We start from the raw sequence: 57,671 nt of genomic DNA, 5'->3' as shown, positions 1-57,671 counted from the left end.
AATATTTATAATGAGCAAACATGCACAAAAATAAGGAATTAAGAGATTCATACATGTCAGGCTACTTTATTACATTTGAAGGAGGAGAAGGTGTAGGAAAAACAACTCAAATTTCTTTGCTTGCTCAATATTTAGGTAGAAAAGGTTATGATGTTATTATAACACGTGAACCTGGAGGAACAGCAGGTGCAGAAGCAATACGCTATATTTTATTATCAGGTAGTGTAGCACAATATGGGCCATTTATTGAAACGTTTTTATTTACAGCAGCACGTGCCGATCATGTTTCTGAAATCATTATGCCTTCTTTGCAAGCTGGAAAAATTGTTTTATGTGATCGATTTATTGATTCTACACGTGTTTATCAAGGGATAAATAAAGGGATAAATAATAAAGTGGATGCACATATTTTTTCTATTTTAGAACATATTGGTATGAAGGGAATAAAACCTGATTTAACGTTTTTATTAGATATACCCGCAAAACTTGGTATAGAGCGTGTAAACTTACGAAGAAAAAAAATAGAAAAAATTGATTATTTTGAAAAAGATGATCTCGCTATTCAAGAGCAAAGACGCCAAGCTTTTCTTGAATTAGCGAAACATGAACCCTATAGATTTCAAGTTATTGATGGTACATGCGCAGTTGAAGTAATTGCGGATCAGATAAAAGATATTTGTCATCAGTTACTACCGGCTTTTCCATGAATGATATAAATTTTTTATGTCAATATGATGATATTGACGGCATTTTATCACCTTCACAGAATAATATTCTCATTGGCCATGAAGAGGCTCGTCATTTTTTAGAACAAATGCTTAGAGAAGGGCGGCTGCATCATGCGCTATTATTTGAAGGAGAACGTGGGATAGGAAAAGCAACGTTAGCATTTCACTTTGCTTGGAATATTTTAAATTCTCAAAAAGATAAATTTTTACAACCAGAACAAGATTCAATTATATGGCGCCAAATTAAGCAGGGTAGTCATCCCAGTATTATACATGTCTCACGTCGTTTTAATACAAAAACAAAAAAGTTCAAAACAGGTATCACAGTTGATGATATCCGCGATATCAAGCATTTTTTAAATCAAACGTCTCAAGATAGCTTATGGCGCATTATCATTATTGATTCTGCAGATGATATGAATAAAAATGCTACAAACGCTATTCTTAAAATGCTTGAAGAGCCTCCAACAAAAACTTTATTTATTATTATTTCGCATTCTTTAGGCAAATTGCTTCCAACAATTCGTTCACGTTGTCAAAAAATCTCCCTAAGACCTTTACATAAGGATGAAATGCAAAAAGCTATTTCACATTTTTTTTCCAATCAGGTATTAACTAATCCGCAAAATATTGAAACAATTATTCACAAATCTCGGGGAAGTCTTCGAAAAGCAGCATTACTTCTTTGTTATGATGGGCTTGAAGTTATTCAAACTATTAATCAGCTCTTAGAGCAATCTATTTGTAATCCTGTTATTGTGCATAATTTTGCTCAAGCGCTTTCATCATCTGATGCGGAGATACAATTTCAACAGTTTTGTAATGAAATTCTTGATATAATTCACAAAAAAGCTCTTAAGTTAGTAGAAGAGGGAGCTATTCATTTATCAAAAAAGTATGCGCAAATGTGGCAAAATATTTTTCAAGCAATGATAGAAATGCAATCATTTAATCTTGATAAAAAGCAATTTGTGATTAATCTTCTTTTTAAAATTCATGGGATTGTTTATGAAAATAAGTTTTTTCCGTGACAATGTTATGAACAAACATTATGTCACTATATTCTTTGGTTATATTTTACAATGAGTATAATTATGCGTGACATATACTATATAACGACTCCAATTTTTTATCCCAATAGTGCTCCGCATATTGGACATGCCTATAACGCAATTGTAAGTGATACTTTGGCTCGTTTTCAAAAAGCTGATGGAAAAAATGTATTTTTTCTATCTGGTACGGATGAACATGGTCTAAAGATGCAACAAACAGCAGAAATGTTAAATATAACACCTCAACAACTTGCAGATCGCAACAGTGCTGTTTTTCAAAAAATGCTTGCAGTGCTTAATTGCTCTAATAATGATTTTATTCGCACAACGGAAGAACGGCATCATAAAGCTTGTCAAGAACTTTGGAAAAAAATGGAAGCTAAAGGTGATATTTATCTTGGTTGTTATGCTGGTTGGTATTCAGTTCGTCAAGAATCTTACTATGAAGAGAAAGATACCGAAGTTGATCAAGAAGGAGTTCGTCGTGAGAAAGAGTTAGGATCTCCAGTTGAATGGAATGAAGAAGAAAGTTATTTTTTCAGACTTTCACGTTATGAAAAAGCACTTCTTCAACATTATGAAAAATATCCTGATTTTATTGGGCCTAATGAGCGACGCAATGAAATTATAAGTTTTGTTAAATCAGGCCTGAAAGACATTTCCATTTCACGAACAACTTTTGATTGGGGCATTCGTGTTCCGGGAAATCCAAAACATGTAATGTACGTTTGGGTTGATGCACTAACAAATTATCTTACTGGAATTGATTTTTTCAATGAGACTTCGAAAAAACGTAATTTTTGGCCTGCAGATGTCCATATTATTGGTAAAGACATTACTCGTTTTCATGCAATTTATTGGCCAGCATTTTTAATGTCTGCTGAAATTGAATTACCTAAACGAATTTTCGCACACGGATTTTTACTTAATCGCGGTGCTAAAATGTCAAAGTCTATTGGAAATGTAGTTGATCCTTTTGAAATGGTTGATTGTTATGGACTTGATCAAGTACGTTATTTTTTTCTTCGTGAAGTACCATTTGGACAAGATGGTAGTTACAATCATGATAATTTTGTAAATCGCATTAATGCTGATCTTGCTAATGATCTTGGTAATTTAGCGCAACGTTCTTTATCTATGGTTGAAAAAAATTGTAATATGAAAGTTCCTACGCCAGCTGCATTTCTAATTCAAGATGAACAACTGTTGAAACAATCTCTTCAAGTGCTTGAAGTTGTCCGCCAAACTATGTCAAATCAGGCCCCACATTTAGCACTTTCGGCTATTTTTTCAGTTGTAGCAGATGCCAATCGTTATTTTGCTAATGAAGAGCCTTGGAGTTTGCGTAAAAATAATCCAGAAAGGTTTTTTACAGTTCTCTATATAACTTTAGAGGTTTTGCGGCGAATAGGGATCATGCTTTTACCTTTCATTCCACAATCAGCAACTAAACTTCTTGATAGTCTTGCAATTGCTGAAGAGGATCGATTATTGCATCATATTAGTGATTTAAAAATTAAAGAGGAGACAGTACTTCCACCACCAGTACCAATTTTCCCTCGTTATATTTCTAAAGAAAGCTGATATTAACAATGTTAATTGATACGCACTGCCATCTTGATTTTGAGGATTTTTCACAAGACTTGAGTGGAATTATTCAGCGAGCTCTAGCTGCTAATGTTGGACGCATGATAACAATTTCGACACATTCTCATAAGCTCGATAAGCTTTTAGAAATTACACAAACTTATGATCAAGTCTTTTGTTCTGTTGGAACTCATCCTAACTATGTACATGAAGAACAAAATATTCAAGTTGAAAATCTTATTCATTTATCAAGGCATCCTAAAATCGTTGCATTTGGTGAATCTGGACTTGATTATCATTACAATTATTCTTCGCCTCAAGAGCAAAAGAAAAATTTTATAAAGCATATTATTGCTTCTCAAGAAACACAATTACCTCTTGTGATTCATTCGCGTAATGCTGATTTAGATATGGAACAAATATTACGTGAGAAAATAAAAGAAAAATGTTTTCCATTTATTCTTCATTGTTATTCTTCTGGAATGCAGCTTGCTCATGCCGGTATTGAACTTGGTGGCTATATATCTTTTTCAGGTATTCTTACTTTCAAGAATGCTTCTGAAATTCGTGAAATAGCAAAGATTATTCCTCATAAGCGCTTATTGATTGAAACAGATGCTCCGTTTTTAGCACCTGTTCCTTATCGTGGTAAAACAAATGAGCCATCTTTTTTGTATCATACAGCTACTGTTCTTGCTAAAACTATTAATTTAAGCATTGAAGAAGCAATACAAATAACAACGCAGAATGCTTTTCGTTTGTTTAGTAAAATGAAATAGAGCAAAAAATGTGTCATCGATATCGTTTTACAATATTGGGTTGCGGTTCATCACCAGGAGTACCACGTCCTAATGGTTATTGGGGAGCTTGTGATTCAAATAATTCTAAAAATAAACGCTATAGAACTTCTTTATTAGTTGAACGAATTCATAAATTAGGAATGAAAACAACAGCCATTATTGATACTGGTCCAGATTTTCGTTCACAAATGATTAATGCGCGTGTTAGCCATCTTAATGCTGCTGTTTATACGCATTTCCATGCAGATCATACTCACGGTATTGATGATTTACGCAGCTATGCTCTTGCACAAAAATGTTTAATAGATATTTATGCAGATGCTTTTACGTTAAAACACCTTAATAAAGCTTTTGGTTATTGTTTTCAAACGCCAAAAGGATCACATTATTTACCTATTTTAAAAGAAAATCTTATATGTGAAAAAAGTGAGTTTAGAATCCAAGGGGAGGGTGGAGACATTATTTTAAAGGCACATTTACAAATTCATGGCGCCACTCATTCTTTGGGTTTTCGTATTGGTAATGTTGCTTATTGCACAGATGTTAGCGAATTTCCTGAAGAAACACTATCAGGCCTTATGAATTTAGATGTTTTAATTATTGATGCTCTTCAATTTAAGCCTCATCCAAGCCATTTTTCAGTTGATCAAGCATTATATTGGATAAAATATTTAAAACCAAAACGGGCTATATTAACACATATGGATAACTCGCTTGATTATAATGATGTTGTAAATTATGTCCCAGCACATGTTGAGCCAGCGTATCAAGGACTTACTTTTGAAACAAATGTACTATAAGATAGATATTTTATAAATTATCGCATAATATATATTATGGAACTTTAATTCATTAAAATTAATATAAGAATAATTGCTTTCTTATTTTTTCTTATTTTTTACACCTAATTTTGGAAAAAATTGCATAACAGCACCAATACAATAAATGTAAAAACCAGAGATTGAAATTCCAATTTTAATCCAATTTGGAGCATTTAGCTGGTGAAAAAGTGCAGCTATACCAAAACAGCACCATATAAGAAAAATTAGAAAATTAAGCACACGTAATCGGATAACTCTCACTGGATGGATAAAATAAATAGGTAAAAAAGATATAATTGCCGATAAAGAAATAATAATGAAAGTAACATATTCCCCCGGTCTTAGTACAAAAAGCATAAACACTATCATATTCCAAACTACAGGAAATCCTTTAAAAAAATTTTCTTCAGTTTTCATTCCAGTATCTGCGTAATAAATAGCTGATGAAATGATGATAATGGCGCTTAATATAAATGATAGTCTAGGATTCATAAAACCACTTTGATAAAGCGCAAATGCTGGAATTAAAACATAAGTTATATAATCAATAATATTGTCTAGTATTTCACCAGACCAGGTTGGAAGTACACATTTTATGTCTAATTTACGTGCAATTGGCCCATCAATACCATCAACAAAAAGAGCGAGTCCAAGCCAGAAAAACATAGAGACCCATTCTTTTTCGGATGCAGATATTAGAGAGAGAAACGCCAAAAATGAGCCTGAGGCTGTTAATAAATGAACAGAAAATGCTTTTACTTGCAATATTGTTATTATTTTTGGATATAAGCTATCCCTATTGATTTTAGTCTTAGGTTTCAAGGTTTTCTATCCTAATTAGAGCCTTTATTTATTTTTTAAAATGCTATCTCTGTTTATTTTATGACTGATATCTAAAAAGAGTACAAGATAACTACTTTATATTTATTTAGGTAATATAATAAGATATAATTTATGTGAAGATGTTATAACAATTAATATTAAAAAGGCTTAAACAATCTTGATATCTAAAAAAAATATGCATCAAAATATTGCTGTCATTGGTGCTGGCCAAATCGGTATGTTGGCAGCACTTAATCTTGCTCGTAAAGGGCATTCTGTATCTTTGATTGGTCCACCTGCTAAAAGAGATGAATTACGAACAACTGCTCTTATGATGCCTACAATTCATATGCTGCAAACCCTCAATATTTGGGATACTCTTAAATGTCATGCAGCAGCTTTATCTTCAATTAGAATTATTGATATAACATCTCAGATTATACGAGCCCCTACTGTAAACTTTCACTCCATTGAAATTGGTGAAAAAGCTTTCGGTTATAATATACCTAATTTAAAATTAAATGACGCTTTAACCAATACTATTAAACACACACCAAATATTACAAGGTTTTTTTCTTTAGTAAAAGATTTTAGTCATCAAAAAGATCATATTTGCATTATTCTTGAAGATGAAGAAGTTATTAAAGCACCACTTGTTGTTGCTGCTGATGGACGTTCTTCTCCGACAAGAGCAGCGGCTGGAATTAATATCAAACAATGGAATTACCCACAAATAGCACTTGTTTTTAATTTTTTACATAATTTACCTCATCAAAATATATCAACTGAATTTTATACAAAAGATGGTCTTTTTACGCAAGTTCCTTTACCAGGTAATAAATCTAGTCTTGTATGGATTGGTAGCCTTTCTCGTGCTAAAGAGCTTTTGAATATGGAATTAGAAGAGGTTGCAACAATGATTGAAAATCAAATGCAAGCAATTCTTGGTGAAATAAAAATAGAAACTAAGATTCAAACATGGCCTCTTTTAGGTCTTATTCCTGATCTTTTTGCTGCTAATAGAATAATTTTAGTTGGTGAAGCAGCTCATGTTTTTCCTCCCATTGGTGCACAGGGATTTAATTTAGGGATACGTGATATTCAAACTTTGGTTGATCTCATACCCGATGAAGTATCTACTGCTGCTTTAAAAGAAATTACTGCGAATTATAATCAACATCGTAAATCTGATATATTTATTCGAAGTGGTTTCGTTCATACACTTAGCTATGCCTTACTCTCCAATATGTTACCTGTTCATATTTTACGCAGTGCTGGGCTTGAATTATTACGTAATTGCTCACCATTACGTCATTTATTTATGAGAGAAGGAATGGATTATGGTTATGGCTCTAAAACAATTATGAATATGTTCACAACCAAGTCAATTAATAATTAGATTATTGAGTAATGAAGAAATATATTTTACTCTTCTAAATACAAGTCTAACCATATAAAAATGAAAATCTTTAATTTTTTCTCATTATTAATATAAGCTTTAAGAGCTAGAAAATATTTAAAAAGTTTTTTTCATAAATAAAAACTAATATATAAATGCGCGCGCATTAAAATAAACGCTCATACAATTTGTTAAAACGAAAAAAATCTTACTATTTTCTATAAAATAGTATTGAAAATAAAATATTAGGGAACTCATTAAGAATAAAAGGGTTAAGTTAGATAAATGTGAATATTTGAGGAAATTTTTCCCATCAATGGTACATAAACAATGAAATTAAATAAAAGTTTGAGATTAACTATTCTTTTTATGGTAATTGTTTGTATCTCACCCACTGTTATCGCTTTACCAATAAATATTTACTACGATCCCTGTTATCTAACATCCAAATATATTGTCTTTCAAAAAACAAGCAAAGTAGGAAAAAACTCTTTTACCGCTTCACAAATCAGAAATTATCTTACAAAAAATGGTTTTAGAAATATTAAACGGTTACGTTTAGATGATAAAGGTGTTTGGCGTGCTTTAGCAGAATTTAAAAACTGTTATTTTCTTATATCTATTGATTATTCTGGAACAATAAGCATTCAAAATGAAAGAAAAAAATATGATTAATTTAAAAGCTTGTAGTGATATTAATTCAGAAAATTATGGAAGAAGTTTTTTGAAAAGAATTTATTATTATATTAAAGATTTAGCATTGATTGGAGCCCTCAATGGTAGTTTATCAGGAGCAGTTGCAGCAATTCTTGCGAATTATGGCTATATTTCTCTTCCAGGATTTGGTCCAATTATCGCAATAGGTATACGCCTAACACTTCCCGCCGGAATAATAATTGGTGTTACAATAGGATCAGTAATAGGTATCATTATTAGTATTATTTTTAAGTTTTTAAATAATTGTAATACTTTTCAATAATTATTTTTTTTTAAGTTTTGTGATGATAAAAATTTAATTATTTATATTATATATGAATTAATTCTTTTCTTTATATTATCATTTTATTTCATCATTATAGATTTTTATTTTAATAAGTTATCTCATTATATATTACAAACATGTTAATTGATATTTATTAAGGCATTATGCGTTTTTTGTATTTTCTCGTAGCAAATGTTATAAAATATTAACAACTCTCCTCCCCTTTCCTGTTTTCTAATATCCAAATTTACAATTAAGATTCAAAAGTATTATTATATTGATGATGCTTATTCATTTTGATAAAAATATTTAAAACAATTTAATTAAAATGTTTAGAAATAAATTTAGGTCATTGACCTTTTAAAAGAACCTTGTAAAAAGTATATTGCTCTTTGAACAAGGTTGTATTTACTTTGGAGGGGTGGTCGAGTGGTTTAAGGCACCGGTCTTGAAAACCGGCGTGCAGGGAACTGTACCGTGGGTTCGAATCCCACCCCCTCCGCCATAGCACTTTTATCGTGCTATAACATACTGATTTTACATGTGTTTTTTTAAGGTGCAGGATTCTTAAATAAAGGTTAGGGAATAGGATCTCATATTTTCTTCTAAAATCTATTACGAATCAATCTCGTTTTTTGTTCTTTTTATTGACGCCATCTCACCATCACCCCAGATATTTACCAGTGGAACGCTATTTTGTGCTGCGACCAGAATGGCGTTTGCTTCTCGAATCGTTTCGTCTCTGATATAATTGCTGTCTGTCCAGGTCAGGCGGTCACGCTCTAGTGCCGCGACATCATTACGTAATAAATGGCTCCGGACCGGTGTTACAGGCTTCAGCCATCAGCATTGCACAGATGCTGATATTCAGTCCGAGACGCGGGAGCTTTGCTCTGATGAATAGGTAAAGGTACCGGCGAAATGGATTCGGGCATCGATTTCCAGTATAAGTTCAGGAAAATCAACGCGTGGCAACATATCGGCCATTCGCTGCCGCAATACGATCAGTGATGCTGTTTCTTCAATGGCATTCAGAAGACTCAAGATCAGCTCAGTTTTATTGCCATTCTCTGCAAATCTGACTGTCGAGTTTTCCGGTAGTCGGTCCTGCACATCACGATATGTTGAATCCAGTTCTGTTGCGATGAGCCGACAGAGTGACACTAGGTGCTGATGATAATCCCAGAGAGCGGCAGATTATTGGACGCAGAGCTTCCCATTTCTTACTCATTAAAAGTTAAACGTTATTAGCAGATTGAACAAGTGATGTCACATTATTTACAGCATGTTTCAGTACATATTCGGAAATGGTATTGAAGATATTATCACGAATATCAGTATCAGGTAACTTGTCGTCAAGGATCATCCGACATGCTTTTGCCAGTATTTCTGCTGCACGATCCAGATCTTTAAGTGTTCATTGATGGTTCCGTTTATTTACCTGGATAGCTTCATTGAACAGACCCCAGAGTGTGTTTCAAGTCATTTAAGTGCATCATCCTACACCGTCACCTCCATACAGCAGAAGAATGCAACAAGCGTAACCAGTTTTCTTTTTTCTGGTAAGCACTGAAGCGCTGTTGTTTTAGCCGTTGAGGCATAACGTACCAGGGCAGCAATACGGGTATCCAGACATAACATGCCTTCCCTCTATACCCAAATAGCGGATAGAAAACACCTAGCAATAGAATCAATAAAAAACTTCAAAAAAGTTCGGGATGAAATAGAAAAAACATAATAAAATCAATGGAACCAAAAATCCCTAACTTTTAGATAACCTGTTGATTTTATTTAAATATGGTGAGCGCGCAGGGATTCGAACCCTGGACCTACTGATTAAAAGTCAGTTGCTCTACCAGCTGAGCTACGCGCTCCCCAAACAAGTTAACCTTGCTTATGGAAATTGGACTGAACATACGATTGACTCTTCATTTGGTCAATACTTTATTAAAAAAATATTATTTTCTAATTTTATTTATTAAAATTCTATTTATTTCTTATAAACTTTTTTCATTCTCTTTTAATTTAGAAGATAAATTATAATATTATATTAATTGCTAGGAAAATAGCTTAAATATGTATTATTTATCATATCAAAATATTCTAAAGTAAATTTCATTGTAATTAATTAATAAGGAAAATATTTATCACTAACGGGAAAGAGATTATAAATTTATATTATAAAATTATCATAAAAAAGTTTTAAATAACTTTATAAAAAATTCTAAAGCCTTTAAATATTTAATTTCTTTTTTGGCTAAAATAGCAGAAATAATGAATCAAATGAGATCTTCATTAGAGAATTTGCAGGAATTATTATGGTAGCGCCTCGTATTAGTTTTGTTTCTCTCGGTTGTCCAAAAGCACTTGTAGATTCTGAGCGCATTATTACACGCCTTCGTTCTGAAGGTTACGAAATCTCAAATAAACATAAAGGAGCTGATTTAGTTATTGTTAATACCTGTGGTTTTATTGATTCTGCTCGAAAGGAATCATTAGCCAATATCGATGAAGCTATCAAAAATAATGGAAAAGTTATTGTAACGGGATGCCTTGGTGCTGAGCCTAATATTATTCTTCAAGCACATCCTAATGTATTAGCTATTACTGGACCACAAGATTATGAAAGTGTTATACGAGCAGTTCATACAGTAATACCTCCAGTTCATGATCCTTTTTTAGATTTAGTACCTCTGCAAGGTATTCGTTTAACACCTCGCCATTACGCTTATTTAAAAATTTCTGAAGGATGTTCTAATCGGTGTAGCTTTTGTATTATCCCTACTCTGCGTGGTAATCTCATCTCACGTCCTATAAGCGATGTTCTTCGCGAAGCAGAAAAACTTGTACTAGCAGGTGTAAAAGAGCTTTTGGTGATTTCTCAAGATACTGGCGCGTACGGGATTGATCTTAAATACGCTGAAAGTGTTTGGCAAAATCGCGTTATAAAAACAAAATTTTTAGATCTTTGTCGCGAATTAGGAGAAATGGGGATTTGGGTGAGAATGCACTATGTATATCCTTACCCTCATATTGATGAAGCTATCGAGCTCATGGCTGCAGGAAAAATTCTTCCTTATCTAGATATTCCTTTTCAGCATGCATCACCAAATGTTTTACGTAATATGAAACGTCCTGCTCATGTCGAAAAAATAAGCCGTAGAATTGAAAGATGGCGAGAAATTTGTCCAGATTTAACGTTACGTTCAACATTTATTGTTGGCTTTCCAGGAGAAACTAATGAAGATTTTAATATGCTTCTTGAATGGTTAGAAGAAGCAAAAATTGAACGTGCTGGCTGTTTCAAATATGAATCAGTAAAAGGTGCTGTAGCAAATAATCTTGGATTAGAAAATATTGCAGAAGAAGTGAAAGAAAAGCGTTGGCATCGTTTTATGACAAAACAACAAAAAATTTCCGCACATCTTTTAAAGAAAAAAATTGGAAAAAGACTTCAAGTTCTGATAGATGAAACACAAGGTAAAATCGCTAAAGGCCGTAGTAAATATGATTCTCCAGAAATAGATGGCGTTGTGCATATATCATCTCGAAAACCACTGCGTATAGGTGAGTTTGTTACTGTTAAAATCGAGCAATCAGATTCTTATGATCTTTATGGCAACGTAATTTAAAAATATTAACAATTTAAACTTATTTTATTAGTACTTATAATTATAATAAATTTTTAAAAGAAAAAAGTTTTTTATCAAGCAAATGACTAGGACGAACATTGGTCAAGGCGCGAATCATGGTGTCTTTACGCCCGGGCATTTTTCTTTCAATATCATTAAGCATTTTTTTCATTGCATTGCGCTGTAAACCATCTTGACTCCCACAAAAATTACAAGGAATGATAGGGAATTGCATCGCTTGGGAAAATTTCTCCATATCTTCTTCAGCAGCATAGATAAGAGGACGTAAAACAAAAAGATCTCTCTCGTCATTTATAAGTTTTCCAGGCATAGCTGCTAATCGTCCACCATGGAATAAATTCATGAGGAATGTTTCTAAAACATCATCACGGTGATGCCCAAGCACCAAAGCAGAACATCCCTCTTCACGTGCAATACGATACAAATGTCCACGTCGTAACCGAGAACAAAGTGAACAATATGTTTGTGTTTGTGCTAATTTATCTGTAACAATTGAGTAAGTATCTTGATACTCAATGCGGAATGGAATCTGATAATAATTTAAAAAATCAGGAAGAATATGCTTTGGAAAACCTGGCTGACCTTGATCAAGATTACAAGCTAAAATGTCAACAGGTAGAAGACCTCGCCATTTTAGATCAAGTAAAAGTGCTAGTAAACCATAAGAATCTTTTCCACCTGATAACGCAATAAGCCATTTTTTTCCTGAAGAAAGCATAGCAAAATCATCTAACGCCTGCCGTATATGGCGCAAAAGCCGTTTACGTAATTTATTAAATTGTACAGTTGAAGGTGCAACCCGGAACATCGGATGACAATCATCAGTTTTTTCTTCCGAAGGATCGCTTGTATCCATATTTTTTTTCATTACACAAAATTTGATTAAGGTTTAATTTATAATATCATAACTCTGTATAGTATAATGGCTTAATCTTCCAATGATAAATCATAATGCAGTAGTAGACATAACATAGTCTAAGTCTATGTTAATCAATTTGTACGTTTGAATTATACAAATAAAAAACACTAAAACGCATTGCTATAGAAAATAAGAATAAATCACACTTAGCTTATAGTATTGAAAACATTGCTGCTGCTAATAAATAAAAAATAGCATAACAATTTTTAATATATAGCGAAAATTAAAACAATGATCTCTATATTAAAGCCTAACGAGAGTAAAACTCAACAACCAAATTCGGTTCCATATGAACAGCATACGGAACATCTGCAAAAGCGGGTATACGGGTAAAGGTTGCTTTCATCTTGTTATGATCTACATCAATATATTCAGGTACATCACGCTCAGCTAATTGTATAGATTCCAAAACTAAGACAAGCTGTTTTGATTTTTCACGAACTTCAATCACATCACCTGGTTTACAACGGTATGACTGAATATTTGTACGACGACCATTTACATTAACATGACCATGATTAATAAATTGACGAGAAGCAAAAATGGTAGGCACAAACTTTGCACGATAAACAACAGCATCCAAACGTGACTCTAGAAGACCTATAAGATTTTCACCCGTGTCACCACGGCGACGAGCAGCCTCTTCATAAGTTTTACGAAATTGCTTTTCTGAAATATCACCGTAAAATCCTTTTAGTTTTTGCTTAGCGCGCAATTGAACCCCATAATCAGAAAGTTTTCCTTTACGACGTTGACCATGTTGCCCAGGACCATATTCACGACGATTCACTGGAGATTTTGGACGCCCCCAGATATTTTCTCCCATACGGCGGTCAATTTTATGTTTTGTTGTTTCGCGTTTACTCATCGCATTTCCTTTAAATAAAAAATTAAATCTTAAGGAAACGCACCCTCCTCTGTTTTCAAAAAAGAAAACTGACAGGATAACTCATGCATTAATTGCAAAATCACCCACGGGACACGTTAATTAGTGATTGTTCTCAGAAAAAACACTTTGATTTCTACTTATCTTACAATTTAAAGTCAACTCCCTTCATTACTTTTAAGTGAAATTTTTGCAATAAATTCTCAGTTGCAGGACTTATATTTTGTGATGTAAACAAAGCGAAATCTGTATGTTTCTTCATATTCTTGTTTTGGACATTGATTGGTAATAATGATCTTATATGTTTAGCTATAGCTTTAGCTGGATCGATCCAATCAACGGGCCATAAAGCTTGTTCACGAAATAAGTTAATCAGAAAAGGGTAATGCGTGCAGGCTAATACAATAGTATCAGTTAGTTTACTATTTTTTTCAATAAAACATGGCAAAATTTCATGGCGTAATTCTTCATGATTGACAGGATAATCATGTAAATAATTTTCGGCAAATCCTGCCAGCTTTTCACTTCCGACAAGCTGTACATGACATTGATCAGCAAAAGAATTGATTAATTCATGTGTATATGCACATCTAACTGTGCTAGGAGTTGCTAATACTGAAATAACACCAGATTTTGTTTGTTCAGCTGCTAATTTAATTGCAGGGACAGTTCCTACAAAACGAATATTTGGAAATGCTCGTCGTAAATCTTTTATCATTAATGTAGAAGCTGTATTACACGCAATCACACATAAAGCAGGATTATAAAGTTCTAAAAGATATGTAAAAATCTTTAAAATACGGCGTTTTAAAATCTCTTCTTCCCAAATTCCATAGGGAAATCCTGCATTATCAGCAATATAGATAAATTGGTATTCGGAGACAAAAAGGCGTACTTCTCTTAATATCGTTAATCCACCAATACCACTATCAAAAAAAAGAAGAGATTGTTTACTCATTAGGTATTCACATTTGTTTTAATTTTTTGCGGTCACGCCCTTCGGGGGCTCCACTCCCTCGTGGAAATTTAGGAGAAAAATGATCCAGTGAAGATATAACACCTCGTAGGAACTGAATTTCAGACTCACTAAAATTTGCGCGTGTAAAAACAGAGCGTATATTGGTAACCATTACTTCTTTACGTTCTTGAGGTCTAAAATATCCACGAACATCCAGAGCATCTTCCAACTGTGACAAAAAACCATGAAGTGTTGCTTTATCAGCTGGTTTGAGCTCTACTGCACGAAAAGCTGTATCATTCGAATCTTCCAAACCTGATTTCATCCATTCGTAAGCTATTAATAAAACAGCTTGAGCTATATTAAGTGATGCGAAAGCAGGATTAACTGGAAAAGTAATGATCTCGTCAGCAAGGCTAATTTCATTATTTTCCAATCCCCACCTTTCTCTTCCAAATAAAATACCTGTCTTATGGCCAACATTCTCATAATAACGCAAAATATTTGCAGCTTCCACGGCACTTTTAACAGTTTTAAAACCACATCTTTCACGTGCTGTTGTAGCGTAAACATAATTTAAATCTGCAATTGCATCGCATAATGTATCAAATATTAGTGTATCATTAATAATATGATCTGCTTTGCTGGCTGTCGCTCTAGCTTTTTCATTTGGAAATATTTCTCGTGGTTTAACAAGTCGAAGCTTCGATAAACCAAAATTAGCCATTGCTCTCGCTACCATCCCAATATTTTCTGATAATTGTGGCTCAACTAAAACAATAATTGGGCCATTCATTACATTTTGACCTTTTCTATTTGTTCCAGCCATTCACTTCACCAGTTTCCATAAATTATGCCTTCATTATTTTTAAATAAATATTTCATGAAATAACCTTATTGAAGGTAACCATAACTAATTTATTTTTGCAAATGATGCTATTCTATTGATTGAATAATCAATAGAAATAATGAATTTTTAAAGAAAAATAACTAAAATATTTATAACAATAATACCTTAATTACAAAGGCGTTATTTAAACACTAAGATAACATTAGTATAATTCTTCAATTATTATCTGAGTTGAATTAAAAGATCATACACTTTAATAAAGGCTGTATGCTCTTTGTTTCTAAACTTCATCCTGCAAAACTCATTTATCGTTATAAACGCTTCCTTGCTGATGTCAAAAAAAGTGATCAACACATCTTTACGGTTTCTGTTCCTAATACTGGTTCGATGCTTGGATTAACAACTTCTGATTCTAATGTTTGGCTTTCATATAGTGATACCCCAAAACGGAAATACCCATATCGATTAGAAATTGTTGAGGCAGATAATACCTTAGTTGGTATTAATGCAACTTTAGCAAATAAACTTGCTCTGGAAGCAATTCAAAATGGGTTATTGCCTGAATTTAGTGATTATAAAACAATTTTAAGCGAACAATGCTATGGGCAATCACGTATTGATTTTCTCTTACGTAATAATGATTTATCTGAATGTTATTTAGAAGTAAAAAATGTTCATTTCATACGACAAAAAGGTTTAGCAGAATTTCCCGATACCATAACGAAACGTGGTGCACGTCATCTTGAAGAACTCATAAAAATTGTGCAACAAGGAAAACGAGCTGCTATGCTCTATGTAATTCAACGAGAAGATTGTTCAGCTTTTACAGTTTGTCATGACCTTGATCCCATTTATGGATGTAAATTTGATTTAGCATTAAAATCAGGGGTAGAATTTTATGCTATAAAATGTCACGTAAGTGTTGAGGGTATTTTTCCGATTCATCAAGTAAAGATAGAAAATAGAAAAAAAAATGGTTAGTTATGTTGAATATAATAAAGCTCCCTTAAGATTTAATGGACAAATCCGTATTTTCGATGATTACGCTTTTTCTCAAATGCGTAAAATTGGTCGTATTGCTGCAGAATGTCTGGATGCTCTCACCGATATTATTAAGCCTGGTATTACAACACGAGAAATTGATAACTTTGTTTTTGTTTTTGGGGCTGAGCGAGGTGTTTTACCCGCTGATTTGAATTATCACGGATATGAGCATGCATGTTGTACATCCATTAATCATGTTGTTTGCCATGGCATACCAAATGAAAAACCCTTGCAAGAAGGTGATATTGTCAATGTTGACGTCACATTTATTCTTAATGGTTGGCACGGAGATTCGAGTCGTATGTATCCCGTTGGACAAATCAAGCGTGCTGCAGAACGCTTAATACAAGTAACGCATGAAAGCCTTATGAGAGGAATAGCTGTAGTAAAACCTGGAGCAACTACAGGTGATATTGGTGCTGCCATTCAACATTATGCAGAATCTGAACGCTGCTCCGTTGTAAGAGATTTTTGTGGACATGGAATTGGCCAACTTTTTCATGATGCGCCAAATATTTTACATTATGGAAAACCAGGTGAAGGCGTAGAGCTTAAACAAGGCATGATCTTTACTATTGAACCTATGATTAATCTTGGCAAACCAGAAATTAAGGTTTTATCCGATGGTTGGACTGCAGTTACCCGCGACCGTTCTCTGACAGCACAATACGAACATACAATTGGCGTAACAAGTGAGGGATGTGAAATATTCACTGAGTCTCCTAAAAATATTTTTTATACTTTAAATTCAAATAATTAAATAAATATAGAAATACCATGGCAAAAAAGACCTATAAAAATGTAAGCGCCAAAAACAGTCTCTTTGAACTAACATCAAGTGTTCCATCTCATCCAGTATCACAAATGAATAATAAAAAAATTAAGAAAAATTCAAAGATAAATAAACATTATCAAGGACATCGTGAGCGTCTTCGTAAACGCTATTTAAAGACGAAGGGTAATGCAATTGAAGATTATGAATATCTTGAACTATTGCTTTCTCGCACTATCCTTCGAGCCGATATAAAACCGATAGCTAAAAATTTATTAGCGAGTTTTGGTTCATTAGCTGATGTATTAAAAGCTGATATTCATCGTCTTCAAGAAATTGAAGGATGTGGTCCGGCTACTGCTGTTGATCTAAAAATTATTTCAGATGTAGCAGGACGCTTAGCGCGTGCACAATTATATAAACGTGATATTTTTTCTTCATGGGATAAAGTATTAGCTTATTGCAAAGCTGTGATGGCTCATGAAACGCGTGAACAATTCCGTGTGTTATTTCTTGATAAAAGGAACGGTTTGATTTCTGATGAAGTACAACAAACTGGAACTATTGATCATACTCCCGTTTATCCTCGTGAAGTAATTTCTCGAGCTTTGGAATTATCGGCATCAGGATTGATCTTAATTCATAACCATCCTTCAGGTAATGCTTCACCTTCTAAAGCAGATATATCAATGACATATAGATTAAAAGATGCTGCAAATGCATTAGAAATTACTATTCATGATCACATTATTATTGCCCGTAATAATTATACAAGTTTTAAAGAGCTGAAGCTTATATAAAATTCACTTAGAGAGAAATTTCATTTAATCACAATTATGTATTAATTATCTAAGTCGATACTTAATATAGCCATAGAAAAATTGTAAGATACTTCACCGTCATCTTCATCGCGATAAATGACACCTAGAAATTCATCTCCAATATAAACTTCGCAAGAATCATTTTTTTTAGGCCGAGCCTTTATTTGTAAGGACGAATTTTGAAATTTGGTTTTAAAATAACTATCAAGTTTTTTGATCTCATCAACATTCACTGCACTCTCCTCTATTTTGAGATGATCAACTTAATGCATTATTGTATCAATAAGCTGCTTTTATTACCATTTATAAAGATAAAAGATTTAGTCTAAATCCTCAATCAGTAATCCATATATAAGAAAGATTACTTTTTATAAACTTCATTAAATGACCTTTACACAAAATTTGTAATGCTAAAATTTATTCGATAAACACATAGCAGAAAGGCTCTTCCTCCTATGTATAAATAAAAGCCAAGTACTTATTATAATCTTTTAGAACTGGTTATGATAGATTACATATTTTATAAAAATATCACGTATTGTTATTTATTTTTTATAAAGTCTTACGAAAAATTTTTGTTGAGATTTTTACTCATTTCAATATAAAAACTAAAAAAATATAATTTATTCAATAAATTAGTATTATTGATATCCTAAAGTTAAGATTATAAATTCATTTTAAGTCCAGTATCATAAATTTTAATTATTATAACTATTTGTAAATCTCATAATTGTGATTATTGTAATTTTTTTATAAAAGCTCGTATATTGCCTTTTATTAAAAGCGAGCAATTACATTGTGCATTAAAATATAAGACTTTGATAAGGATTCAAAAGAATAAAAATATATATCATTTATATATTTTCTCCTTTTATCAGTCTGTCATTACACATTCGCTGAAATTTCCCGTTTCTTGTGGATTGTGTATTATTTGATAATAAAAATTGTATTAAGTGCATAATATATAAGTAATATATAGTTATAGGGAATGAGATCCATGTATGCTTTTAAATCTGAGTTTTTGCGTATTATAAGCGAACGGGGATTCATCCATCAAATTTCAGATGAAAAAGGCTTAGATGACCTTTTTTTAAAGGAAACTGTAACCGCTTATATTGGGTTTGATCCTACAGCTTCAAGCCTACATGCTGGAAGTCTTCTTCAAATCATGATGCTTCATTGGTTCCAAAAAACCGGTCATCGCCCTATTGTATTGATGGGTGGTGGAACAGGCTTAATTGGTGATCCTTCCTTTAAAGATGAAGCTCGGCGTCTTTTAACACACAATGATATTGCTCAAAATATCATGAGCATTAAAAAAATATTTACGAGCTACTTAACATTCGGTGATAACAAAACTGATGCATGTATTGTGAATAATGCTGAATGGCTATGCAATTTGAGCTATCTAGAGTTTTTGCGCAATGTGGGGAAATATTTTTCAGTTAATCGCATGTTATCATTTGATTCTGTACGACTGAGACTCGAACGGGAACACTCTTTATCATTTCTTGAGTTCAATTATATGATTTTGCAAGCTTATGATTTTGTAGAGCTTAATAAACGCTATGGCTTACGGGTACAAATGGGTGGTTCCGATCAATGGGGTAATATTGTAAATGGTATTGAATTAGGACATCGCTTAGGAACACCGCAATTATACGCATTAACTTCACCATTGCTTACAACTTCTTCTGGGGCGAAAATGGGTAAGTCACTCAATGGTGCTATATGGCTCAATGCAGATATGCTTTCTCCTTATCAATTTTGGCAATATTGGCGTAATACGGAAGATCTTGATGTTACACGATTTTTGAAGCTTTATACTACATTACCAATGACTGAAATTGCCAAACTTTCTGCATTAAAAGGTACTGAAATTAATGAAGCGAAAAAGATTCTTGCAACGGAAATTACAGCAATGCTACATGGCCGTACTCTCGCAAATGAAGCGTTAGAAACAGCACGTAAAACCTTTGAAGAAAAAACATTTGGAGAAAATCTTCCAAGTATTAAAATCAATGCTACAGAGTTAAAAGTAGGCATTGGATTGCTTACTCTCTTAGTACAAGCAGGGCTCGCTAAATCAAATAGTGAAGCACGTCGATATGTTCAAGGTGGTGGTATACGTGTAAATGACCAAATTATTGAAAATGAAACACACCTTATTGTTGAAAAAGATGTCAATGCAGATGAAGTAATTAAGCTGTCTTTTGGTAAGAAAAAACATGTTTTAGTTAAGCCAATATAATTATTTATAACTATTTTAGTTATATGAGATAATTTTCTAGATTGATAAATGAAAAAGTTTATATTTTAAGATGAATATCTCTAATTCATTTTTTGATTATATTAGTACACTATATTATGATAGAGAAATTTTTTTGAGCAATTCATCCTAATGTTCACATCTTATAAAATGGCTTTATGTAACAGATAGAGATAATGTAATGACAAAGTTAATGAAAGGCGATACCGCTCCTAATTTTAATTTGCCGCGTGATGGTGGAGGTCAATTATGCCTTTCCGATTTTAAAGGAAAATCAGTTGTTTTATATTTTTATCCAAAAGATGACACGAGTGGATGCACAAATGAAGCAATTGATTTTACCCGATTGAAAGAGAAGTTTGATGAAATCGGAGTCGCAATTATTGGTATATCTCCAGATAATATTGCTAAACATGATAAATTCAAAGCAAAGCATAAACTTGATATTATCCTTGTTTCAGATGAAGAAAAAACTACACTTGATGCTTATGGTGTTTGGGTTGAAAAAAGCATGTATGGACGTAAATATATGGGTGTTGAACGGAGTACTTTTCTAATTGATTCAGCTGGAAAAATCGCTGAAGAATGGCGTAAAGTTTGTGTATCTGGACATGCTGAAAATGTTTTAGCTGCTGCACGTGCTCTGCGTGTTGTACAATAATGCTACAATTAATTAATATCTTTCAGTTCTTGTTTTTTCCATGAACACGTTGAGCAAGCGCTGCTTCTATGAATGTATCTAGATCACCATTGAGTACAGTTTGTGGATCAGCATTTTCAACTCCTGTACGTAAATCTTTAACAAGCTGATAGGGTTGAAGAACATAAGATCTAATTTGATGTCCCCAGCCAATTTCTGTTTTAAACGCCTCAACCGCGTTAGTTGCTTCCTCTCGTTTTTTTAATTCTTCTTCATAAAGGCGTGCACGTAACATCGACCACGCTGTTGCCTTATTTTTATGTTGAGAACGCTCCGTTTGACATTGAACAACAATACCAGTTTTTATATGCGTAATACGTACTGCGGAATCTGTTGTATTAACATGTTGCCCTCCAGCCCCTGATGCACGATACGTGTCAATACGAACATCTGATTCTGATAGATCAACTTCAATATTTTCATCAACAACCGGGTAAACCCAAATACTTGCAAAGGAAGTATGTCGTCTTGCATTTGAATCATATGGCGAAATACGAACTAAACGATGAACACCTGATTCAGTTTTTAGCAAACCATAAGCATTATACCCTTTTACAAGAATAGTAGCTGATTTTATACCTGCTTCTTCACCATCATGAGTTTCTAATATTTCAACTTTCATTTTGTGTTGTTCAGCCCAACGAGTGTACATACGCAAAAGCATAGAAGCCCAATCTTGGCTTTCTGTTCCCCCTGCTCCAGCATGAACTTCTAAATAAGTATCGTTTGAATCTGCTTCTCCCGAAAGGAGCGTCTCAATTTGTTTCTTGTCTATTTCGCTTTTAAGTTGACGTATTGTATTTTCAGCTTCAGTAATAATTTCCACGTCATTTTCTTCTTCACCCATTGCTATTAGCTCAATACATTCTTCAAGCATTTGTGTGAATAACTGAGTGCTATTCATCGAATCTTCAAGATTTTGACGTTCACGCATCATATCTTGTGCTTTTTGTGCATCATTCCAAAGCGATGGATCTTCTGCTTTTTGATTGAGATACTCAAGACGTTTTAATGACTGATCCCAGTTAAAGATGCCTCCTTAGCAAACTAATCGCCTGCTGAATTTCATTAACTAATGTTTCTATTTCTACTCGCATAATTTAATACCTGAGCCATTATTTTAAATAATAATTTTTTTGAATTTTTATTCTAATAATTTTACAAAGTTATTTATTAAATCTCAATTATGAATAACCTGGAAAATATTATTTATATTTGTTTATCCTATCAGAAGAATTTCTTTTCAATTAATATAATCCACCGCCACCATCTTGAAGAGCTTTATTAACTTGTGGAGAAGTAGTGACTGTTGGAATTCCTTCTTGAAAAAAGTCTGTTCCACCAATCACTTGATATATATCAGCAGGGCCAGTTCCTGGTTTAAATGCTTCTATAATAACATCATTATCTCCTGCTTGAGCAAACATACCTGTTTTGCGATTAATTGGTATTAAAATCATATCTTCTGGTACTTTAAATGGCACATCTGGTTTACCTTGCAAAGCAGCTTGTATAAATTCACTAAAAATTGGTATTCCTAATGAACTTCCTGTTCCGTTATGCCCCAATGAAGCCGGCTGATCATATCCCATGAAAACACCAACAACAAGGTCAGGTGTAAATCCTATGAACCATATATCTTTAGAATTATTTGTTGTACCGGTTTTACCAGCGATATGCCGATTAAGATAACGTAAACGCGCAGCTGTACCACGTTGAACAGCCCCCTCCATCATCGATGTAATTTGATAAGCTGTCATAGAGTCAAGAACTTGATCTCGTTCATCGATTAATGTTGGTTCGCTTTGATTATCCCACGATTGAACATTACAATTTTCACATAGACGATTATCATGACGGTAAATAGTTCTGCCGTAACGATCTTGAATTCGATCTATAAGAGAAGGTTCAATAGAACGTCCACCATTAGCAATAATTGAATAAGCTGTTACCATCCGTAAAAGTGTTGTTTCTCCAGCTCCTAAAGCCATGGGAAGATAAGGTTGCATTTTATCTGTAAGACCAAAACGTTCTGCATATTCAGCAACAAGAGACATGCCCATATCATTGGCAAGCCGGACAGTCATAAGATTACGAGAGTGCTCAATTCCATAACGTAATGTAGAAGGTCCTGCAAATGTACCACCATAATTTTTAGGTCGCCAAATTTGCCCATTAGTTTGACGTATTTCAACGGGACCGTCTAAAATGACTGATGCTGGTGTATATCCATTATCAAGCGCTGCAGAATAAACAAAGGGTTTAAAAGCAGAACCCGTTTGGCGATAAGCTTGCGTTGCTCGATTAAATTGAGATTCAGAAAAAGAAAATCCTCCTACCATTGCAAGAACCCGTCCTGTATGAGGTTCCATAGCAACAATAGCCCCTTCAATTTTAGGAATTTGTTGTAAACGATAAGTATCATTCTTATTTGATACTCTTTCAACAAAAATAACATCTCCAACTTGCAAGACATTTGATAAATTCTGAACAGTTTTCCGATGACCATTTTTGTCAATAATATTCAAAGCCCATTTTGATTCAGCTTCGGATAATGTCGCAATTTCTTTTTTTTGTGATAATAAACCTGAATTTTGACGCTGTGGTTGTAAACCAATCTCTACTGTATTCATCTCTGCAGAAAGAACAACTGCTAAACGCCACTCAGGTACATCACTTAATCCAGGAATATCTCTGAGCATAATATCCCAATCATCTTTGATATTGATATGTTTATAAGGTCCACGCCATCCTTGCGAATGATCAAATCTAATTAAACCATTTCTCAAAGAACGTTGCGCAATAAGCTGAAAATTTGGATCAAGTGTTGCACGAACTGAAAGCCCACCCTCATAAAGTGTTGTAGCTCCATAAAGATTCATTAAATGACGGCGTATTTCTTCAGTAAAATAATCAGCAGCAAAAACATAGCTATCACGACCACGCATGACTGCTTTCAAAGGCGTTTCTTTAGCTTTCTTACCCCGTTCTGATGTTATATATCCATTTGCAACCATTCTATCTATAACCCAATTTCTCCGATCAACGGCGCGTTGTATATGTTTGAATGGATCATAATTTGCTGGACCTTTAGGAAGAGCAGCCAAATAAGCACATTCTTCTAAAGTAAGCTCACTCACAGGTTTATTGAAATAGGTCAACGAAGCTGCTGCAACACCATAAGTACCTCGACCAAGATAAATTTCATTGAGATAAAGTTCAAGAATATGGTCTTTTGAATAAGTTTTCTCAATACGCATTGCTAAGATGGCTTCTTTTAATTTACGCTCAAGTGTTGCGTCCGAACTTAAAAAGAAGTTTTTAGCAACCTGCTGTGTAATAGTTGAAGCTCCTTCTGGACGTTGGCCAGAACCAATATTCATAATGTTTTTGATTAAAGCTCTAGAGAGCCCTGCAGGATCTAAGCCAAAATGATGATAAAAATTTTTATCTTCAGCTGAAATAAAAGCTTCTTTAAGAATTTTTGGTATTGATTTGATAGGTAAATAAAGGCGATGTTTGGTAGCAAATTCGGCCATAAGACGGCCATTTGCAGCGTGAACACGACTCATCACAGGTGGTTCATATAATGAAAGAACTTCATAATCAGGAAGCCCTTTAGCTTGATTAGGAGTTATTATTACCCACATCATAACTCCACAAAGTCCAATAACTTTAGAAAAACTCAAAAAATATCTAAAAAAAATTATCATTGAAATGGGTATCACTTTCTTTAGAATTTATTAGACAGAATATACTTTATTTATCACTAATGAAATGTTATTTTCACTAATAGTGAGACAAATGTAAGACTATTATTTATTTTTCATATTAAGATAATAATGTTGTTTACTCTATCTCTCCATATATTTAAAGAGACTGTATAGTTTTCTGTCGATCTGCCGCAAATTGGCGAATGGAATTTGCAATAGCAATAACCATTTTTTCTCTCCATTGAGAATCATTTAATAATTTTTCATCCTCTTTATTAGATAAGTAACCTATTTCTATTAAAATAGAAGGAATATCTGAAGCTTTTAAAACTAAAAAATCAGCATATCGATGAGGATTATTTATCAAATTGATTTTACTTTTTAATAAGTTTAAAATAACACGATCAGCGAAATCAATCGAGAACATTTGAGTTTCACGTCGAGTAAGATCAATTAAAATATCTGTAACCTCAGGTATTTCTTCTGCTATTAATCCATCAAGAAAATCTACTTTGTTTTCATGATCAGCTAAAGACTTTGCAATTGTATCAGAAGCTTTCTCAGAAAGAGTATATACTGTAGCACCACGAAGAGAACGAATCTTAATACTATCTGCATGAATGGATATAAAAAGATCAGCATTAAAATCTTGTGTTTTTTTGACTCTTTCGCTTAATCTTAAAAATTCGTCAGAATCACGTGTTAAGATAACATGAATATTGGAGTCTTTTTCTAATTCATCTCGTAATGCACGAGCAAAAATAAGTGTTATATTTTTTTCTAAAATTCCAGTAATACCTCGTGCGCCACTATCAACTCCCCCATGACCAGGATCAAGAACAACGCGAAAACGATTTTCTGGATTTATTCGTGTTTTTATACCATGATGAATTTTTTGTTGATTTTTCAGTGCTTCGTTAAAATCTTTTTGTGAACTTTGAGTAATATCAATTAATATTTGCCATAAGCCATTATTTAATTTTTCCACCCTACTATTTTTTATAGAAAAAGTAGTTTTACTCGTAAGAATAATACGTGAAGCCTGCGTATCAGAAAAATCATAATGTATATCTAATAGCATATCCGATAAAATATTTTTTTTGCTTGGAGATTTATTTTGCGTTGAAAAATCAACTATAGGTAAATTAATCACCAAACGTGTGGGTTTGTTTAAAATCTCTAAATGAAAATTTGGTTTAGCATTAAAAACTGCAATAATACGTGTAGATGAGTTAATATTAACGGTTTGCAAATTAATAAATTTTAATGCATGAGCGGCTTTAATATGAGGCTGAAACATTAAAAAAAATAGTAAATAGCATGCAAAATGCAAAAAAACATTCCCATAACCAATTTTTGGCTTTTTATTAAAAAATCGTCTAATCATAAGTGAAATGCTTTTTTGTATTCGCTATTAATTTTAAAGTATATATTTATATTTTTCAATTTAAGCGTTGAATCTTTTAGCCACAAATGTCAAAAAAATCAAACTCAAGACAGTTATTATATTGTATTATATATTCAGAAGTTACATTATTACTTGCCAAAAGCATAATATCAACATAAAAGAGCATATTAAGATTCTTAGGTAATGTAACCATCTGGTATTAGAAAATTATTGATAATCCATATTAAGTTGTCTTTAAAAGGTTTATCACATATTATGCGTTTGCGCTTTTTATAAGTAAAAAGTCTTTATTCCTCAATACAGTAGGATTACGTAATTTAAGATTCATTGGTTTGGTTATCCGAACTGTTTTCGAAATTGTTTTGCCGGAGACTTCAAAATATGAGTCATATAAAACAGACAAGAGTAATGACAGTAAATGCTATAATGTGTTTACGTATAGCAGTCTGTTTTGTTATATCGGCCCCCCTTTTTTATGGCAGACAGTCCTTTATTTTTGCAAATAGTTATACTGTTTTTTTTAATAAAGTTACACATGTCGCCTTCAGGATTTTAACTTATGTCAAACAAAATGCTTATCGATGCCTCTCATCCAGAGGAAACACGTGTTGTTGTCGTTCATGGTAATAAAATTGAAGAACTTGACTTTGAGTCAGAACACAAAAAACAACTTAAAGGTAATATTTATTTAGCGCGTATTACGCGTATAGAACCATCACTTCAAGCTGCTTTTATTGAGTATGGTGGTAATCGCCATGGTTTTTTAACCTTCGCAGAAATTCATCCCGACTATTACCAAATTCCTATTGCTGATCGACTTGCTCTCCTTGAAGAGGAGAAAGCCGCTATTAACGAAAATTATGAAGATGCTCCCATTGAGGAAACAACTTCAAATAAAAAATCCTTTAAAAAAAATAAAAGTAATAATGTTATAGCAACGAATATTGAAAATGATGTTATAGCTGATGATGTTGAAGAAATACTTGACTTTTCTAATACTGACATAGAAATGGTTGGAGCAGAAGATGTACTTGAAGAATTACCTGCCTACCCCCGTAAACAGGGGCGTAAATATAAAATTCAAGAAGTCATTAAACGTCGTCAAATTTTATTAGTTCAAGTAATTAAAGAGGAGCGTGGTAATAAAGGCGCAGCACTCACGACTTATTTATCTCTAGCGGGTCGCTATTCTGTTTTAATGCCTAATACAGCTCGAGGTGGCGGTATTTCACGAAAGATTACCAATATACAAGATCGCAAACGTCTTAAAGATATTGTAAAAGAACTAGACGTTCCAAAAGGCATGGGAGTTATTTTACGAACAGCTGGAGCAAATAGAACAAAAGCTGAAATTAAGCGTGATTATGAATACCTCATGCGTCTATGGGATACTATTCGCACATTAACACTTAAATCAACGGCCCCGTGTTTAATTCACGAAGAAAGTAACCTTATAAAGCGTTCTATTCGTGATCTTTATAATAAAAATATTAATGAAATTCTTGTTTCGGGAGATCAAGGATATCGTGAAGCTAAAGATTTTATGCGCATGCTTATACCAAGTCATGCGAAAGTTGTTCAACCTTATCGTAATCCTACTCCTATTTTTACGCATAATGATATCGAAATTCAGCTTGATAAAATGTTGCACCCGCAGGTTAGTTTAAAATCTGGAGGTTATTTGGTTATTAACCAAACAGAAGCGCTTGTCGCTATTGATGTAAATTCTGGTCGTTCTACTAAAGAGCATTCTGTTGAAAAAACAGCATTACAAACTAATCTTGAAGCTGCAGAAGAGGTAGCACGCCAATTGCGGTTGCGTGATCTTGCGGGTTTAATTGTAATTGATTTCATTGATATGCTAGAAAATCGTAATATTAAGCTTGTTGAAAAAAAGTTAAAAGATTGTTTAAAACACGATCGCGCTCGTATTCAGGTTGGTCATATCTCACATTTCGGCCTTATGGAAATGAGTCGTCAACGGATTCGTGTATCCGTTCTAGAAAGCACTACACAACCTTGCCCGCATTGTGCTGGAACTGGAAATATACGCTCTGAATCATCGATCGCTTTACATGTGATGCGTTCGATTGAAGAATATCTTCTCCACAATTCGCAATATAATATTATTGTACGCACTCCTGTAACAATAGCACTCTATGTACTAAATCATAAACGCCATATTCTTGTTAATTTAGAAACACGTTTTGGGCTCAGTATTAACATTGAAGCCGATGATAGTGTTGGAACACAACATTTCACTATTTCTAAAGGCTCAATAGCAAAAGAGGCCCCCCTTTCTTCAACAGTTATTGAGGATAATGATACAAAAGAAACTGAAAATTCTATCTTAATAAAAAGCAAAACCGTTGACAACAACAAACAACGTCAGCATAAAAATCAACAGATGGAATCTAATAATGGTAGTATTTTTCCTGCTACTCATAAAAATGATACTCCCAATGCTGAAGATACTCGTCGCCGCGGGCGTCGTCGTGGACGTCGTGGAGGTCGGTCTAATCAGAGCAATAACTCTCAGTTTCGTATCTCCTATGCAGAGCCTGTTGGAGATTTTGCTAAGAAAGCTTTAGAAGAAATTAAAGCAGAACATCGCCAGCATTATAATGTTCCAGCTGCTGAAACTGTTGGATTTAGTAAAGATAGCTATTATAAAAACGATTTAAGCGGTATACAGAAAAATAAAACTAGAGAGGCCCATACTGCTATTAAATCTAAGAAGCGTAATGTAAAAACTTCAGAAATTTTACAAAATAAACAAGTCCTTACAAATGACAAAAACGTAACAATACCAAAACCAGAACTTGTTGAGGAAAAATTAGTTACCAAGTCTAATCGAAAAACTAAAATAAAAGAAATAAGTGAAATCGCAAATGAAGTGATTTCTACAAATACAAAAAAGTTAGCACTGAAAATACGAAAGAAAATAGCAACTAAGAAATCTGTGCAAACAACTGAAATGACAGAACAAGAACCTGTAATTGAAAAAATTGTTGAACATATTTCTTCTTCAGTTGTAACAACACCCACTGAGCCTGTTGTGACATCATCAGAAGTTGAAACTAATAAAAAAACTGAGCGTGTAGGTTGGTGGAAACGTAAAGGTTTTTTCTCAAAAAAATAATTAATTAAAAACCGCTATAAAATATTTTATAGCGGTTTAAACAGATAAATATTAAAAGATAACTTAAAATTTCTTCTTTAGTTCGCTGTTTTTTTTGCTTTTTCTTGTTCAGCTCTCATACGATCTTCAATCTCTTTTTGCTTTGATTGAATAGCTTTCTGCAATTTTACTTGTTCTTCTTGGAAAGCTTTTTCATCCATACCAGGGCCTGTATATGCTGCAGTAAAACCCTTAAGAGAAAATTCTACAGGATTAGCTGCTCCACGCACATTAACAGTAGTTATAACCATTTTTGAACCAGATTTCATAGCAGAAATAAGCTTATCATCTAAAGCATCGTTGGCAATACAGCTGGTTGAATTACAAACAACATAAGGAATTTTTTTAGAGAAATCATTTCCAATTTGAATATGAACGCCTTCTGGTAACAAACGCCCTGTAGGTATTTGAAGGCCTATGCGTCGTTCATTTTGTTTGCCTTTTATTTCAACTAAATTAATAGCTGTTAAAGGCTGACCAGTATCTGCTACAACTGTATTCATCGTATTACAAATATCAACATCATGCTGTTTATTGCAAACTTTATACCATCCTTGGGATAAACTCTGTGCATTTGCTGGAGTATGGATGGTAAGAAAAAAAGCAACAGCTCCAGCTAATACTGAAACAGAAAAGTAAGTATTTTTATGCGACATGATTAAGTTAATCCTTTCAATACGCTTTCAGAACAATTTCTAAAATATAATAACTTCCAGATAGGACATTAAATATAATTTTCAATAAAGTATAATTAAATTATAGAATGGTATTTCTCTATTTTCTTACTTTAGCACAAAGAAAAAACTAAAATATAGAATAAGTAAAGCTCATTGAATAACTAATTAACTTTTTATATACTATATATAGCATATTTTTTATCTTATTGGCTTTTTTTTCACAGTAATACACAAAATATCCTAATCTTTGAAATATATTAAAGAATCATCGCTAAATTATAATGAAAATAAAATTCTATGTCGTGCTATAGCGCTCATTATCTTAAATTTTTTCTTACCTTTGTAATGTTCTTTTGTTGTCATAATGCTATAGCACATGGTATTGCTATGCATGGATTACCAAAACTATCTGATAATTTTGACTATTTTCCTTATGCTAATCCTAATGCAAATAAAAAAGGAAAAATTACCTATGGAGTTGTTGGAACATTTAATGGACTAAATCCATTCGTCATTCGTAGTTTTCGTACAACTGCACAAGGTCTTGTGGCTAATGAACAATTTTCTGGTCTTATCTATGAAACAATGATGGTACGTTCCCGTGATGAGGCCTTTACGCTATATAGTCTTCTTGCAGAAAAAGTTGAATTAAATGATGAACGTACTGAAATTACTTTCTTTCTTAATCCAAAAGCTCGTTTTTCAGATGGAAAATCTATAACAGTCGAAGATGTTTTATTCACAGTTAATCTGCTTAAAGATAAAGGAAGACCACCTTTTGATCGATATATGAAACGCATAGAATCTATAGAAAAAATTGGTTCTCATGGTATTAAAATGCGTTTTCCAAACTCTAAAGATCGTGAATTTCCACTTCTTTTGGCAAGTGTAATGCCAATATTACCAAAACACGCTATTAATGTTGATGATTTTGAAAAAAACGGTTTAGTTAAAATTCCTGGAAGTGGCCCTTATATTATTGAGCATGTTGATCCAGGTGAACGAATTATTTACAAACGCAATCCTGACTATTGGGGCAAAGATCTTCCTGTTAATAAAGGACTAAATAATTTTGATACCATTCAAATAGAGTATTTCCGCAATGATACTGCACACTTTGAAGCTTTTAAAAAAGGTCTCATTGATATTTTCATTGAAACCAATCCAAATCGCTGGCAGCTTTCTTACAATTTTCCAGCTGTTCGCGAAGGGCGAGTTATAAAAGAAAATTTTTCGAAAGGTACACCTGCCGATCTTATTGGTTTTGTTTTTAATACACGCCGTTCCATTTTTAAAGATAGAAAAGTACGACAAGCACTTTCAATGCTTTTTGATTTTGAATGGATTAATAATCGCCTTTTTAATAATATCTATGCCAGAACAGAAGGTTATTGGGATGGGTCTGTTCTTTCATCTGTTGGAAAACCAGCAAGTGAAAAAGAAAAAGAACTTTTAGCACCTTACCCTGATGCTGTTCTTCCTGAAGTCATGAACGGACATTGGCATATTCCTAAAACAGATGGATCAGGCATGGAGCGTCAATCTGCTCAAAAAGCCTGGGCGCTTCTACAAGAAGCAGGTTTTACTAGAAAAAACAATAAAGCTATTACTCCTGATGGTTTACCTTTTAAATTTGAGATTATGACTCAAACATTTGAAGAAGAGAAAGTCGCCCTTGCATTTCAGAGTACTTTATCGCGGCTTGGTATTGATGTTGAGATAAGAACTGTTGATGATAGTCAGTATCAAAATCGCTTAGGAACATTTGATTATGATATGATTATTGGCAAATTAAAAAATTCTCTGTCGCCAGGCAATGAACAAATAAATCGGTGGGCTTCTATTTCTCGAAATTTGAAAGGAAGTTTTAATTTTGCAGGAACTTCTGATCCTGCTATAGATGCTATGATAACAGCAATACTTGATGCACGCTCAGATGCTGAATTTATTGCAGCTGTACGTGCTTTAGATAGAATTTTGATTTCTGGCAGTTATTATATACCGCTTTATCATTTACCTGAACAATGGGTAGCAAGATGGTCATATCTTAAACATCCTACTTATACATCATTATATGGCTATCGTCTTCAAACTTGGTGGCGTGAGTAAAAAAATATAAATGAAAACGGCCTATGAAAAATATTGCAAAATAAAAGTATCAATATAAAAGTATATGCGATGTATAATACTTTTTCTCTTGTTTGGAAGCATTATATTGTGTATCTCTTTGTAAGCTTTACACTCTGAAGGAATTTCTTTTAGGTGTTGAAAATACCAAGATTCATCACCTGTAGTGAACTTTTTTATAGTACTCAGCACTTCTTTTTTAAAATCAGAGGAAAGAAAACCTTCATATAGAGTCCTGAATTCATTTTTTAATGCGGGACTTAAAGCGATCGCATCTTTTGCCCAACTAAAGTCTTCGTCTTTCCAAGAGAAATTTTCACGCAGTACAGGCCCTATATCACTTTTTTTTAATACATCTTCTTGTGTTTTGCACACAAGGGCAGACTGATACAGCTCCAAATAAGAAAACGCCTGTGTCATCTTTTCTGACTGAAATTTGTTCCAATATTTTAGTGCTTTAATCTGTTTTTCTTCATATTCTCCTGTTACATATTCTTTTGCTATAACACGCTTTTCTAACAGTGAGCGCACAATCTCTATTTCATGAAAAATCACCATACTTTCTGATAAAAGATTAGTTATTTTATTTAAAACTTTATTTTTGTCATCAAAAATATGTTCAGGTATAGGAGAATTTTTAGCTCTCTTTTCACGAATTATATTCGTAAAAAGTCATTTTCTTTTTGAAGAGAATCATTTTCATTCTGAATAATTTTCTGTTGCTCTATAAGATATTTGAATCTCTTAATATTGTAATAATTTCCTTAAATAATTTAAAAAGAAATAAATATAATATGATTATTACAAAAAAATTATTAATTATAGCTCTTTTGTTACTCAGTATAATATTTAGAGTAAAGTATGCTTATGCTGAGGCTATTTTAAGTAAAGAATCGCTAAAACAATCCCTAAAGCAATCCCTTTCTGGTTTAACTCTTGATGAGAGCATCAATATAAATAATAAATATATTATTAGAATAATATGTAAAGTAAAATGAGTATAAAAAAATTTTTAATTTAAATTAAGCAGAACATTTTGTTGCCATTTCTGCAAGCTGTGTCATAATATTTGCTACACCAACAAGTCTTTCATTTACTTTAGTCCAATCACGAATAAAAACAATGCTTTGATCTGGTCGAATTTTTGCCATTGATCCTTGTTTCTCAACCCATTGAACAAGAGCAATACCATTTTCAAAGTAATTATTGCGAAATTGTATAACAATCCCCTTTGGTCCAGCATCTATTTTTTCCACATGTGCTTTTCGACATAATATTTTGATGTAAAAAACTTTAAGTAGGTGTTGAACCTCAAGTGGCAAAGGACCAAAGCGATCAATTAATTCAGCTCCAAATTCATCAATTTGTTCTATATTATCAAGTTCTGTTAAACGACGATAAAGCCCCATACGCAATGATAAATCAGGTACAAAATTTTCTGGTATGATCACTGCTGTACCAAGAGAAATTTGAGGTGACCACTGATTATCTCTCTCATGTTGGCCATCTTTTAATTCAGCAACGGCTTCTTCAAGCATTTTTTGGTAGAGTTCAAACCCAACTTCTTTGATGTGTCCTGATTGTTCTTCACCTAATAAATTACCTGAACCTCGAATGTCCATATCATGACTAGCCAGTTGAAAACCTGCACCTAATGTATCAAGGGACTGCAAAACTTTAAGACGACGATCTGCTGCAGGAAGTAAAACTTTACCAGAAGGGAAAGTAAAAAGTGCATAAGCACGTTGTTTTGAACGCCCTACTCTACCACGCAACTGATAGAGTGCAGAAAGACCAAACATTTCAGCACGATGTACAATTAATGTATTGGCTGTTGGAATATCGAGACCTGATTCAATGATAGTAGTTGAAAGTAATACATCATATTGCCCATCATAAAACGCATTCATAATATCATCAAGTTGTCCAGCTGGCATTTGTCCATGTGCTATAACAAATTTAATTTCAGGCACATGCGTTTTGAGATATTCTTCTACATAAGAAAGATCAGAAATACGCGGGCACACATAAAAACTCTGTCCACCTCGATAATATTCACGTAATAATGTTTCGCGTATAACCATCAAATCAAAAGGTGAAATAAAAGTACGTACAGCCATTCTATCGATAGGTGGGGTTGTAATTAATGAAAGTTCACGTAGCCCCGATAAAGCAAGACTTAATGTTCTTGGTATAGGAGTCGCTGAAAGTGTAAGAACATGAATATCACTTTTTAATTCTTTTAGACGCTCTTTATGTTTTACTCCAAAGTGCTGTTCTTCATCAATGATAAGAAGTCCTAATCGTGAAAAACTCACTGAATCATTGAGTAATGCATGTGTTCCAATAACAATGTCGATCGTACCCTCTGAAATACCTTTTTTAATTTGCGCCAATTCTCTCGCTTTTACAAGCCTTGACAAATGAGCAATCTTAACCGGTAGCCCTTGAAAACGAGCAAGAAAAGTTTTGTAATGTTGTCGTGAAAGTAAAGTTGTAGGCACAACAACAGCAACTTGATAACCATTTAATGCTGCAACAAAAGCACTGCGAATAGCAACTTCTGTTTTGCCAAAACCTACATCACCACAGATTAAACGATCCATTGGTTTTCCTGATGCTAAGTCATCTAAAACAGCATTAATAGCATCCATTTGATCATCTGTTTCCTCATAAGGAAAGCATGCAACAAATTCATCAAAGAGCCCTACTGGTGGAGTTAGAGTAGGTGCTGAACGCGTCGCACGTTCTGCAGCTATACAGATCAATTGACCAGCAATTTTTAATAAATGCTTTTTAAGGCGTGCTTTACGTGTTTGCCATCCAACACTTCCTAATTTATCCAACGTGACATTTGTACTTTCTGATCCATAACGAGATAAAAGTTCAATATTCTCAATGGGTAAAAATAGCCGATCGTCTCCAGCATAATTGATTTCTAAACAATCACGTAAAATCCCTGTTGTCATGATAGTTTTGAGACCAATAAACTGTCCAATACCATGATCAACATGTACAACGATATCACCAGAATTTAAGGAAGCAATTTCAGAAATAAAATGCGCATTACTTTTACGCTTTTTTGGTGATCTTACTAATCGATCACCAAGGATATCTTGTTCCGCTATGACAACAAAATCTTCAATTTCAAAGCCATGCTCTATCATTAAAACAGCAGCTAAAATCCGATCACGCGGTGTTGCTTTTACGGTTTGCAATGATTTTGCAATTTCTACTTTTTGTAAACCGTGTTCATCAAGAACTTGCAGTAAACGATCCATAGATCCTTCACTCCAAAAAGCCAAAAGTACTTTCTTACCAGAAGATCGCAATGAAGCAATGTGATCAACTACACTTGAAAAAACATTTTTATCTGGAGCATTACGTTCTTTTATAAAATCATAGCCCTGTGTAGCATTTGTATGAATAACTGTCTGTTTCAGTGTTCGTGAAATATTAAAAGGTGTAAAATCAATACGCAAACCACACTGCTCTACACATGTTAAAACTTGTTCGGGTGTCCAATAAAGAAGATTAGGCTCTATTGGATGATAAGAAACATCATTCTCTTGATTATTTTCGCGTTCTTTGCGCGCATTATAATAATCTACAATAAGACGATATCGTTCAATGAGAGCTTCTTCTATGAGATGCTCAAAAACAACAGGCAGATTACCACAGTGATCAAAAAAACTATTGAGATTTTCATAAAACAATGGGAGCCAATGCTCCATACCTGAAAAACGCCTCCCTTGAGAAATAGCCTCATAAAGCATGTCACTTTTTTTGGGTACCCCAAAAGAACGAATATAATTGCTTTTAAATCGGCTAATAAACTCAGGAGTGAGAGTAATTTCACTCATCGGCTGTAAAAATAATTCTGTTTTATTCGCTATTGTTCGTTGCGTCTCTGGATCAAATACGCGAATGGTTTCTAAAGTTTGGCCAAAAAAATCAAGACGAAAAGGTTCCGTATAACTAGGAGAAAAAATATCAATAATTCCTCCCCTTACAGCAAATTCACCAATATCACGTACAGTTGCAACACGTTCAAAGCCATTATGTTCTAAATAATGAATTAAATATGTCATATCCATACATTGACCAATACGCACATGGATAATTTGATCATCAATCATTGCACAAGGTGGTAGTTTTTGAATAACTGTATTAGCTGTTGTTAATATGATTGAAAACCGTGGATTTTTACGCAGATCTGACATATGAGCCAAAGCTGAAAGACGACGTGCAGTAATAGCTATTCCAGGTGATACGCGATCATAAGGTAAACAATCCCATGCCGGAAACTGAAAAACAGATAAATTAGGTTCAATGAAATTTAAAGCTTGCTGTAAATAAGCCATTTTTGTTCCATCACGAACAACATAAACAAGTGGTTTATCTTGAGCAATTTCTGCACTTAATTTAGCAAGTGCAAAAGCTTCAAATCCATCAACAACACCATCAAAAATCATACCACTAGGCGTATTTGGAGGAATAACAATTTTTTTTAATATAGCCATTTTGATTTAATTAAAATTTATACGAGAGCAATAATTTATAATATCGCGAAAAAGTGCACTATCTACCTCAGGTGGTATAGAAACTTCTCTTGTAATCCACCCTAATAAATCACGATCTTCAAAAGACATAATATATTCAAGTTCAGAAACTGTTTGATCACTCATCTTGGCAATATGTGCATCAACATATTGGCCCAAAATCAAGTCTACTTCACGAATACCTCGGTGCCATGCACGAAAAATCAATCGGCGACGACGTGAATCCAATCGATTTTCATCAATGGCTAAATTTGTCATAAAAATCTCCTAACAGACAAAAATAAACATACACTACACTGTTATTTTTTTAGAATAAATTTGTATCTCAATATTAAGGAAGTTCAATAATTTTTTTTTCTTTAATTGTAATTCGACGATGCATCTGTTTGGCTAAACCATAATTGTGTGTGGCAACAAGGGCAGCAAGACCAGATTGGCGCACAAGTACTGATAGAGCTTGAAATACATATGCTGAAGTTGTAGGATCAAGGTTTCCTGTAGGCTCATCAGCTAAAAGTACAGAAGGCGCATTTGCTACAGCACGCGCAATTGCAACACGTTGTTGCTCCCCCCCGATAGTTCTGATGGACGGTGTTTAGCGCGGTGAGCAACGCGAAGATAGCTTAATAATTTAAAGGCACGATCTTCTGCAATAGATTTTTTCAATCCTGCAATCATTTGAGGAATCATAACATTTTCTAAAGCCGTAAATTCTGGTAGTAAATGATGAAATTGATAGACAAAACCAATATCATTTCGTCTGATTGCTGTGCGTTCACCATCAGAACGTTTTGCACAAGAAATACCTCGTAACAAAATATCGCCAGCTGTTGGTCTTTCTAATAATCCTGCGATATGAAGAAATGTTGATTTTCCAGAACCAGATGGTGCTACAAGTGCTACAATTTCTCCACGTTTTAGAACAAAATTGGCTTTATTCAAAATAACTAAAGGTTTGTTATTATCAACAAAATGTTTCTCAATCTCAACAAGTTCTAAAACAGTAGACATCATTCATACCTTAACGCTTGTATAGGATCTAATTTAGCAGCACGCCATGCTGGAATAAGAGTCGCAAGAAAAGATAAAAACAAAGACATCATAACTACCATAGCAATCTGTCCCCACTCAATTCGAGCGGGCAACTTTGCTAAAAAATAAAGCTGGGGATTAAAAACATCGACATTAAACAGCCAAGATATAAAGTCCTGAATATGATTAATATTTATAGTAACTATAATTCCTAAAATTAAACCCAATATCGTTCCAATAAGTCCAATTACCATGCCAGTGGTAATAAATATATGCATAATCGCACTTTGATCCGCTCCCATTGTACGCAGAATTGCAATATCATGGCTTTTATCTTTTACAAGCATTATTAAGCCTGAAATAATATTCAAAGCCGCAACGAGAATAATAAGAGAGAGAATAAAAAACATAACATTTCGTTCAACTTGTAATGCTGAAAAAAAAGACTGATTTTGCGTACGCCAATCAATTAAATGAATTTGTTGATTAACTGTTTTTTCTATCACCGGTTTTACTTGATCAATAGCATCAGGATCATTAAGAAATAACTCTAAAGATTGAATTTTTTCCTCTAAGTTAAAGAAAATTTGTGCTTCATGAAGAGGCATAAAAACAAATATTGAATCATATTCTGACATGCCAACTTCAAAGATAGCAACGACTTTATAAGCTTTGACACGTGGCGTAACTCCAAAGGGCGTATCATCACCATCTGGTGTAATGATGCGCAGATGACTTCCAACTGTAAGACCCAATTTTTCTGCCAAACCACTTCCAATTGCAATGCCTTCTTCTTTATCAAATTGAGCGAGTGTACCTGAGATAATATTTTGAGCGACTGTTTTCAGTTTCATCAAATCTTTTTGACGTACACCACGAACTAAAGCACCAGTTCCTCTTTCGACATTACCCTGGACAAGAGCTTGTCCTTCAATAATCGGAAGAACTAATTTTATATCCTTGATAGATTCCAGAGAAGAAATAAGAGTATTATAATCAGTAAAATTGGAATCAATGGTTTGTACAATAAGATGCCCATTCATTCCTAAAATACGATTGAGGAGTTCTGTCCGAAAACCATTCATAACTGCCATAACAACAACTAAAGCAAAAACTCCTAACATAATTCCAATTAAAGAAATAATTGAAATAATAGATGTAAACATATGTTTTTTATTAGGAATCATATAACGGAAAGCAATCATCCATTCATAAGATGAAAATCCTTTATTCCTCAAAACAGTCATGATATTGCCCATCAAATTACCGAAAATCGGTTTAGCACAGCTTCAACCGTTAAAACTTCTCTAAGACCTGTTTTTCGATCTTTAATTTCAACTTCATTTTGTGTAGCATTTTTAGGACCAATAATCATTTGTACCGGCAAACCAATCAAATCCATTGTTGCAAATTTCGATCCAGGACGCTCACTCGTATCATCTAACAGTGGATCAAAACCACTACGTATAAGCCCCTGATAAAGAGTTTCACATATATAACTACATTTTTCATCATCTGGTTTCATATTGATGATACCAAAATCAAATGGTGCGATTGATTTTGGCCAAATAATACCATGTTCATCATGAGAAGACTCAATGACTGCCGCTACAAGACGCGAAGGTCCAATCCCATAAGATCCCATAGAAACAAAGTGCTCTTTTCCATCTTGTCCCATAACTTTTGCCCCCATTGGAGCAGAGTATTTTGTACCAAAATGAAAAATATGTCCTACCTCAATACCACGCGCTGAGAGCTTATTACTGTCAGAGACTTTACTCCACTCTTCTTCATTATGCATTTCTTCTGTTGCAGCATATAAAGATGTCCATTGTCTAACAATATCAGCTAAAACATCCTTATCGGTAAAATCAATTGAAACAGATGGAACTGTAAATTCAAGAAATCTTTTGTCACAAAATATAGAACTTTCACCTGTTTTGGCTAAAATAATAAATTCATGACTAAGCTCACCGCCAATTGGACCTGTATCAGCACGCATAGGAATTGCTTTTAAGCCAACACGAGAAAAAGTGCGTAAATAAGCAACAAACATACGATTATAGGATATTTTTGCACTCGCATAATCAAGGTCAAAAGAATAAGCATCTTTCATCAAGAATTCGCGTGCGCGCATCACACCAAAACGTGGACGAATTTCATCACGAAATTTCCATTGAATATGATAGAGATTTAGTGGAAGATCTTTATAAGAACGAACGTATGAACGGAAAATATCTGTTACCATCTCTTCATTAGTCGGACCATAGAGTAAATCACGATCTTGACGATCTCTAATGCGTAACATTTCAAGACCATAATCATTATAACGCTCACTTTCACGCCAAAGATCAGCAGATTGAATCGTTGGCATCAATATTTCTAAAGCTCCAGCTCGTTCTTGTTCTTCACGAATAATCTTACAAATCTTGTCAAGAACTTTTTTACCTAATGGTAACCAAGAATAAATTCCTGATGTCTGTTGACGTACCATACCAGCTCGCAACATAAATCGATGTGAAATAACTTCTGCTTCCTTAGGACTCTCTTTTAAAATAGGCAGAAAATATTGAGAAAGACGCATTAAAACTATTACTCCTAATTAGACTTATCAAATTACAGCAATTTACAAGTGGTATTTATAGCTATATTCTGAAGGCTTGCAAATATGATAATAATATTGAAATATTATCTTCTATCTTTTCTTTAACTGCACTTACATAAAAAGTGTGAAGTCCGTATTTGTACAATGAGCTAATTGAAATAGTTTTATCTTCTTTTTATAAAAAATAATCGAATATTAAAATACTTTTATTTTGAACGATGTAAAAAAACTACACAAATAGGCTTTTTCCCCCAAATCTTATTAACAGCTGCTCTTACTGCACGCCTCGCAGCTTCTCGGATAAGTTCATTATCTTTTCTTTTTGCACGCGGAATATTATTAATGGCATTTTCAATAACATTTAGAAGAATATCTTCTAATAATTCCCCTGCCCTATCGCTTTTAGGAAGACCAAACATTATAAGACCAATATCATCAATTAAATCATGCTTACTATTCATGTGAAGAGAAACAGAAACATGACCAACATAACTTAACTTGCAACGCTCACGAATTCCTAATTCATCTTCATTACCAAGCAGAAAACCATCTTTATAAATACGACCAACAGCGACTTGATCAATAATTTCTACTGGTTCTGGTGCAAGACGAAATATATCACCATTTCTAATTCCAGCAACAGTTTTTATGCCAACTTGTTGTGCTAAAGTTTCTTGAGCTGTAAGATGTATCGCTTCACCATGTACAGGAATAAGGATCTGTGGTTTTGTCCAATCATACATTTGTAAAAGTTCTGAACGACGGGGATGACCTGAAACATGTACAAGAGCATCTCGATTGGTAATAATGTTAATACCCTGATCAATAAAACGATTTTGTATATCAATAATAGCTTTTTCATTACCTGGAATATTACGTGATGAATAAATAATTGTATCACCAGGAGAGAGAGTGATATTTTTCATTTCATTTCGTGAGAGTTTTGCTAATGCAGCACGTGGTTCACCTTGACTACCAGTTACTACCAAAACAATATTTTGGGGTGGAATATGGCTATAATCTTCTTCTGTTATAAATGGTGCTATATCATCCATATAACCAAGCTCTTGTGCGACCATAACACTACGCTTTAAAGAACGTCCTACCAAAAGAACTTGACGTCCAACAGATTCTGCAGCAAGAGCAATTGAGCGTATACGGCCAATATTAGAGGCAAAAGTTGTAATAGCAATTCGACCTTTAGCTTTCAAAATAATTTCAGAAATACTTTCCTGAACTTGTTGTTCCGATGGTGATATACCATCTTGAAGTGCATTAGTGGAATCACATAATAAGGCTAATATACCTTTATTCCCCAAAGTCCGAAACCGTTCTTCATCTGTTATAGGCCCAAGTGAAGGCGTATGATCAATTTTCCAATCCCCAGTATGAATCACATTTCCTAAAGATGTTGTAATAGCTAAAGAAACTGCTTCTGGAATCGAATGATTAACAGAAATAGCTTCGATTGAAAATGGTCCAACCTGAAAGCAATCGCCAGATTGAAAAATATTAACTGGAATTTCATGAAATTCAAAATCTGACTGTCTTTTACTCTCTAATAATCCAGCTGTAAAACAAGTGCAATAAATTGGAATTTTAAGCTTTGGCCATAAATCAAGAACAGCACCATAATGATCTTCATGAGCATGTGTTAAAATAAGACCACAGACATTATGTTTTTCATTTTCTAAAAAACGAATATCTGGCAAAATAAGATCTACTCCAGGTAATTCAGGACCTGCAAAACTAACTCCCATATCAACAAGTAACCATTCACGACAATCTTTAGGACCAAATCCATAGGCAGCTAGATTCATTCCTATTTCTCCAACTCCTCCTAAAGGTAAAAAAACCAATTCATTCTTATTGGCAACAGTCATAAATGTCTCCTAAATTATTAAGATAACTCATGCTGAAATAAAACTTTATAAGTCAATTACAATCTACATCAGCAGAAGCAGCTAAACCAAAATGAACATCTCCAGATGTTATGATTGCCCGCTGACCATTTTTTTGTTTTACAATACAGTTAAAATCACAATCAAGACCATCAAAAATACCTTCAATGATCCTTTCATCGCTATTTACTGTAATGTGTTGTCCAAGATGAGAACAATATAAAAGCCATTTTTTACGAATTGTATCACATCCATAGGGTTGTTTCCAAAGAAGATAATTTTCAGCAAAATATTGCGTCAGAGCGGTAAACAATTGTTCTTTATCAATATTTAAACCAATATTCTTTATACTTGAGGTTGGATACGGCGCATCTTCATAATGGTATTCTACATTCATACCAATACCAATAACTAATGCATATTTTTGCGGAGTTAGTTTGAAAAGTTCAAGTAAAATCCCACAGCTTTTAGCTCCTTTAAGTAAAACATCATTCGGCCATTTTAAACTAATAATGTCGTTAGCTTGCTTTTCATTCCTTATAAATTGTTTGACAGCCTCTAACATACTTACTCCAGCAACAAAACTAAGTTGAGCAGCAGTCTGATGGATAATATCATCAATTAATAAAAGGCTAGAATAAAGATTTCCTTTTGGACTACTCCATATTCTTCCTCTTCTAGCTCTTCCTTGTGTTTGTTCATTCGCAACAATCCAAAGATACCCGTGATGTCCAGAATGTGCCTTTTGCTGTGCAACAAGATTTGTTGAGTCAACACTTTCATATGATTCAATATCATACCCTTGTTTTTTTGCAAAGTCTGACAACACATAAACCATATTCACTAAAACAATGCTGCAGCTGCTTGTTCTGCCAATTCAGAAAATACAATTCCAAAAAACACATAAAATAAAATGAACAATGCAGAAAAAGTAAGACAAAACTTAAGTTCGCTTGATAAAGAAATAAAGCCAGCTTTTGCATCATCAAACCACATAATTTTGATGACACGCAAATAATAAAAAGCACTAACCACAGAAGCCAATACACCAACGACAGCAAGCGGAATAAGACCTGCATGAACAGCTGCAGAAAATGTATACCACTTTCCAAAAAAACCTGCCATAGGTGGTATACTTGCTAACGAAAAAAGATGTATTGTCATAATAATAGCCATAAACGGATTTGTTTTTGCCAATCCTGCAAGATCATAAATATTTTCAACATTTCCATCATGCGACCGCATACTAAGAATGAAAGAAAACGAACCAAGTGTCATAACAAGATAAATGGTCATATAAATGATAACACCTTTTACCCCAAGTACATTTCCTGCAGCTAACCCAACAAGAGCATATCCCATATGACTAATCGATGAATAAGCCATTAGACGCTTAATATTACTTTGACCAATTGCAGCAAATGCACCTAATATCATTGATGCAATCGCTATAAATACTATAATTTGCTGCCATGCAGGCATAAGGTTATCAGCGTTATCAAATGGAATAAAAGCAACAACAATTATACGAATAATTAACGCCATTGCTGCAACTTTAGGGGCACCAGCAAAAAACGCTGTAATAGGTGTTGGCGCGCCTTCGTAAACATCAGGTGTCCACATATGAAATGGAACTGCAGAAATTTTGAAAGCCAAACCAGCTAAAATAAACACAATTCCAAAAATAACACCTAACTGCAAAACCTCACCTTTTAAAGCCAATGCAATTTCATGAAAGCTAATTTGGCCAGTAAAACCATAAAGTAATGAAATACCATAAAGAAGTAATCCTGAAGACAATGCACCTAAAACAAAATATTTTAATCCTGCTTCAGAAGATTTAACATTATTACGATTAATAGCAGCTAAAACATATAAAGATAAAGATTGTAGCTCTAACCCCATATAAAGAGACAGCATATTACCTGCTGAAATCATGAACATCATACCAAGGGTTGCAAACAGAACCAATACTGGAAATTCAAATATATCAAATTTTTGAGCACAGGTAAAAGAAACAGACATAATGAGAGCAAATAATGCGCCAATAAGCGTTAAAATTTTCATATAGCGGCTAAAAGAATCAATGATGAGCGCATCTGTGCAAAAAAAACCGCTTTTTGGAAAGATCATCACGATAATAATAGTTGCAATAAGAAGAGCAATCGCTAAACCTGTAACAGTTAAATATGAATGCGCTCTAGAATAAACGCCGATTAAGAGCAGTGCTATTCCTCCCAAGGCAATTAAAATCTCAGGAAGAATTAACACTAATTGAGTTATTATTTCAGTTTGCATGAGCGTTCATCTTTTATTTAGTGCAGCTGGTTGATCAAAGATTCTACCGCAGACATTGTTGTTTTAAAAATTGGTGTTGGATAAACACCAAAAAATATTGTGAGAATAACCATTGGATAAAGGGTGAATTTCTCTATTGGTGATAGATCAAGAAGAACTTTCAAGTTTTCTTTTTCTAAAGAGCCAAAAACAATGCGCCGATAAAGATAAAGTGCATAAGCTGCTGATAAAATAACGCCAGTTGTAGCAAAAACAGCAACCAATTTATTAACTTGGAAAACACCTATTAGAGTTAAAAACTCGCCGATAAATCCTGAACTTCCAGGTAACCCAATATTTGCCATAGTAAAAATCAAGAAAACAACAGCATATTTAGGCATATTATTTACTAAACCGCCAAACGCTGAAATTTCACGTGTATGTAAGCGGTTATAGATCACTCCAACACAAAGAAATAAAGCCGCTGAAACAATTCCATGCGATAGCATCTGATAAATAGCACCTTGAATGCCTTGTTCATTAGCAGAAAAAATACCCATCGTTACATATCCCATATGCGCCACCGATGAATAAGCAATCAGTTTCTTTATATCACTTTGAACAAGTGCAACTAAAGATGTGTAAATAATCGCAATTAGCGATAATGTGAAAACTAAAGAAGAAAAATCAGCTGAAGCAATAGGAAACATTGGTAATGAAAAACGAATAAAACCATAACCGCCCAATTTAAGTAATACGCCAGCTAAAATAACAGAGCCTGCTGTTGGTGCTTCCACATGAGCATCAGGCAACCATGTATGAACTGGCCACATTGGCATTTTAACAGCAAAAGAAGCAAAAAATGCAAGCCACAACCACGTCTGCATATGTGTATTAAACTGGTAGGTTAACAAAGTTGGTATATCAAGTGTTCCTGCTTCCCAATACATAACCATGATAGCAACCAGCATGAGCACTGAGCCAAGCAAAGTATATAAGAAAAATTTCATACTTGCATAAATACGACGCGCCCCACCCCAAACACCAATAATAATAAACATTGGAATAAGGCTACCTTCAAAAAAGATATAGAATAAGATTGCATCAAGAGCACAAAAAACTCCAATAATTGCAACTTCGAGAAGAAGAAAAGCAATCATGTAATCTTTTAATCTATCTTGAATAGTATTCCAACTTGCTAAAATACAGAAAGGTAAAAGAAAAGCTGAAAGAACAACAAAAAGAACAGAAATACCATCGATACCTACATGATAACTAATATCACTACCTAACCAGTGGAATTTCTCAACCATCTGAAAATCAGAGTTTGTAGTATCAAATCCTGCCCAAATAACTAAAGAAATAATAAAAACAAACACAGTCGTAAAAAACGCTACATTACGTATATTGCGTTTTGCTGCTTCACTATCATCCTTGATTAATAAAATCAGGAACACACCAACAAGCGGCAAAAAAGTAACAGTAGAAAGAATAGGCCAGTCGGTCATCAATTTAAGCTCCTAATCATCATCCATGTGATGAGTGTTGCCACGCCAATCAGCATTGCAAATGCATAATGATAAAGATATCCTGTTTGCATGCGAATAACTTTATTTGTGATGTTAATAATACGTGCTGCAATGCCATTTGGGCCTAAACCATCAATAACCTTATTGTCACCTATTTTCCAAAAAAAGTTACCAATTCCCAAGGCAGAACGAACAAATAAAATATTATAAACTTCATCAAAATACCATTTATTATAAAGAAATCGGTGTAATATAGGTAAAAATTCAGCAATTCTTTTAGGAATTGAAGGAACTAGAATATAAAATAAATACGCTAAGGTAAAACCAAGAATCATCGCTGTAAATGGCGACCATTTTACCCAGTCAGGTACATTGTGTGCTTCATGAAGAATATGATTATGACTTCCCGTAAATAATGCACCTTTCCAAAAAGCATCATAAAAGTCACCAAAAAAATAAGGCTGGAAAATTACACCAGCAAACAATGCTCCGATAGATAAAATAAATAATGGAACTAACATCACTGGAGCTGATTCATGCACATGATGCATAACATCAACGGTTGCACGTGTCTTGCCATGAAATGTCATAAATATAAGCCGCCAAGAATAAAAACTCGTTAATAAAGCAGATAAAATAAGAAGCCAAAAAGCATATTCTGACGCAATATTATGCGATGCAAAGGCAGATTCTATAATAGCATCTTTTGAAAAAAATCCTGCAGTTCCAAAAAAAGTTCCAGGAATTCCAAAGCCTGTTAAGGCAATAGTTCCTATAAACATCATCCAATAAGTTGTTTTTATATGTTTATATAATCCACCCATTTTTCGCATATCTTGTTCATCAGAAACCGCATGAATTACAGATCCTGCTCCGAGAAATAATAAGGCTTTAAAAAAAGCGTGCGTAAAAAGATGGAAAATGGCTGCTCCATATGCTCCAACCCCTAACCCAACAAACATATAACCAAGCTGTGAACAAGTAGAATAAGCAATAACGCGCTTGATATCATTTTGTACGACTCCCACAGTTGCAGCAAAAAATGCTGTCGTTGCCCCAATAATAATGATTACTGTTAAAGCATTCGGAGAAAGTTCAAAAATCGGTGACATACGCGCAATCATAAAAACACCAGCCGTTACCATTGTAGCTGCATGAATGAGCGCAGATACTGGAGTTGGTCCTTCCATCGCATCAGGAAGCCACGTATGTAAAAGAAATTGTGCTGATTTACCCATAGCGCCAACAAATAAAAGAAGACATGTAATAGTAATTACTGTTTGTCCCCCAAAATGACCACCTAAAAACGTCATACCCTTTATAAAATTATTATCTGCAGCTTTTGTAAAAATATCTACAAAATTAACTGACTGAAATAAAACAAAAATGTTGAATATTCCTAATAGAAAACCAAAATCCCCAACACGATTAATTACAAAAGCTTTCATTGCTGCCTTATTAGCAGAATCCCGCTGAAACCAAAAACCAATCAACAAATAAGATACAAGGCCAACACCTTCCCATCCAAAAAACATTTGAATTAGATTATTGGCTGTCACCAACATCAACATCATAAATGTAAATAAAGAAAGATAAGCAAAAAAACGAGGCCTTGAAGGATCATGATGCATATAACCAATTGAATAAATATGAACTAATGCCGAGACACTATTCACTACAACAAGCATAACAGCTGTCAATGTATCAACATGCAAAGACCAATTAAACACTAATTTATCAATAACTACCCATTGCAATAGCGGTATATCAACTGTTGAAGCATTATTAAAAGCCATACTTAAAAAAGATATCCATGATAACCCAGCAACAATCATCATAAAGCTAGATGTTACCAGCTCACTAGCACGAGGAGCTATAGTCTTTCCACCTATTGCAGCAATTAAAAAACCTAAAAGCGGAAGAAAAACGATCATATAATACATCACGTATCAGCCCTTCATCACATTAACATCTTCAACCGCAATAGAACCACGATTACGAAAAAACACAACAAGAATTGCTAGACCAATTGCTGCTTCAGCAGCTGCTACTGTCAAGATAAATAAAGAAAATACTTGCCCAACTAAATCATGAAGAAAAGCTGAAAACGCAACAAAATTAAGATTGACCGAGAGCAATATAAGCTCAATTGACATAAGAATAACAATTACATTCTTTCTATTTAAAAAAATACCAAGAATGCCAATTGTAAATATCAATACAGAAACAGTGAGATAATGAACAATATCAATGTACATAATAATCTTTCCGCTAAATACCTTTACCTGATTCAACTTTTTTAATTTCAATTGCACTTTCTGGTGTTCTCGCAACTTGAACTGCAATCGACTGTCGTTTAACTCCTGATCTGTGACGGAGTGTCAGAACAATAGCGCCAATCATTGCAACTAATAAAATTAATCCTGAGATTTGAAAGTAGAAAACATAATCTGTATAGAGAATGTCTCCTAGTGCTTGAGTATTTGTTCGCTGTGTTAAATCTGGCGTTGGTTGTGTAGCATGAACTCCTGAAACTGGAAAAAAACTGTTGCTAATAAAAACAAAAATAAGCTCTATAGCGATTATAATACCAATAAAAGCACCAATAGGAGCATATTTGAGTGTACCACTTTTTAATTCAGCAAAGTCAACATCAAGCATCATAACTACAAATAAAAATAAAACTGCTACAGCACCAACATAGACAACCAATAAGATAAGTCCTAAAAATTCTGCTCCTGCAAGCAAAAACAAAGCCGCGGCATTAAAAAATGCCAGTATTAAAAATAAGACTGAATGAACAGGATTACGTGCGACAACAACAATGACCGCACTTATAAGCATAATGAAAGCAAAAATATAGAAAAATGCCGCTGCTAGACCTGTTAGCATAGACTTCCCCTCAATCAATCAATAGGTATGAATTTTCATACCAGACTATCCTTATCGGATACATTATCCAACTACTTTCCATTTAATAATACACCTAACGATAAGGTGAATCTATTAATATATTACGAGCAATTTCCCGCTCCCAACGATCTCCATTATTTAAAAGCTTTTCTTTATCATAATAGAGTTCTTCACGCATTTCTGTTGCAAACTCAAAATTCGGACCTTCCACAATAGCATCAACTGGACAAGCCTCTTGACAAAAACCACAATAGATACACTTCACCATATCAATATCATAGCGAATAGTTCTACGTGTACCATCATTACGTCGAGGCCCAGCTTCAATCGTAATAGCCTGTGCGGGACAAATTGCTTCACATAATTTACATGCGATACACCGTTCTTCTCCATTTGGATAGCGACGCAAAGCATGTTCACCACGAAAACGTGGAGAAACACAACCTTTTTCATAGGGATAATTAATTGTAGGTTTTGGAGAAAAAAACTGACGCATTGCTAAAAAAAAGGCACTTATGAATTCTAATAAAAGAAGTGATTTTGCTGCTTGAATAAGACTTGACATATAAGCTTTCCTCTTAAGCTAAACCAGTGTATTGCAGAACAGCAGCGGTCATCACAACCATTGCCAATGAAATAGGAAGAAATACCTTCCAACCAAGGCGCATTAACTGATCATAGCGATATCGGGGTACAAATGCTTTAACCATAGCAAATCCAAAAAATACAAAACAAACCTTCAGAACAAACCAAATGACACCAGGAATCCAATTAAGCCACCATACATCAAAAGGAGGTAACCAGCCACCCAAAAACAAAATAGTTGTTAATGCACACATTAAAACAATTGCAACGTATTCACCAAGAAAAAAAAGCATATAAGGAGTTGAAGAATATTCAACCATATGTCCAGCAACAAGCTCAGATTCTGCCTCTACCAAATCAAAAGGAGGACGATTTGTCTCTGCAAGCGCAGAAATAAAAAATATAATAAACATTGGAAAAAGAACTAACCAATTCCAATCAAGAAAACTACTGAATGGCAAGCCAATATTCTTTCCAAAACCACTATTCTGTTTAAGAACAATTGCTGTAAGATCTAGTGAACCACTTACTAAAACAACTGTAACAAGAACAAGACCAATTGAAACTTCATAAGAAACCATTTGTGCCGCTGAACGAAGAGCTCCTAAAAAAGGATATTTCGAGTTTGAGGCCCATCCTCCCATGATAACACCGTAAACTTCAAGAGATGAAATAGCCAGTATATATAGTAAACCAACATTAATACTTGCAATTTCCCAGCCTTCATTAACTGGAACAACTGCCCATGCCGATAATGCAAGTGCCGCTGAAACAAAAGGAGCAAGAAGAAAAACACCTTTATTAGCTCCAGCAGGGATAATCGGTTCTTTAACAGCAAATTTTATCAAGTCTGCAAAAGACTGCAACAACCCCCATGGACCAACAACATTCGGTCCACGACGTAATTGGACAGCTGCCCAAATTTTCCTGTCTGCATAAAGCAAATAAGCAATTAAAACCAAAAGAACAACTAACAGAATAAGTGTTTTACCCACTATAATTAATAATGGCAATAGCCAAGCCATAAAGAAATCGTACATAACTGTTCCTTTTCCCCTTTGTTCTTACTTCATAGCTTCTGCAGCATGACTTTTTGCAAGAGACGAACATTCTGCCATAATTGCAGAAGCACGCGCTATTGGATTTGTTAAATAAAAGTCTTTAATCATAGAAGTAAATTTGTGTGGCTTCAGAACAATTACTTGTGAACTCAGAGTTTTAAGATCACTAATACATGAAGGCGTTATATTATCAATGGCACAAAGATGTGGAAAATCATTAAATAAACTTTGTCTCAATTGAGATAATGAATCAAAAGGAAGCTTTTTATTTAAAACATCGGATAAAGCACGTAAAATAGCCCAATCTTCTTTTGCTTCACCTGGAGCAAAACCAGCTCGATTTGTCATCTGAACACGACCTTCTGTATTAACATAAAGCCCTGATTTTTCAGTATAAGTAGATGCCGGTAGAATCACATCAGCAGCATGCGCACCATTATCACCGTGGCTTCCAATATAAATTACGAAGGCTTTGTTATTGGTTAATTCTACTTCATCAGCGCTCAGCAAAAATAGAACCTCACAGGTTTTTACAATATTTTCAACTCCCAATTTATGGGTAAAACCAATATCTAGTCCTCCAACAGTTGATGCAGCAGTATGAAGGATGCCAAATCCATTCCATTCTTCATTAAGAGCTCCAACAAGGTCCGCTAATTTTGCAAGACTCTTTAAAACAGATAAACCTTCCTTACCTGAAATAGCACCTTCTCCAATAAGAATAAGCGGTCTCTCAGCTTTTTTTAGTACATCAAAAAATGCATTCTCTCCACTAATAAGTTTATTTAATGAATCAGTACCAGCCCCAAGATAAGAATACGGATAACGCAAATCGACCTGTTCTCCAATTAATGCAATTGGAATTCTTCCTACTCGTTGATGTTTTAAAATACGTGCATTTAAAACAGCAGCCTCAACACGCGGATTAGATCCTACAATTAATATTGCATCAGCACGTTCGATACCTGCAATAGTAGGATTAAAAATATAACTCGAACGGCCTAATTCAGCAGATAGAACCATACCCCTTTGACGACAGTCAAATGCCTTTGAGCCCAATGAAAGCAATAATAATTTAAGAGCGTACATTTCCTCAACAGAAACAAGATCTCCAGCAATTGCTCCAATTTTTTTTGCTGAAGTTTCAGATATAACTGTTTTAATTTTTTCAAAAGCTTCCGACCAACTTACAGGCTGAAGTTTTCCATCTTTTCGAACATACGGTTTATTAAGTCTTTGAGTACGCAATCCATCCCAAATAAAACGTGTCTTATCTGAAATCCATTCCTCATTTATATCTTTATTAACGCGTGGTATAATTCGCATAACTTCGCGCCCTCGGCTGTCAATGCGAATAGCACTACCAAGAGCATCCATCACATCAATCGACTCTGTTTTAATTAATTCCCATGGACGCGCACAAAACGCATAAGGTCTTGAAGTTAAAGCACCTACTGGACAGAGATCAATAACATTGCCTTGCAATTCAGATGTCATTGCTCTTTCAAGATATGTCGTGATTTCAGCATCTTCACCACGGCCAATTAAACCAAGATCTGAAACACCTGCAATCTCTGTTGTAAAACGAACACAACGTGTGCAATGAATACACCGTGTCATCACAGTTTTTACAAGAGGTCCAATATACTTATCTTCAACAGCACGTTTATCTTCTGTATAACGAGAACAATCACGCCCATAAAAAATTGCTTGATCTTGAAGATCACATTCACCACCTTGATCACATACAGGACAATCTAATGGATGGTTAATGAGGAGAAACTCCATAACGCCTTCACGGGCTTTTTTGACCATTTCCGTATTGACAAATATTTCAGGCATTTCACCATTTGGCCCTGATCGTAAATCACGTACTCCCATAGCACAAGAAGCTTGTGGTTTTGGAGGCCCACCTTTGACCTCTACCAAACACATACGACAATTCCCAGCAATTGATAAAGCTTCGTGAAAACAAAAACGTGGAACCTCAGCACCCGCAGCCTCAGCAGCTTGAAGCAATGTGTAATAGTCAGGAACTTCAATTTCTTTACCATCAACTTTAATACTTATCATCACCAATCCAGCTCGCGAATAACCTACTTCTCATTTGTATTTCATTATTTTTAAAAACAAAACTCTTTATTTTATTGTTTCCAAAGCAATATTTTTACTTTGAACTGCACTTCGCGTATAATCATCAATTCTTCGTTCAATCTCTGAACGAAAATTACGGATTAATCCTTGTATAGGCCATGCCGCAGCATCTCCAAGTGCACAAATAGTATGCCCTTCAACTTGTTTAGAAACTTCAAATAGAAGATCAATTTCGCGTTTTTGTGCCCTTCCTTCAACCATACGACCCAAAAGACGCATCATCCACCCAGTCCCTTCACGACACGGCGTACATTGACCGCAACTTTCATGTTTAAAAAAAGCTGCTATACGCCAAATTGCCTTAATGATATCGGTTGATTTATCCATAACAATCATACCACCCGTCCCAAAAGAAGAGCCAACATCTCGCATCCCATCGAAATCCATAATGGCATTTATCATATCTTCTCCACGAACAATCGGACAAGAAGCTCCCCCTGGAATAACGGCTAAAAGATTATTCCATCCACCGCGAATACCACCTGTATGTTTTTCAATCAATTCACGAAAAGAAACACCTAGAGCATCTTCAAATGTACAAGGCGCATTAACATGTCCAGAAACCATAAACAATTTTGTCCCAACATTGTTTGCCCGACCAATCGATGAAAACCACGAAGCACCTCGACGTAAAATCGTAGGAACAACTGCAATAGATTCCACATTGTTAACGGTTGTTGGACAACCATAAACACCCATATTTGCAGGGAATGGAGGTTTTAATCGAGGTTGACCTTTTTTTCCCTCAAGGCTCTCAAGAAGAGCTGTCTCTTCACCGCAAATGTAAGCCCCAGCACCATGGTGAACAATAATATCACAAGCATGACCATATTTAGTCTTTTTACCAAGCAACCCTGCTTCATAGCACTCATCAATTGCAGCTTGAAGCGCTTCACGCTCACGAATATATTCACCACGAACATAAATAAAAGCAATATTTGCTCCCATTGCAAAAGTGGCAATAACACATCCTTCAATTAAAGTATGAGGATCATGTCTTAAAATATCACGGTCTTTGCATGTTCCTGGTTCCGACTCATCTGCATTTACAACCAAATAATGAGGCCGACCATCGCTTTGTTTTGGCATAAAGGACCATTTCATACCAGTAGGAAAGCCAGCACCCCCACGGCCACGTAAGCCTGAAGCTTTCATTTCATCAATAATCCAATCACGACCTTTTTCAATAATCGCTTTGGTACCATCCCAATGTCCACGCAATACCGCAGCTTTCAATGATTTATCTTTAAAACCATAAATATTGGTGAAAATGCGATCCTTATCAGCCAGCATACCCCACCTTTTTTTCTATAACTGAATGCATTTTTAGCATTTTCCTAATTCAATTTTTTAATATTTTTCCCAAAACTTCTCTTTTATATTAAGATGTTTTATTCAACTCAAAGAAATATTCATTCAACTTCCACACCTTCATTTCTCTTTTTCTTTGAAGATTTAAATGATTTCATTTTATTTTTATTTTCATCAACTAAAGATGTTAAACCACTAATAGGCTCTGATGATTTACGATTATTTTGTGGTCCCACAGCTATATTAGAACCTTTACCTGCTTCAAATGCATCAATAATTTCTTCAAGACGTTCAGCTGTAAGATCTTCATAAGTATCTTTGAAAATCATAACCATCGGAGCATTAACACAAGCACCAAGACACTCAACTTCTTCCCATGACAATGTACCACTTTGATTAGTAACAAAAGGCTTATCATGAATCTTTTTTTGACAAACTTTGATCAATTCTCCAGAACCACGTAGCATACAAGGAGTGGTACCACAAACCTGAATATGCGCCTTTGTTCCAACTGGTTTTAGTTGAAATTGAGTATAAAAAGTTGCAACCTCTAAAACTCGAATATAAGCCATAGAAAGTATTTCAGCAATATGTTCAATTGCAGCACGCGTTACCCAACCTTCCTGCTCTTGAGCACGCATCAATAAGGGAATAACAGCAGATTGTTCACGCCCTACAGGATATTTCTTTATGGTATTTTGCACCCATACTTGATTCTCTTTTGTAAAAGAAAATTCTGCTGGTTGATGGATAGCATCGGCAAGACGACGTACAGACATTAACGATCAATCTCCCCAAAAACAATATCAATTGAACCCAAAATAGCTGTTGCATCTGCTAGCATATGACCTCGAGTTAGAAAGTCCATAGCTTGAAGATGAGCAAAACCAGGAGCACGTAATTTAATACGATAAGGCTTATTGGTTCCATCAGAAACTAGGTAAACACCAAACTCACCTTTTGGGGCTTCTACAGCGACATAAACTTCACCAGGAGGAGTATGAAAACCTTCTGTATAAAGTTTAAAATGATGAATCAGCGCTTCCATCGAACTTTTCATTTCACTGCGTTTTGGTGGCACAACCTTACGATCCAAACTTGAAACTGGTCCATTTTTTTCAGAAGAAAGCAAACGGTCCACACATTGCCGCATAATTTTTGTTGATTGCCTCATTTCTTCCATACGAATGAGGTAACGATCATAACAATCGCTATTTTTACCTACAGGAATATCAAATTCCATTTCATCATAACATTCATAAGGTTGGCTTTTACGCAGATCCCACGGCACACCAGCTCCACGAATCATCACTCCAGAAAAAGCACGAGCCCAAGCTTCGTTAATATTTACCACACCAATATCTACATTCCGCTGTTTAAAAATTCGATTAGGTGTTATAAGTGCATCAAGTTTATCAAGAGCAATAAGAAATGGGTCAATAAAATTACCAATATCTTCAATCAAAGTTTCTGGTAAATCCTGATGCACACCACCAGGACGGAAATAATTTGCATGAAGACGCGCGCCACATGCACGCTCATAAAAAATCATCAATTTTTCACGCTGTTCAAATCCCCAAAGCGGCGGTGTTAAGGCACCAACATCCATTGCTTGTGTGGTTACATTAAGCAAATGATTAAGAATACGCCCAATTTCAGAAAATAGAACGCGAATTAACTGTCCTCGTTTAGGAACTTCAACACCCAACAATTTTTCAATGGCAAGCACAAAAGCATGCTCTTGATTCATAGGAGCAACATAATCTAAACGATCAAGATAAGGTCCTGCCTGAAGATAAGTTTTTGTTTCCATTAACTTTTCTGTGCCGCGGTGCAGTAATCCAATATGTGGATCCACACGTTCAACAACTTCACCATCCAATTCTAAAACCATACGCAGAACACCATGCGCAGCAGGATGTTGTGGACCAAAATTAATATTAAAATTTCGGACATTGACCTCAGCCACTATTAACCCCTTACTTCTCTCAATGCATCCTAAAAACTGAACACAAAGAATGCTATGCTATTATGATGCACGACACAAAATAACTATTTACTGCGAATAAAATTAACTCATATACAATTACAACTTTCTATACACTATTCTTACTAAAAAGGCTTAATTATTTTTAAAAACTTACAATCTTTACCACATCTTCAATTATAGTATTATTTTTCAACATGTGATTTTTTACCACATAGCGAAATATGTTCATTACCTTCCCAAGGCGAAAGAAAATCAAAATTACGCATTTCCTGTCGCAAAACAACAGGCTCATAAATAACTCGTTTGACTTCATTATCATAACGACATTCGACAAACCCTGTTACAGGAAAATCTTTGCGCAAAGGGTGCCCTTCAAATCCATAATCTGTTAAAATACGTCGTAAATCCGGGTGCCCTGAAAATAAAATGCCATACATATCGTAGGCTTCACGCTCATACCATTCTGCTCCAGGATAAATCGAACAAGCAGAAGCAACAGCAACATTCTCATCAGTACGCACTTTTACACGTAAACGTAAATTATGTCGCGGAGATAATAACTGATAAGACACATCAAAACGTTTTTCACGAAAAGGATAATCTACACCACTAATATCTGTAATACTAATAAATTGACAACGAGAGTCATCGCGAACAAACATTAAAACATCAGTAATTGCATCAAGACGTGATACAACTGTCAATTCGCCAAATGCAAGGATACTTTCTTCTATCTTATCCCCCAATTTATCTTTCAAATAGCTAGAAAGCTCGCTTAATGTTTCACTCATTATTATTAAAGTCCCTATCGCTCTATAGACCCAGTACGACGGATTTTTTTCTGCAATAGTAAGATACCATATAGCAACGCCTCTGCTGTAGGAGGACATCCTGGAATATAAATATCCACTGGGACAATACGATCACATCCACGCACAACGGAATAAGAATAATGATAATACCCCCCACCATTTGCACAGGAACCCATAGAAATCACATAACGCGGTTCAGGCATCTGATCGTAAACTTTGCGTAAAGCAGGTGCCATTTTATTTGTTAAAGTACCAGCAACTACCATGACATCTGATTGACGGGGTGAAGCGCGCGGCGCATATCCAAAACGTTCATTATCATAATGAGGCATTGAGCATTGTATCATCTCAACAGCACAACAAGCCAAACCAAAGCTCATCCACATCAATGAACCGGTACGGGCCCAAGTGATCAAAGCATCTACTGAAGTTACTAAAAAACCCTTGTCCCCTAATTCGGCATTAATATCACTAAAAAACTTATCATTAGAACCTACCAACTTACCTGTATTTGGATCAATGATTCCTTTTGCTTTTGGAGCAACAACCGTTGAATTATTAAACGCTAATTCCATTCAAGAGCTCCCTTTTTCCATTCATATATAAATCCAATCGTCAAGATCGCTAAGAATACAATCATCGACCAAAAACCAAATATACCTATTGAAGAAAACGAAACAGCCCAAGGAAAAAGAAAAGCAACTTCAAGATCGAAAATAATGAATAAAATTGAAACGAGATAAAATCGAACATCAAACTTCATTCGAGCA

At 34.3% G+C, this 57,671-nt stretch carries 51 protein-coding genes, 2 tRNA genes and 1 pseudogene (2 of these 54 running past the window's edge); 18 read left to right on the top strand and 36 right to left on the bottom strand.

The window, feature by feature from the left end; genetic code table 11:
* The 6 genes from BA1379B_RS02730 to BA1379B_RS02705 all read left to right on the top strand — a co-directional run.
* Positions 1-11 carry the end of a D-alanyl-D-alanine carboxypeptidase family protein gene (locus BA1379B_RS02730; RefSeq protein WP_078673763.1) on the top strand. Its footprint begins 1,162 nt before the window's first position, so the window shows 11 of its 1,173 coding nt (coding positions 1,163-1,173); the start codon falls outside the window, past its left edge; the stop codon is at positions 9-11.
* A gap of 42 nt (positions 12-53) precedes the next feature.
* Positions 54-707: a dTMP kinase gene (gene tmk / locus BA1379B_RS02725; RefSeq protein ID WP_078673762.1), complete on the top strand. Its 654-nt coding sequence runs from the start codon at positions 54-56 to the stop codon at positions 705-707.
* On the top strand, positions 704-1,759 hold the full coding sequence (locus BA1379B_RS02720) for a DNA polymerase III subunit delta' (protein WP_078692361.1): 1,056 nt from the start codon (positions 704-706) through the stop codon (positions 1,757-1,759). Before tmk ends, BA1379B_RS02720 begins: the two co-directional genes overlap by 4 nt.
* 63 nt (positions 1,760-1,822) lie before the next feature.
* On the top strand, positions 1,823-3,364 hold the full coding sequence (gene metG / locus BA1379B_RS02715) for a methionine--tRNA ligase (RefSeq protein WP_153300819.1): 1,542 nt from the start codon (positions 1,823-1,825) through the stop codon (positions 3,362-3,364).
* A gap of 8 nt (positions 3,365-3,372) precedes the next feature.
* Positions 3,373-4,146: a TatD family hydrolase gene (locus BA1379B_RS02710; RefSeq protein WP_035005792.1), complete on the top strand. Its 774-nt coding sequence runs from the start codon at positions 3,373-3,375 to the stop codon at positions 4,144-4,146.
* A gap of 8 nt (positions 4,147-4,154) precedes the next feature.
* A complete protein-coding gene (locus BA1379B_RS02705; protein ID WP_035005794.1) occupies positions 4,155-4,967 on the top strand; it encodes an MBL fold metallo-hydrolase in 813 nt (270 codons plus the stop codon).
* Positions 4,968-5,048: 81 nt separating this feature from the next.
* Here the strand turns inward: BA1379B_RS02705 and pcsA are convergent, their stop codons facing one another.
* A complete protein-coding gene (gene pcsA / locus BA1379B_RS02700; RefSeq protein ID WP_078673760.1) occupies positions 5,049-5,810 on the bottom strand; it encodes a phosphatidylcholine synthase in 762 nt (253 codons plus the stop codon).
* Between the two features lie 178 nt (positions 5,811-5,988).
* On the opposite strand from pcsA, the gene BA1379B_RS02695 reads away from it, so the two are divergent.
* The 4 genes from BA1379B_RS02695 to BA1379B_RS02680 all read left to right on the top strand — a co-directional run bounded on the left by BA1379B_RS02695 (position 5,989) and on the right by BA1379B_RS02680 (position 8,696).
* Complete coding sequence (locus tag BA1379B_RS02695; RefSeq protein WP_153300855.1) at positions 5,989-7,209, top strand: UbiH/UbiF family hydroxylase; 1,221 nt, start codon at positions 5,989-5,991, stop codon at positions 7,207-7,209.
* A 330-nt stretch (positions 7,210-7,539) separates the two neighbouring features.
* Entirely contained in the window at positions 7,540-7,884 is a 345-nt protein-coding gene (locus BA1379B_RS02690; protein WP_035005797.1) for a hypothetical protein, read from the top strand.
* Positions 7,862-8,188, top strand: a complete 327-nt coding sequence (locus BA1379B_RS02685; RefSeq protein ID WP_078673758.1) for a hypothetical protein — start codon at positions 7,862-7,864, stop codon at positions 8,186-8,188. Before BA1379B_RS02690 ends, BA1379B_RS02685 begins: the two co-directional genes overlap by 23 nt.
* Positions 8,189-8,606: 418 nt before the next feature.
* Positions 8,607-8,696 (top strand) — tRNA-Ser (locus BA1379B_RS02680).
* Between the two features lie 110 nt (positions 8,697-8,806).
* Here the strand turns inward: BA1379B_RS02680 and BA1379B_RS07150 are convergent.
* The 4 genes from BA1379B_RS07150 to BA1379B_RS02670 all read right to left on the bottom strand — a co-directional run bounded on the left by BA1379B_RS07150 (position 8,807) and on the right by BA1379B_RS02670 (position 10,065).
* Positions 8,807-9,031, bottom strand: coding sequence for a Tn3 family transposase (locus tag BA1379B_RS07150; protein WP_078674095.1), 225 nt, complete (start codon positions 9,029-9,031; stop codon positions 8,807-8,809).
* A 397-nt stretch (positions 9,032-9,428) separates the two neighbouring features.
* Positions 9,429-9,557, bottom strand: a complete 129-nt coding sequence (locus BA1379B_RS07085; RefSeq protein ID WP_256363462.1) for a hypothetical protein — start codon at positions 9,555-9,557, stop codon at positions 9,429-9,431.
* Positions 9,558-9,691: 134 nt separating this feature from the next.
* Entirely contained in the window at positions 9,692-9,832 is a 141-nt protein-coding gene (locus tag BA1379B_RS06710; protein WP_153300877.1) for a hypothetical protein, read from the bottom strand.
* Positions 9,833-9,989: 157 nt separating this feature from the next.
* A tRNA-Lys gene (locus BA1379B_RS02670) sits at positions 9,990-10,065 on the bottom strand.
* A gap of 444 nt (positions 10,066-10,509) precedes the next feature.
* Here BA1379B_RS02670 and rimO point away from each other — a divergent pair.
* On the top strand, positions 10,510-11,823 hold the full coding sequence (gene rimO / locus BA1379B_RS02665) for a 30S ribosomal protein S12 methylthiotransferase RimO (RefSeq protein ID WP_078692360.1): 1,314 nt from the start codon (positions 10,510-10,512) through the stop codon (positions 11,821-11,823).
* 40 nt (positions 11,824-11,863) lie between these two features.
* Here rimO and ttcA read toward each other — a convergent pair whose 3' ends face one another.
* The 4 genes from ttcA to BA1379B_RS02645 all read right to left on the bottom strand — a co-directional run bounded on the left by ttcA (position 11,864) and on the right by BA1379B_RS02645 (position 15,436).
* The gene (gene ttcA / locus BA1379B_RS02660; protein ID WP_035005802.1) at positions 11,864-12,712 is read right to left on the bottom strand and encodes a tRNA 2-thiocytidine(32) synthetase TtcA; all 849 of its coding nucleotides are present in this window, start codon (positions 12,710-12,712) and stop codon (positions 11,864-11,866) included.
* A gap of 301 nt (positions 12,713-13,013) precedes the next feature.
* Positions 13,014-13,631 carry a 30S ribosomal protein S4 gene (gene rpsD, locus BA1379B_RS02655; protein WP_078673756.1) on the bottom strand — a complete coding sequence of 206 codons (618 nt, stop codon included), beginning with the start codon at positions 13,629-13,631 and terminating at the stop codon, positions 13,014-13,016.
* Positions 13,632-13,794: 163 nt separating this feature from the next.
* Entirely contained in the window at positions 13,795-14,607 is an 813-nt protein-coding gene (gene murI, locus BA1379B_RS02650; protein ID WP_078692359.1) for a glutamate racemase, read from the bottom strand.
* Positions 14,608-14,614: 7 nt separating this feature from the next.
* Positions 14,615-15,436, bottom strand: coding sequence for an RNA methyltransferase (locus BA1379B_RS02645; RefSeq protein ID WP_078692358.1), 822 nt, complete (start codon positions 15,434-15,436; stop codon positions 14,615-14,617).
* A gap of 288 nt (positions 15,437-15,724) precedes the next feature.
* On the opposite strand from BA1379B_RS02645, the gene sfsA reads away from it, so the two are divergent.
* The 3 genes from sfsA to radC are packed head-to-tail and all read left to right on the top strand — an operon-like array spanning position 15,725 to position 18,073.
* Positions 15,725-16,438 (top strand): DNA/RNA nuclease SfsA, encoded by a 714-nt coding sequence (sfsA, locus tag BA1379B_RS02640; protein ID WP_035005808.1) that lies wholly within the window; start codon positions 15,725-15,727, stop codon positions 16,436-16,438.
* Positions 16,431-17,261, top strand: coding sequence for a type I methionyl aminopeptidase (map, locus tag BA1379B_RS02635; protein ID WP_035005809.1), 831 nt, complete (start codon positions 16,431-16,433; stop codon positions 17,259-17,261). The genes sfsA and map overlap by 8 nt, the downstream gene beginning before the upstream one ends.
* 17 nt (positions 17,262-17,278) lie before the next feature.
* Positions 17,279-18,073 carry a RadC family protein gene (gene radC / locus BA1379B_RS02630; protein ID WP_035005810.1) on the top strand — a complete coding sequence of 265 codons (795 nt, stop codon included), beginning with the start codon at positions 17,279-17,281 and terminating at the stop codon, positions 18,071-18,073.
* A gap of 41 nt (positions 18,074-18,114) precedes the next feature.
* On the opposite strand, the gene BA1379B_RS02625 is transcribed toward radC, so the two are convergent.
* The gene (locus tag BA1379B_RS02625) at positions 18,115-18,327 is read right to left on the bottom strand and encodes a DUF3126 family protein (protein WP_078673752.1); all 213 of its coding nucleotides are present in this window, start codon (positions 18,325-18,327) and stop codon (positions 18,115-18,117) included.
* A gap of 764 nt (positions 18,328-19,091) precedes the next feature.
* Between BA1379B_RS02625 and tyrS the strand changes: the two genes are divergently transcribed.
* Both tyrS and BA1379B_RS02615 read left to right on the top strand, forming a co-directional pair.
* Positions 19,092-20,345, top strand: coding sequence for a tyrosine--tRNA ligase (gene tyrS, locus BA1379B_RS02620; RefSeq protein WP_035005814.1), 1,254 nt, complete (start codon positions 19,092-19,094; stop codon positions 20,343-20,345).
* Between the two features lie 199 nt (positions 20,346-20,544).
* Entirely contained in the window at positions 20,545-21,024 is a 480-nt protein-coding gene (locus BA1379B_RS02615) for a peroxiredoxin (RefSeq protein WP_035005816.1), read from the top strand.
* Positions 21,025-21,046: 22 nt separating this feature from the next.
* On the opposite strand, the gene prfB is transcribed toward BA1379B_RS02615, so the two are convergent.
* The 3 genes from prfB to BA1379B_RS02600 form a co-directional block, all read right to left on the bottom strand.
* Positions 21,047-22,160 (bottom strand): peptide chain release factor 2 gene (gene prfB, locus BA1379B_RS02610; protein WP_153574810.1). Its coding sequence is split into 2 segments (ribosomal slippage): positions 21,047-22,090 and positions 22,092-22,160, totalling 1,113 coding nucleotides; the frame shifts between segments, so codons are not numbered across the junction.
* Between the two features lie 150 nt (positions 22,161-22,310).
* A complete protein-coding gene (locus tag BA1379B_RS02605; RefSeq protein ID WP_035005819.1) occupies positions 22,311-24,776 on the bottom strand; it encodes a penicillin-binding protein 1A in 2,466 nt (821 codons plus the stop codon).
* Positions 24,777-24,933: 157 nt separating this feature from the next.
* On the bottom strand, positions 24,934-26,163 hold the full coding sequence (locus tag BA1379B_RS02600) for an N-acetylmuramoyl-L-alanine amidase family protein (protein ID WP_078692356.1): 1,230 nt from the start codon (positions 26,161-26,163) through the stop codon (positions 24,934-24,936).
* A gap of 580 nt (positions 26,164-26,743) precedes the next feature.
* Here BA1379B_RS02600 and BA1379B_RS02590 point away from each other — a divergent pair.
* Complete coding sequence (locus tag BA1379B_RS02590; RefSeq protein WP_078692355.1) at positions 26,744-29,326, top strand: Rne/Rng family ribonuclease; 2,583 nt, start codon at positions 26,744-26,746, stop codon at positions 29,324-29,326.
* 77 nt (positions 29,327-29,403) lie between these two features.
* Here the strand turns inward: BA1379B_RS02590 and BA1379B_RS02585 are convergent, their stop codons facing one another.
* Positions 29,404-30,021 (bottom strand): invasion associated locus B family protein, encoded by a 618-nt coding sequence (locus BA1379B_RS02585; protein ID WP_035005823.1) that lies wholly within the window; start codon positions 30,019-30,021, stop codon positions 29,404-29,406.
* A 366-nt stretch (positions 30,022-30,387) separates the two neighbouring features.
* Between BA1379B_RS02585 and BA1379B_RS02580 the strand changes: the two genes are divergently transcribed.
* On the top strand, positions 30,388-32,151 hold the full coding sequence (locus BA1379B_RS02580; RefSeq protein WP_236829076.1) for an extracellular solute-binding protein: 1,764 nt from the start codon (positions 30,388-30,390) through the stop codon (positions 32,149-32,151).
* A 21-nt stretch (positions 32,152-32,172) separates the two neighbouring features.
* Here BA1379B_RS02580 and BA1379B_RS02575 read toward each other — a convergent pair whose 3' ends face one another.
* The 22 genes and pseudogenes from BA1379B_RS02575 to BA1379B_RS02465 form a co-directional block, all read right to left on the bottom strand.
* Positions 32,173-32,727: a hypothetical protein gene (locus BA1379B_RS02575; protein WP_078673745.1), complete on the bottom strand. Its 555-nt coding sequence runs from the start codon at positions 32,725-32,727 to the stop codon at positions 32,173-32,175.
* Between the two features lie 464 nt (positions 32,728-33,191).
* Positions 33,192-36,692, bottom strand: a complete 3,501-nt coding sequence (mfd, locus tag BA1379B_RS02565; RefSeq protein ID WP_078673743.1) for a transcription-repair coupling factor — start codon at positions 36,690-36,692, stop codon at positions 33,192-33,194.
* A 6-nt stretch (positions 36,693-36,698) separates the two neighbouring features.
* Entirely contained in the window at positions 36,699-36,989 is a 291-nt protein-coding gene (locus BA1379B_RS02560; RefSeq protein WP_078673742.1) for an FAD assembly factor SdhE, read from the bottom strand.
* Between the two features lie 73 nt (positions 36,990-37,062).
* Positions 37,063-37,742, bottom strand: a pseudogene (locus BA1379B_RS02555) (ABC transporter ATP-binding protein).
* Entirely contained in the window at positions 37,742-39,010 is a 1,269-nt protein-coding gene (locus tag BA1379B_RS02550; protein WP_035005836.1) for a lipoprotein-releasing ABC transporter permease subunit, read from the bottom strand. Before BA1379B_RS02550 ends, BA1379B_RS02555 begins: the two are co-directional and overlap by 1 nt.
* Before the next feature lie 11 nt (positions 39,011-39,021).
* Positions 39,022-40,347, bottom strand: coding sequence for a proline--tRNA ligase (proS, locus tag BA1379B_RS02545; protein WP_035005838.1), 1,326 nt, complete (start codon positions 40,345-40,347; stop codon positions 39,022-39,024).
* 227 nt (positions 40,348-40,574) lie between these two features.
* On the bottom strand, positions 40,575-42,251 hold the full coding sequence (locus tag BA1379B_RS02540; protein ID WP_078692354.1) for a ribonuclease J: 1,677 nt from the start codon (positions 42,249-42,251) through the stop codon (positions 40,575-40,577).
* A 52-nt stretch (positions 42,252-42,303) separates the two neighbouring features.
* Positions 42,304-43,113 (bottom strand): biotin--[acetyl-CoA-carboxylase] ligase, encoded by an 810-nt coding sequence (locus tag BA1379B_RS02535; RefSeq protein ID WP_078692353.1) that lies wholly within the window; start codon positions 43,111-43,113, stop codon positions 42,304-42,306.
* Positions 43,113-44,567 (bottom strand): NADH-quinone oxidoreductase subunit NuoN, encoded by a 1,455-nt coding sequence (gene nuoN / locus BA1379B_RS02530; RefSeq protein ID WP_035005842.1) that lies wholly within the window; start codon positions 44,565-44,567, stop codon positions 43,113-43,115. Before nuoN ends, BA1379B_RS02535 begins: the two co-directional genes overlap by 1 nt.
* Positions 44,568-44,584: 17 nt before the next feature.
* Complete coding sequence (locus tag BA1379B_RS02525) at positions 44,585-46,054, bottom strand: NADH-quinone oxidoreductase subunit M (protein WP_035005843.1); 1,470 nt, start codon at positions 46,052-46,054, stop codon at positions 44,585-44,587.
* Positions 46,054-48,018: an NADH-quinone oxidoreductase subunit L gene (gene nuoL / locus BA1379B_RS02520; RefSeq protein WP_078692352.1), complete on the bottom strand. Its 1,965-nt coding sequence runs from the start codon at positions 48,016-48,018 to the stop codon at positions 46,054-46,056. Before nuoL ends, BA1379B_RS02525 begins: the two co-directional genes overlap by 1 nt.
* 6 nt (positions 48,019-48,024) lie before the next feature.
* Positions 48,025-48,333: an NADH-quinone oxidoreductase subunit NuoK gene (gene nuoK / locus BA1379B_RS02515; protein ID WP_035005845.1), complete on the bottom strand. Its 309-nt coding sequence runs from the start codon at positions 48,331-48,333 to the stop codon at positions 48,025-48,027.
* A gap of 13 nt (positions 48,334-48,346) precedes the next feature.
* A complete protein-coding gene (locus tag BA1379B_RS02510; protein ID WP_035005849.1) occupies positions 48,347-48,967 on the bottom strand; it encodes an NADH-quinone oxidoreductase subunit J in 621 nt (206 codons plus the stop codon).
* Positions 48,968-49,061: 94 nt separating this feature from the next.
* The gene (gene nuoI, locus BA1379B_RS02505; protein WP_078673740.1) at positions 49,062-49,553 is read right to left on the bottom strand and encodes an NADH-quinone oxidoreductase subunit NuoI; all 492 of its coding nucleotides are present in this window, start codon (positions 49,551-49,553) and stop codon (positions 49,062-49,064) included.
* Between the two features lie 13 nt (positions 49,554-49,566).
* Positions 49,567-50,613, bottom strand: coding sequence for an NADH-quinone oxidoreductase subunit NuoH (gene nuoH, locus BA1379B_RS02500; protein WP_078673739.1), 1,047 nt, complete (start codon positions 50,611-50,613; stop codon positions 49,567-49,569).
* A 24-nt stretch (positions 50,614-50,637) separates the two neighbouring features.
* Entirely contained in the window at positions 50,638-52,707 is a 2,070-nt protein-coding gene (gene nuoG, locus BA1379B_RS02495) for an NADH-quinone oxidoreductase subunit NuoG (RefSeq protein WP_078673738.1), read from the bottom strand.
* 66 nt (positions 52,708-52,773) lie between these two features.
* Positions 52,774-54,081: an NADH-quinone oxidoreductase subunit NuoF gene (gene nuoF / locus BA1379B_RS02490; RefSeq protein WP_035005856.1), complete on the bottom strand. Its 1,308-nt coding sequence runs from the start codon at positions 54,079-54,081 to the stop codon at positions 52,774-52,776.
* Between the two features lie 119 nt (positions 54,082-54,200).
* A complete protein-coding gene (gene nuoE / locus BA1379B_RS02485) occupies positions 54,201-54,878 on the bottom strand; it encodes an NADH-quinone oxidoreductase subunit NuoE (protein ID WP_035005857.1) in 678 nt (225 codons plus the stop codon).
* On the bottom strand, positions 54,878-56,068 hold the full coding sequence (locus BA1379B_RS02480) for an NADH-quinone oxidoreductase subunit D (protein ID WP_035005859.1): 1,191 nt from the start codon (positions 56,066-56,068) through the stop codon (positions 54,878-54,880). Before BA1379B_RS02480 ends, nuoE begins: the two co-directional genes overlap by 1 nt.
* Before the next feature lie 203 nt (positions 56,069-56,271).
* Entirely contained in the window at positions 56,272-56,880 is a 609-nt protein-coding gene (locus BA1379B_RS02475; RefSeq protein ID WP_078673737.1) for an NADH-quinone oxidoreductase subunit C, read from the bottom strand.
* A 14-nt stretch (positions 56,881-56,894) separates the two neighbouring features.
* Positions 56,895-57,476, bottom strand: a complete 582-nt coding sequence (locus BA1379B_RS02470) for a NuoB/complex I 20 kDa subunit family protein (RefSeq protein ID WP_035005863.1) — start codon at positions 57,474-57,476, stop codon at positions 56,895-56,897.
* A protein-coding gene (locus tag BA1379B_RS02465; RefSeq protein WP_035005864.1) for an NADH-quinone oxidoreductase subunit A crosses the window boundary here: on the bottom strand, positions 57,467-57,671 show its 3' portion. It continues 161 nt past the right edge of the window; only the last 205 of its 366 coding nucleotides appear in the window; the start codon falls outside the window, past its right edge; the stop codon is at positions 57,467-57,469. Before BA1379B_RS02465 ends, BA1379B_RS02470 begins: the two co-directional genes overlap by 10 nt.

Origin of the sequence: Bartonella sp. A1379B, from assembly GCF_002022485.1 — a bacterium.
In the GTDB taxonomy this organism is placed as follows: Bacteria; Pseudomonadota; Alphaproteobacteria; order Rhizobiales; family Rhizobiaceae; genus Bartonella; species Bartonella rochalimae.
This window is presented reverse-complemented; position numbering and strand designations above follow the sequence as displayed.

Excerpts from the sequence above, each read along its gene's own strand:
- nuoG (WP_078673738.1), bottom strand. The coding sequence starts at position 52,707 with ATGATAAGTATTAAAGTTGATGGTAAAGAAATTGAAGTTCCTGACTAT.
- BA1379B_RS02645 (WP_078692358.1), bottom strand. The coding sequence starts at position 15,436 with ATGGCTGGAACAAATAGAAAAGGTCAAAATGTAATGAATGGCCCAATT.
- BA1379B_RS02540 (WP_078692354.1), bottom strand. The coding sequence starts at position 42,251 with ATGACTGTTGCCAATAAGAATGAATTGGTTTTTTTACCTTTAGGAGGA.
- sfsA (WP_035005808.1), top strand. The coding sequence starts at position 15,725 with ATGCTCTTTGTTTCTAAACTTCATCCTGCAAAACTCATTTATCGTTAT.
- BA1379B_RS02525 (WP_035005843.1), bottom strand. The coding sequence starts at position 46,054 with ATGACCGACTGGCCTATTCTTTCTACTGTTACTTTTTTGCCGCTTGTT.
- tmk (WP_078673762.1), top strand. The coding sequence starts at position 54 with ATGTCAGGCTACTTTATTACATTTGAAGGAGGAGAAGGTGTAGGAAAA.
- BA1379B_RS02470 (WP_035005863.1), bottom strand. The coding sequence starts at position 57,476 with ATGGAATTAGCGTTTAATAATTCAACGGTTGTTGCTCCAAAAGCAAAA.
- BA1379B_RS02605 (WP_035005819.1), bottom strand. The coding sequence starts at position 24,776 with ATGATAATTTTTTTTAGATATTTTTTGAGTTTTTCTAAAGTTATTGGA.
- BA1379B_RS07085 (WP_256363462.1), bottom strand. The coding sequence starts at position 9,557 with ATGATCCTTGACGACAAGTTACCTGATACTGATATTCGTGATAATATC.
- BA1379B_RS02550 (WP_035005836.1), bottom strand. The coding sequence starts at position 39,010 with ATGACTGTTTTGAGGAATAAAGGATTTTCATCTTATGAATGGATGATT.
- BA1379B_RS06710 (WP_153300877.1), bottom strand. The coding sequence starts at position 9,832 with ATGTTATGTCTGGATACCCGTATTGCTGCCCTGGTACGTTATGCCTCA.
- nuoH (WP_078673739.1), bottom strand. The coding sequence starts at position 50,613 with ATGTACGATTTCTTTATGGCTTGGCTATTGCCATTATTAATTATAGTG.
- BA1379B_RS02560 (WP_078673742.1), bottom strand. The coding sequence starts at position 36,989 with ATGACAAATTTAGCCATTGATGAAAATCGATTGGATTCACGTCGTCGC.
- BA1379B_RS02475 (WP_078673737.1), bottom strand. The coding sequence starts at position 56,880 with ATGAGTGAAACATTAAGCGAGCTTTCTAGCTATTTGAAAGATAAATTG.
- BA1379B_RS02705 (WP_035005794.1), top strand. The coding sequence starts at position 4,155 with ATGTGTCATCGATATCGTTTTACAATATTGGGTTGCGGTTCATCACCA.
- proS (WP_035005838.1), bottom strand. The coding sequence starts at position 40,347 with ATGCGTCTTTCTCAATATTTTCTGCCTATTTTAAAAGAGAGTCCTAAG.
- murI (WP_078692359.1), bottom strand. The coding sequence starts at position 14,607 with ATGAGTAAACAATCTCTTCTTTTTTTTGATAGTGGTATTGGTGGATTA.
- BA1379B_RS02615 (WP_035005816.1), top strand. The coding sequence starts at position 20,545 with ATGACAAAGTTAATGAAAGGCGATACCGCTCCTAATTTTAATTTGCCG.
- BA1379B_RS02710 (WP_035005792.1), top strand. The coding sequence starts at position 3,373 with ATGTTAATTGATACGCACTGCCATCTTGATTTTGAGGATTTTTCACAA.
- radC (WP_035005810.1), top strand. The coding sequence starts at position 17,279 with ATGGCAAAAAAGACCTATAAAAATGTAAGCGCCAAAAACAGTCTCTTT.
- nuoN (WP_035005842.1), bottom strand. The coding sequence starts at position 44,567 with ATGCAAACTGAAATAATAACTCAATTAGTGTTAATTCTTCCTGAGATT.
- nuoK (WP_035005845.1), bottom strand. The coding sequence starts at position 48,333 with ATGTACATTGATATTGTTCATTATCTCACTGTTTCTGTATTGATATTT.
- BA1379B_RS02510 (WP_035005849.1), bottom strand. The coding sequence starts at position 48,967 with ATGCTAACAGGTCTAGCAGCGGCATTTTTCTATATTTTTGCTTTCATT.
- BA1379B_RS02600 (WP_078692356.1), bottom strand. The coding sequence starts at position 26,163 with ATGATTAGACGATTTTTTAATAAAAAGCCAAAAATTGGTTATGGGAAT.
- BA1379B_RS02575 (WP_078673745.1), bottom strand. The coding sequence starts at position 32,727 with ATGGTGATTTTTCATGAAATAGAGATTGTGCGCTCACTGTTAGAAAAG.
- nuoE (WP_035005857.1), bottom strand. The coding sequence starts at position 54,878 with ATGTCTGTACGTCGTCTTGCCGATGCTATCCATCAACCAGCAGAATTT.
- ttcA (WP_035005802.1), bottom strand. The coding sequence starts at position 12,712 with ATGAAAAAAAATATGGATACAAGCGATCCTTCGGAAGAAAAAACTGAT.
- metG (WP_153300819.1), top strand. The coding sequence starts at position 1,823 with ATGCGTGACATATACTATATAACGACTCCAATTTTTTATCCCAATAGT.
- rimO (WP_078692360.1), top strand. The coding sequence starts at position 10,510 with ATGGTAGCGCCTCGTATTAGTTTTGTTTCTCTCGGTTGTCCAAAAGCA.
- nuoF (WP_035005856.1), bottom strand. The coding sequence starts at position 54,081 with ATGCTGGCTGATAAGGATCGCATTTTCACCAATATTTATGGTTTTAAA.
- BA1379B_RS02590 (WP_078692355.1), top strand. The coding sequence starts at position 26,744 with ATGTCAAACAAAATGCTTATCGATGCCTCTCATCCAGAGGAAACACGT.
- BA1379B_RS02685 (WP_078673758.1), top strand. The coding sequence starts at position 7,862 with ATGAAAGAAAAAAATATGATTAATTTAAAAGCTTGTAGTGATATTAAT.
- BA1379B_RS02585 (WP_035005823.1), bottom strand. The coding sequence starts at position 30,021 with ATGTCGCATAAAAATACTTACTTTTCTGTTTCAGTATTAGCTGGAGCT.
- rpsD (WP_078673756.1), bottom strand. The coding sequence starts at position 13,631 with ATGAGTAAACGCGAAACAACAAAACATAAAATTGACCGCCGTATGGGA.
- nuoI (WP_078673740.1), bottom strand. The coding sequence starts at position 49,553 with ATGTCAAGTCTTATTCAAGCAGCAAAATCACTTCTTTTATTAGAATTC.
- BA1379B_RS02690 (WP_035005797.1), top strand. The coding sequence starts at position 7,540 with ATGAAATTAAATAAAAGTTTGAGATTAACTATTCTTTTTATGGTAATT.
- tyrS (WP_035005814.1), top strand. The coding sequence starts at position 19,092 with ATGTATGCTTTTAAATCTGAGTTTTTGCGTATTATAAGCGAACGGGGA.
- nuoL (WP_078692352.1), bottom strand. The coding sequence starts at position 48,018 with ATGTATTATATGATCGTTTTTCTTCCGCTTTTAGGTTTTTTAATTGCT.
- BA1379B_RS02720 (WP_078692361.1), top strand. The coding sequence starts at position 704 with ATGAATGATATAAATTTTTTATGTCAATATGATGATATTGACGGCATT.
- BA1379B_RS02580 (WP_236829076.1), top strand. The coding sequence starts at position 30,388 with ATGTTCTTTTGTTGTCATAATGCTATAGCACATGGTATTGCTATGCAT.
- mfd (WP_078673743.1), bottom strand. The coding sequence starts at position 36,692 with ATGGCTATATTAAAAAAAATTGTTATTCCTCCAAATACGCCTAGTGGT.
- map (WP_035005809.1), top strand. The coding sequence starts at position 16,431 with ATGGTTAGTTATGTTGAATATAATAAAGCTCCCTTAAGATTTAATGGA.